This is a genomic window from Microcoleus sp. CAWBG58, from assembly GCF_020883045.1.
In the GTDB taxonomy this organism is placed as follows: domain Bacteria; phylum Cyanobacteriota; class Cyanobacteriia; order Cyanobacteriales; family Microcoleaceae; genus Microcoleus.
Genome location: NZ_JAHRFA010000002.1, coordinates 105,179 through 162,849, shown reverse-complemented (window position 1 = coordinate 162,849; position 57,671 = coordinate 105,179). Strand labels below are relative to the sequence as shown.

The 57,671-nt window shown below is 45.9% G+C and carries 43 protein-coding genes and 2 pseudogenes (1 of these 45 cut by a window edge); 24 read left to right on the top strand and 21 right to left on the bottom strand.

Annotated elements, in window-relative coordinates; translation table 11 throughout:
* The 3 genes in view from purD to QZ918_RS01490 are tightly spaced (at most 40 nt apart) and all read left to right on the top strand, a layout consistent with a single transcriptional unit that may run on beyond the window.
* Positions 1-290 carry the 3' portion of a phosphoribosylamine--glycine ligase gene (gene purD, locus QZ918_RS01500; RefSeq protein ID WP_293330195.1) on the top strand. It extends 1,126 nt beyond the left edge of the window, so the window shows 290 of its 1,416 coding nt (coding positions 1,127-1,416); the start codon falls outside the window, past its left edge; it ends in the stop codon at positions 288-290.
* The gene (locus QZ918_RS01495; RefSeq protein ID WP_293330192.1) at positions 274-510 is read left to right on the top strand and encodes a hypothetical protein; all 237 of its coding nucleotides are present in this window, start codon (positions 274-276) and stop codon (positions 508-510) included. The genes purD and QZ918_RS01495 overlap by 17 nt, the downstream gene beginning before the upstream one ends.
* 40 nt (positions 511-550) lie before the next feature.
* Positions 551-2,722: a HAMP domain-containing sensor histidine kinase gene (locus QZ918_RS01490; protein ID WP_293330189.1), complete on the top strand. Its 2,172-nt coding sequence runs from the start codon at positions 551-553 to the stop codon at positions 2,720-2,722.
* A gap of 216 nt (positions 2,723-2,938) precedes the next feature.
* Here the strand turns inward: QZ918_RS01490 and QZ918_RS01485 are convergent, their stop codons facing one another.
* From QZ918_RS01485 to QZ918_RS01475, 3 genes are all read right to left on the bottom strand, one after another.
* Positions 2,939-3,838 carry a S1 RNA-binding domain-containing protein gene (locus QZ918_RS01485; protein WP_293330186.1) on the bottom strand — a complete coding sequence of 300 codons (900 nt, stop codon included), beginning with the start codon at positions 3,836-3,838 and terminating at the stop codon, positions 2,939-2,941.
* A gap of 189 nt (positions 3,839-4,027) precedes the next feature.
* A complete protein-coding gene (locus tag QZ918_RS01480) occupies positions 4,028-4,774 on the bottom strand; it encodes a dienelactone hydrolase family protein (protein ID WP_293330183.1) in 747 nt (248 codons plus the stop codon).
* Positions 4,775-5,011: 237 nt separating this feature from the next.
* Positions 5,012-7,471, bottom strand: a complete 2,460-nt coding sequence (locus QZ918_RS01475) for an ATP-dependent helicase (protein ID WP_293330180.1) — start codon at positions 7,469-7,471, stop codon at positions 5,012-5,014.
* A 420-nt stretch (positions 7,472-7,891) separates the two neighbouring features.
* Here QZ918_RS01475 and QZ918_RS01470 point away from each other — a divergent pair, with 420 nt between their 5' ends.
* Positions 7,892-8,905, top strand: coding sequence for a DUF4349 domain-containing protein (locus QZ918_RS01470; protein WP_293330177.1), 1,014 nt, complete (start codon positions 7,892-7,894; stop codon positions 8,903-8,905).
* Between the two features lie 826 nt (positions 8,906-9,731).
* Here QZ918_RS01470 and QZ918_RS01465 read toward each other — a convergent pair.
* Positions 9,732-10,826, bottom strand: a complete 1,095-nt coding sequence (locus QZ918_RS01465) for a RuBisCO accumulation factor 1 (RefSeq protein ID WP_293148619.1) — start codon at positions 10,824-10,826, stop codon at positions 9,732-9,734.
* A 156-nt stretch (positions 10,827-10,982) separates the two neighbouring features.
* On the opposite strand from QZ918_RS01465, the gene QZ918_RS01460 reads away from it, so the two are divergent.
* From QZ918_RS01460 to QZ918_RS01440, 5 genes are all read left to right on the top strand, one after another.
* A complete protein-coding gene (locus QZ918_RS01460) occupies positions 10,983-11,927 on the top strand; it encodes a response regulator (RefSeq protein WP_293330174.1) in 945 nt (314 codons plus the stop codon).
* 206 nt (positions 11,928-12,133) lie between these two features.
* Positions 12,134-12,835, top strand: a complete 702-nt coding sequence (gene ubiE / locus QZ918_RS01455) for a bifunctional demethylmenaquinone methyltransferase/2-methoxy-6-polyprenyl-1,4-benzoquinol methylase UbiE (protein ID WP_293148622.1) — start codon at positions 12,134-12,136, stop codon at positions 12,833-12,835.
* A gap of 185 nt (positions 12,836-13,020) precedes the next feature.
* Positions 13,021-14,253: a DUF445 domain-containing protein gene (locus tag QZ918_RS01450; RefSeq protein WP_293148624.1), complete on the top strand. Its 1,233-nt coding sequence runs from the start codon at positions 13,021-13,023 to the stop codon at positions 14,251-14,253.
* A 200-nt stretch (positions 14,254-14,453) separates the two neighbouring features.
* The gene (locus tag QZ918_RS01445; protein WP_293330171.1) at positions 14,454-14,762 is read left to right on the top strand and encodes a DUF3493 domain-containing protein; all 309 of its coding nucleotides are present in this window, start codon (positions 14,454-14,456) and stop codon (positions 14,760-14,762) included.
* A 335-nt stretch (positions 14,763-15,097) separates the two neighbouring features.
* Positions 15,098-15,673: an alpha/beta hydrolase gene (locus tag QZ918_RS01440; protein WP_293330168.1), complete on the top strand. Its 576-nt coding sequence runs from the start codon at positions 15,098-15,100 to the stop codon at positions 15,671-15,673.
* 427 nt (positions 15,674-16,100) lie between these two features.
* On the opposite strand, the gene QZ918_RS01435 is transcribed toward QZ918_RS01440, so the two are convergent.
* The 8 genes and pseudogenes from QZ918_RS01435 to rimP all read right to left on the bottom strand — a co-directional run bounded on the left by QZ918_RS01435 (position 16,101) and on the right by rimP (position 25,419).
* A complete protein-coding gene (locus QZ918_RS01435) occupies positions 16,101-17,222 on the bottom strand; it encodes a transposase (protein ID WP_527250375.1) in 1,122 nt (373 codons plus the stop codon).
* Positions 17,179-17,418: pseudogene (locus QZ918_RS01430) on the bottom strand (recombinase family protein); the annotation flags it as partial. The gene QZ918_RS01435 and the pseudogene QZ918_RS01430, both read right to left, overlap by 44 nt.
* A 281-nt stretch (positions 17,419-17,699) precedes the next feature.
* On the bottom strand, positions 17,700-17,924 hold the full coding sequence (locus QZ918_RS01425; protein WP_293148632.1) for a hypothetical protein: 225 nt from the start codon (positions 17,922-17,924) through the stop codon (positions 17,700-17,702).
* A gap of 241 nt (positions 17,925-18,165) precedes the next feature.
* Entirely contained in the window at positions 18,166-18,903 is a 738-nt protein-coding gene (locus QZ918_RS01420) for a low-complexity tail membrane protein (RefSeq protein ID WP_293330165.1), read from the bottom strand.
* A 496-nt stretch (positions 18,904-19,399) separates the two neighbouring features.
* On the bottom strand, positions 19,400-22,552 hold the full coding sequence (gene infB, locus QZ918_RS01415) for a translation initiation factor IF-2 (protein ID WP_293330162.1): 3,153 nt from the start codon (positions 22,550-22,552) through the stop codon (positions 19,400-19,402).
* 383 nt (positions 22,553-22,935) lie between these two features.
* Positions 22,936-23,250: a YlxR family protein gene (locus QZ918_RS01410; protein ID WP_293148638.1), complete on the bottom strand. Its 315-nt coding sequence runs from the start codon at positions 23,248-23,250 to the stop codon at positions 22,936-22,938.
* Positions 23,251-23,353: 103 nt separating this feature from the next.
* Positions 23,354-24,643 carry a transcription termination factor NusA gene (gene nusA / locus QZ918_RS01405; RefSeq protein WP_293148640.1) on the bottom strand — a complete coding sequence of 430 codons (1,290 nt, stop codon included), beginning with the start codon at positions 24,641-24,643 and terminating at the stop codon, positions 23,354-23,356.
* Between the two features lie 311 nt (positions 24,644-24,954).
* A complete protein-coding gene (gene rimP, locus QZ918_RS01400) occupies positions 24,955-25,419 on the bottom strand; it encodes a ribosome maturation factor RimP (protein WP_293330159.1) in 465 nt (154 codons plus the stop codon).
* A 591-nt stretch (positions 25,420-26,010) separates the two neighbouring features.
* Between rimP and QZ918_RS01395 the strand changes: the two genes are divergently transcribed.
* Entirely contained in the window at positions 26,011-26,220 is a 210-nt protein-coding gene (locus QZ918_RS01395) for a hypothetical protein (protein WP_293330156.1), read from the top strand.
* A gap of 40 nt (positions 26,221-26,260) precedes the next feature.
* Here QZ918_RS01395 and QZ918_RS01390 read toward each other — a convergent pair whose 3' ends face one another.
* Positions 26,261-27,712: a hypothetical protein gene (locus tag QZ918_RS01390; RefSeq protein WP_367275166.1), complete on the bottom strand. Its 1,452-nt coding sequence runs from the start codon at positions 27,710-27,712 to the stop codon at positions 26,261-26,263.
* A gap of 1,045 nt (positions 27,713-28,757) precedes the next feature.
* Between QZ918_RS01390 and QZ918_RS33215 the strand changes: the two are divergent.
* Positions 28,758-28,835, top strand: a pseudogene (locus QZ918_RS33215) (hypothetical protein); the annotation flags it as partial.
* Positions 28,836-28,847: 12 nt separating this feature from the next.
* Positions 28,848-30,257: a serine/threonine-protein kinase gene (locus QZ918_RS01385; RefSeq protein ID WP_293330153.1), complete on the top strand. Its 1,410-nt coding sequence runs from the start codon at positions 28,848-28,850 to the stop codon at positions 30,255-30,257.
* 392 nt (positions 30,258-30,649) lie between these two features.
* Here QZ918_RS01385 and QZ918_RS01380 read toward each other — a convergent pair whose 3' ends face one another.
* Together QZ918_RS01380 and QZ918_RS01375 are read right to left on the bottom strand one after the other, a co-directional pair.
* The gene (locus QZ918_RS01380) at positions 30,650-30,943 is read right to left on the bottom strand and encodes a hypothetical protein (protein WP_293330150.1); all 294 of its coding nucleotides are present in this window, start codon (positions 30,941-30,943) and stop codon (positions 30,650-30,652) included.
* 5 nt (positions 30,944-30,948) lie between these two features.
* Positions 30,949-31,476 (bottom strand): P-loop NTPase family protein, encoded by a 528-nt coding sequence (locus tag QZ918_RS01375; protein WP_293330147.1) that lies wholly within the window; start codon positions 31,474-31,476, stop codon positions 30,949-30,951.
* Positions 31,477-31,830: 354 nt separating this feature from the next.
* On the opposite strand from QZ918_RS01375, the gene QZ918_RS01370 reads away from it, so the two are divergent.
* Both QZ918_RS01370 and rph read left to right on the top strand, forming a co-directional pair.
* Positions 31,831-32,382, top strand: a complete 552-nt coding sequence (locus QZ918_RS01370; protein WP_293330243.1) for an adenylate kinase — start codon at positions 31,831-31,833, stop codon at positions 32,380-32,382.
* A 615-nt stretch (positions 32,383-32,997) separates the two neighbouring features.
* Positions 32,998-33,714 (top strand): ribonuclease PH, encoded by a 717-nt coding sequence (gene rph, locus QZ918_RS01365; protein WP_293330144.1) that lies wholly within the window; start codon positions 32,998-33,000, stop codon positions 33,712-33,714.
* A gap of 159 nt (positions 33,715-33,873) precedes the next feature.
* Here the strand turns inward: rph and QZ918_RS01360 are convergent, their stop codons facing one another.
* The 3 genes from QZ918_RS01360 to QZ918_RS01350 all read right to left on the bottom strand — a co-directional run bounded on the left by QZ918_RS01360 (position 33,874) and on the right by QZ918_RS01350 (position 38,248).
* The gene (locus tag QZ918_RS01360) at positions 33,874-35,778 is read right to left on the bottom strand and encodes an AAA-like domain-containing protein (protein WP_293330141.1); all 1,905 of its coding nucleotides are present in this window, start codon (positions 35,776-35,778) and stop codon (positions 33,874-33,876) included.
* A complete protein-coding gene (locus tag QZ918_RS01355; RefSeq protein WP_293330138.1) occupies positions 35,771-37,153 on the bottom strand; it encodes an AAA-like domain-containing protein in 1,383 nt (460 codons plus the stop codon). The genes QZ918_RS01360 and QZ918_RS01355 overlap by 8 nt, the downstream gene beginning before the upstream one ends.
* 900 nt (positions 37,154-38,053) lie before the next feature.
* On the bottom strand, positions 38,054-38,248 hold the full coding sequence (locus QZ918_RS01350) for a hypothetical protein (RefSeq protein WP_293330136.1): 195 nt from the start codon (positions 38,246-38,248) through the stop codon (positions 38,054-38,056).
* Positions 38,249-38,551: 303 nt separating this feature from the next.
* Here QZ918_RS01350 and QZ918_RS01345 point away from each other — a divergent pair, with 303 nt between their 5' ends.
* From QZ918_RS01345 to QZ918_RS01315, 7 genes are all read left to right on the top strand, one after another.
* Positions 38,552-38,797 (top strand): hypothetical protein, encoded by a 246-nt coding sequence (locus QZ918_RS01345; protein ID WP_293330133.1) that lies wholly within the window; start codon positions 38,552-38,554, stop codon positions 38,795-38,797.
* A complete protein-coding gene (locus QZ918_RS01340) occupies positions 38,794-39,069 on the top strand; it encodes a type II toxin-antitoxin system PemK/MazF family toxin (RefSeq protein WP_293330130.1) in 276 nt (91 codons plus the stop codon). The genes QZ918_RS01345 and QZ918_RS01340 overlap by 4 nt, the downstream gene beginning before the upstream one ends.
* A gap of 162 nt (positions 39,070-39,231) precedes the next feature.
* The gene (locus QZ918_RS01335; RefSeq protein ID WP_293330127.1) at positions 39,232-39,795 is read left to right on the top strand and encodes a Uma2 family endonuclease; all 564 of its coding nucleotides are present in this window, start codon (positions 39,232-39,234) and stop codon (positions 39,793-39,795) included.
* Positions 39,796-39,998: 203 nt separating this feature from the next.
* On the top strand, positions 39,999-40,124 hold the full coding sequence (locus QZ918_RS01330) for a hypothetical protein (RefSeq protein ID WP_293330124.1): 126 nt from the start codon (positions 39,999-40,001) through the stop codon (positions 40,122-40,124).
* A 95-nt stretch (positions 40,125-40,219) separates the two neighbouring features.
* A complete protein-coding gene (locus tag QZ918_RS01325; protein WP_293330121.1) occupies positions 40,220-40,495 on the top strand; it encodes a hypothetical protein in 276 nt (91 codons plus the stop codon).
* A 458-nt stretch (positions 40,496-40,953) separates the two neighbouring features.
* Positions 40,954-41,178, top strand: coding sequence for a hypothetical protein (locus tag QZ918_RS01320; RefSeq protein WP_293330117.1), 225 nt, complete (start codon positions 40,954-40,956; stop codon positions 41,176-41,178).
* On the top strand, positions 41,178-41,624 hold the full coding sequence (locus QZ918_RS01315) for a hypothetical protein (RefSeq protein WP_293330114.1): 447 nt from the start codon (positions 41,178-41,180) through the stop codon (positions 41,622-41,624). The genes QZ918_RS01320 and QZ918_RS01315 overlap by 1 nt, the downstream gene beginning before the upstream one ends.
* 368 nt (positions 41,625-41,992) lie before the next feature.
* Here QZ918_RS01315 and QZ918_RS01310 read toward each other — a convergent pair whose 3' ends face one another.
* The gene (locus QZ918_RS01310) at positions 41,993-44,935 is read right to left on the bottom strand and encodes a tetratricopeptide repeat protein (RefSeq protein WP_293330111.1); all 2,943 of its coding nucleotides are present in this window, start codon (positions 44,933-44,935) and stop codon (positions 41,993-41,995) included.
* A 457-nt stretch (positions 44,936-45,392) separates the two neighbouring features.
* Between QZ918_RS01310 and QZ918_RS01305 the strand changes: the two genes are divergently transcribed.
* The 3 genes from QZ918_RS01305 to QZ918_RS01295 all read left to right on the top strand — a co-directional run bounded on the left by QZ918_RS01305 (position 45,393) and on the right by QZ918_RS01295 (position 49,510).
* On the top strand, positions 45,393-47,978 hold the full coding sequence (locus QZ918_RS01305) for a zinc metalloprotease HtpX (protein ID WP_293330108.1): 2,586 nt from the start codon (positions 45,393-45,395) through the stop codon (positions 47,976-47,978).
* A 34-nt stretch (positions 47,979-48,012) separates the two neighbouring features.
* Positions 48,013-48,186, top strand: a complete 174-nt coding sequence (locus QZ918_RS01300) for a hypothetical protein (RefSeq protein WP_293330105.1) — start codon at positions 48,013-48,015, stop codon at positions 48,184-48,186.
* A 757-nt stretch (positions 48,187-48,943) separates the two neighbouring features.
* A complete protein-coding gene (locus QZ918_RS01295) occupies positions 48,944-49,510 on the top strand; it encodes an RNA recognition motif domain-containing protein (RefSeq protein WP_293148679.1) in 567 nt (188 codons plus the stop codon).
* Positions 49,511-50,109: 599 nt separating this feature from the next.
* Here QZ918_RS01295 and QZ918_RS01290 read toward each other — a convergent pair.
* Together QZ918_RS01290 and QZ918_RS01285 are read right to left on the bottom strand one after the other, a co-directional pair.
* A complete protein-coding gene (locus QZ918_RS01290) occupies positions 50,110-51,120 on the bottom strand; it encodes a tellurite resistance TerB family protein (protein WP_293330102.1) in 1,011 nt (336 codons plus the stop codon).
* Positions 51,121-51,231: 111 nt separating this feature from the next.
* Complete coding sequence (locus QZ918_RS01285; RefSeq protein ID WP_293330099.1) at positions 51,232-57,414, bottom strand: CHAT domain-containing protein; 6,183 nt, start codon at positions 57,412-57,414, stop codon at positions 51,232-51,234.
* Positions 57,415-57,671 lie beyond the last annotated feature (257 nt).

Sequence of the window (57,671 nt, the reverse complement as noted above, 5' to 3'; positions counted from 1 at the left end):
TGGTGAGCGATGGCGGCCGCGTTTTGGGCGTCACGGCGGTTGCAGAAACTTTGGAACAAGCTATCTCTAAAGCTTATGCAGCAGTTGATTGCATCCAATTTGAAGGGGTTTACTGCCGCCGGGATATTGGCTTTCGGGCGCTGGCGGCTCAAACTGTCGAGCCCAGTGTCGAGCCCAGTGTCGAGCCCAGTATCGAGTCCAGTATCGATCCCAGTATCGATCCCAGTGTCGAGCCCAGTGTCGAGTCCAGTGTCGAGGCCAGTGTTGAGCCCAGTGTCGATCGAAATTAGGAATTGCGGCCTGCTGGCCGCTGCTATCCGAAAGCTGGACACGCTGGGGATACTAGAACTCCCCCAGACAGAAAATAGAATTAAAACCCCGGAGGATAAAGGTTTTGGCCGCAGAAAAGTAGAGCAATTTCAAGGTAGAAGTGCCACAATAAAGTTTGGCACATCTGCGGTGGCGGTAGCGGACAACTCGCGGCAAAAAAATCGATCGATCGCAATCTGAATTAATCTTCCTTTTTATATTCAACTGGTGAACTGCTCAAATGCTGGCCATACTAAACAAAATCGGAGAAATTATTGCCCGCTGGTGGTCGGATTTTACCCTCCAGACTCGCCTGATGGCCGGTGCTACCCTCGTAGTTTCGTTAATTATGAGCGGCCTGACTTTTTGGGCCGTGAATACTATTCAGCAAGACGCCAGACTTAACGATACTCGCTACGGCCGCGACCTCGGTCTGCTATTGGCGGCAAATGTGGCGCCGTTGATTGCAAAAAACGATCGCTCCGAAGTGGCCCGTTTTTCCCGCCAATTTTATAGCAGCACCTCCAGCGTCCGCTATATGCTGTACGGCGACGAAGCAGGAGATATTTTTCTGGGGATACCTTTCTCGGAATCTGAGGTGCGTACTTCCCTGACACTGCGGCGCCAAATTAAACTCCCAGATAATTTTATCGCCGACATTGAGGCGAGAAATTTAACTTCTTTGCCTTTGGTGCGGCAGCACTTGACGCCAGACGGAGAAGTTACTGACGTATTTGTGCCGCTAATTCACGAGGACAAATATTTAGGCGTTTTGGCGATCGGCATTAACCCCAATCCCGCAGCAGTTATATCTTCAAATCTGACCAGGGATGTCACTTTAGCAGTATTTGTCACGATTTGGGTAATGGTGATTTTGGGCGCTGTATTTAATGCGCTGACAATTACTCACCCGATCAAACAATTAGTATTTGGGGTCAAAAATATCGCGGGCGGGAATTTTAAGCAGCGAGTTGACCTGCCTTTGGGGGGAGAATTGGGCGAGTTGATCGGCAGTTTTAACGAGATGGCCGAGAAATTAGAAAGTTATGAAGAACAAAATATTGAAGAGTTGACAGCGGAAAAAGCGAAACTAGAAACTTTGGTTTCAACTATTGCTGATGGGGCGCTGTTGCTGGATGCGAATTTGCAGGTGATTTTAGTCAACCCGACGGGGACGCGGATTTTTGGATGGGAAGGTAAAAATGCGATCGGCATTAACGTCGTCAATATTTTACCTGCGGAAGTGCAGCGCGAGTTAGCAAGACCCCTGTACGAAATTGCTGCGGGCGATCGCGAAGGCGGCGAATTTCGGATTACTCTGAGCGAACCAGTCAACCGCACAATTCGGATTCTGCTAACCACCGTAATTCTCCACAAAGCCCCGGGCACCGAACCGCTGTGCAAAAGCTGCGTGCGCGACGAGGAAAATACCTGTACCGAGTCAAAACGCCCGAACGCGATCGAGTGTACATTCTACGAGCAAACCTCGAAGCATCAAGGTTCCGGACAGTACCGAGACAGTCTCAAAGGCATTGCCATGACAGTGCAGGACATCACTCGCGAAGTCGAACTAAATGAGGCTAAAAGCAATTTTATCAGCAATGTTTCTCACGAATTGAGAACCCCTTTATTTAATATCAAATCTTTTATCGAAACTCTCCACGAGTACGGAGAAGACCTTCTAGAAAGCGAACGCCGGGAATTTCTGGAAATTGCCAATCGAGAAACCGATCGCCTCACTCGTTTAGTCAACGACGTGTTAGACTTATCGCGCCTAGAATCCTGCCGAATTTATCAATTGGACGCTGTTGACCTCCCCCAAGCTGTCGAACAAACCCTGCGGACTTATCAGTTAAATGCCAAGGATAAAGGCATCGAATTAGAACAAGAAGTTGACCCCTGTTTGCCGCCAGCTTTAGGTCATTACGATTTGCTGCTCCAAGTATTTGCAAATTTAGTAGGAAATGCCTTAAAATTTACCGAGTCCGGTGGTAAGGTGGCAATTCGAGCCTATTTCCTAGAGTCGGATGCTCATCCACGCGAAGACGACGCCTCCGGAACCCACAAATTACCACCAAATACCAGCCATTTTCCGGTGGTGCGGATCGAAATTTCTGATACCGGGATTGGCATAGATCCCGAAGATCAGCAGGCAATTTTCGATCGCTTTTTCAGAGTAGAAAACCGAGTCCACACTCTAGAAGGCACGGGATTAGGTCTTTCTATTGTCAGAAATATTATTGACAAGCACCACACTAAAATTAATTTAGTTAGTGAAGTTAATGTGGGTACTACTTTCTGGTTTGACTTACCAGTTTATCAGGCAAAACAAGCGCTAGATATGGAAAATGCTTGGACGGTGCAAGCACAGGCTGAGACTGAAACAAGTTCGACTGCTGCTAAAACTGTTTAATGGAAGTTGCGATGAAAGCGCTCCCAATAGGCACGTTGTTGGGCTTTAGCCCTCCGGAAAGGTACGTTGTTGGGCTTTAGCCCTCCGGAAAGGTACGTTGTTGGGCTTTAGCCCTCCGAAAGATACGTAGTTGCACTCGATCGCTCTCGCTCAATTTAATATACCAAGAGCGCTGAAGCGCAACTACATACCTTAGACATTTACAATTGTTAAGACCTAAGAAACAGTTTTTCTAGCACGTTCCGATCGCTCTTCTGCGGTATCCATGACATCCGCCATTTTATCCACCATTTCCCCTGGATAATTTTCGAGTACCCGAGTAGAAAGCGAAATTCGGCCGCGACTTTGATCGAGATCAACTACCACGGCTTTCAGGGGTTGGCCAGGGGCAAAAACTTGTCCGAGGTTCTCAATATATTTTTGGCTGACTTGCTTGATGTGCAGCAAACCGCTAACTCCTTCCAAATCCACAAACACGCCAAAAGGCTTGATGCTGCTGACTGTTCCTTCCACTAATTGACCGATTTGCAACTGATTTAAGGCAGAAGATTGAGTGGCCATCCGCTGGGAAAGTACGAGTTTTTCTCGTTCGCGATCGACTTCCAAGAAATTCACGGTCAAAGATTGACCAATTAGCGATTCTATGTTATCGCGTTGGGCTAAGTGCGATCGGGGAATAAAACCGCGCATTCCCTCAACATCCACCGTCACGCCGCCCTTATTCGCCCCAGAAACCCGCACCTGAAGAACTTTACCAGTTTCCTGCAATGCAACTAAATCTTCCCAAGCTTGCTGAATTTGTAATTGTTTGAGAGACAGAGTAACTTGACCGTCTGCATCTTGTTCGCGGATAATTAAAAATTCCCGTTCCTCGTCTAGCGGAACGACTTCCGACAAATCCGTTACCGTTCTCAAAGCAGCCTCTTCGATCGGCAAAAAAGCCGAAGACTTGCCACCGATATCAACATACGCGCCATTTGAGTCATACTCGAACACTTTGCCGCGCACTGTTTGTCCCTTTTGGAACTCGTAATTGTGCTGTTCGAGGGCTTTAGCAAAATCATCCATTGAAAAGGATGGTTTTGCGCTTTGAGAACCTGTAGATTTGGAATTCATGTCAGTTGTTAGTTGTCAGTTGTCGGTTGGTAGGGGCGGTGCCCCCGTGCCCGCCCTCTTGGTCGTTAGTTGTCAGTTGTCGTATGTTGAAGGAAGAAGGAAGATGTTCTTCCACTCTCCCCCTCTTCCCCTCTTCCCATCGGGGGCGGGCACGGGGGCACCGCCCCTACAAACACTATCTCCAACTCTCTACGCTGGTTGAAGTTCCTGTCGAAATAGCTCCTTCACCTCCTCCCACGACTCGGCTGCTGCGGTAGCGTCGTAACTGCCACGGTGGTCGCAGAAGAAGCCATGATCGGCATTGTAGCGGAAAATCCGGTGAGAAATATGGTGTTTTTGCAATTCTGCTGCAATTTGGTCAACTTGTTCTTTGGGAATGCTGGCGTCTTGAGTGCCGTAAAAGGCGTAGAGAGTGCCTTTAATGTCGGCTGTACGATCGATCGTCGGGGCTCCACCACCGGGGGTGAGAGTGGCGATACCAGCGCCGTAGAACGACGCTGTAGCCTTGATTCCGGGCAGAGTAGCGGCGAGGTAGGCGACGTGTCCGCCAAAGCAAAAACCGATGCACCCAAAACCTTGCTGTTGGACTGATGGTAAAGTTTTGAGATAGTCGATCGCAGCTTGGATGTCGCTCAGCAGTTGGGATGCGGTAGTTTGTTCTTTGTATTGTCTGCCGATTTTGATATCTTCGGGCGTGTAGCCGGTTTCAAAGCCGGGGGCTTGACGCTGATAAATGGCTGGGGCGATCGCCACATATCCTTCCTTTGCTATTCTTTCTGTAACTTCGCGGATGTGTGCGTTGACGCCAAAGATTTCTTGAATCACTATAACAGCGGGAAATTGACCTGTTGTGGCGGGTTGGGCTAGGTAAGCCGCGATTTGCAAATCTCCGTTGGGAATTGTGACGTTAGCTGTGCGAATTTCTGGGTTTGTCATAGGGAGTTTTAGTGCAATTTTATTTGATTTGCAAATGAGATTTTTTTTTAACCGCAGAGGGCGCAGAGAACGCAGAGGAAGAAAAGAGAATTTTTTGAGAGAGATTGTTGGCATTATACCAAATCTCGGACTCAATAAACCCGGCCAAGGATATTTTTTTTAGCGAGCTTTTGTTCTCCAAGTTTGCGGAGTTCGCGGTTCGTTAAAGAAATCTTTATTTCTAACTAATCCTATATTTTACAACAACATCACATTTCCCGGAAATTGCTGTTTTAGAACAGGCATTATCGGACAAGGTTTTTGCTCTTGCAAATTCTCGGGTTTGTTCCAAGTAAAAGGCCCTTTCTTCGCCGCTGCCATCCACAGCAAACTTTTGGCCCGCGTCATGGCTACATATAGCAATCGAAACTCTTCTGCTGTTTTCAAATAACCTGCTTGTTCCCACGCTTCGCCGAGATTTGGTAAAGGATGTTTTTCGTGCAAACTGGCTCGAATTTGCGCTCTCGCTACCTCTGCTAAAGTGAAATCTCCTAAAAATCTGGTTTGTGGCAAAACTCGCAAGCTTCCGGGGATTGTTTGGTCGTGCAGAAATGGTAAAAATACACAATCCCAATCTAATCCTTTGGCTTTGTGCATGGTAATAATTGTGAGTTGACCTTTGCTGGTGTAGCGTTCTTCTATTTTGTCATCTGCATCTACAGGCTCAAATCTTTCTGAACTAACAATTTCGCTGAGTACGTCCAAAATGTTGCGCATTGAATTGTTGCCGGCTGTTTGGATTGCTACTCTTTCGGCTAATTTGTCGGCGGTGGCTAATTCTGTTTGGTCGTATTGCAGGGCTAAGGCTAAGAATGAGATGATTTGGTAGGGCGGGAGTTCTAGGCGTGCTTGCAGTAAACCGCAGCAAAAATAACGGCATTTGCGGACTGGATCTGACTGCTGGGGGTCTAGGGGGCCTGGGTAGAGGAATTGTTCGGGGCTGGTGGCAAACGCATTGTAGTCTTGTTTGGGGATGAGTTGTCGATCGCTCAAAATCTTTAAGGCTGCTTTCAGGTAGTCTGGTGAGTGCGGGCGATCGAGAAATTGCAGCAATGTTAATATTTCCCAAGGTACTTGAGAATGTCTGTCTCGTTCCCCGACATCCTCAATTTTAATCCCGTATTTGCGTAAATCGCAGCTCAATCCGTGTTTTTGCGGATTTTCTAGGACTTCTTTGATAAACTTGCCTTGTTTGTTTTCCCGCACCAAAACAGCCATTGATTTTAGATTTTCTAACGGCAATTTAGGGCGATTTTCTTCATCCCTCGATTCACTGCTAGATTGAATATTTTGCTCGTGACTTGTCCAGACAAAATCCGCAGGTAAAAATTCTTCGACTAACTCAATTACCCGCTTGCCAATTAACTCAACTGTATGGTAAATGTCGCGGGGAGTATGCAATTCTAAGCCTCGACCTATGGGGGCAGGATTGGCATTTTGCTGCGGGTCATCGCTGGGAACTGTCTTAATAGTTTGGTCGCGAAAAGGCTGTTCGGTTCCCGCTAATTCTGAGCGGTTTACCCATTGCAACATAAAGTTAGCTGCATCAATAACGATCTGGCTACTGCGGCCTGCACCGTCCATTGTTGCTAACTTATTTTCAACTTCGCATTCGTCACAAAATTGGTTAAAATAAATCGGATCGGCGGGAGTGAAAGTTGAATTTATCGCTTGATTTGGATCGCCAACTCTGATAAAATTAGGAGGTGAATTAGGACGGTCGGGATCGATCGCCAATGTTTTCAAAAGCCTAGTCTGTAAAGGTGTAGAATCCTGTGCTTCATCCTCAAACACCGCAAATACTTGCTTTTGCTCGATCGCCTTCGCTCCGGGATTTTCCAACACCCGCAAAGCTGCTAAAATCATCTCGTCGTAATCGATGAATTCCCGGCTTCTCAACAAAGCCTGATATTTTTGATATAAACCGCCGGCTACCGCTAAAATTTCATAACCGTCGCCAGAATCAATATCGCCCATTTTTAATAACTCTTCGGGGGATAAACCGGAAGATTTTGCCTCGTGAATCACAGTTTTAGCTAACTGCGGCAAAATCTCTGTGCGTAAAACCGATTGGCGCCGCAATCTCTCTGTTTCTTCTCCATCAAATTGCTGTCCTTCCAACAAAACTTGATATCGGCGGGGATTTTCGGCGATCCAAAGTTCTACACAAGTCCGAATTAAGCGGTGACTTTGAGTTGGAGTGACTAATGTCGAATTATCGAGATTTAAACCCGACAAATCCGGATGGCGCATCGCAATATTTAAAGCTAAACCGTGTAAAGTGTGCACCGCAAAACCGCCTTGGGATAAAGACAATTGTGCCAATCTTTCCCGAATTTTAGCTTTAATATTAGCAGCAGCCGATCGCGTAAACGTCACTACAATTAACTGACGGCGGTTGTTAAGTCGATTGCGGGCGATCGCAATTGCCGACGCAGCAGCCATTCCTGTAGACTTCCCGGCCCCTGGAACCGCCGAAACCGCAAGGGGGCCGCCCGCCCAATCCGCCATCTCGTGCTGGCCCGCACGCAAGCTGTCGCGAATTTTACCGCAAGCGGCAGCCAAAAGCGCGGCGGGCTCTAACTCGGAGAAAGTGCTGTTCGGGCGATCGATCTCGGCAGTCGATCGACTAAAATCAGTATCAAATTCATCAGTCATGCGATTTTAGATTTGAGATTTTAGATTAGCAAAATATTGTTCGCGATCGACAGTTTCAAACCGTAGGGAGCATCTCATTTTTGTAAAAAGCATTTTTTCTTTGAGTGCTGTCCCCGCTCGCGTATTGTACAATACGCGAGCTCTTGAGGTGCTCGCACTATAAATACAAAACTGAGATACCCCCCAAACCGTATCAGAAACCAAGTTGCTGAATTTCGGGTGAAAGTCCGAACCCCGAACCGTTATCAGACTCGTATTAAATCTGCGTCTATCTGCGTTCATCTGCGGTTAAAAACCAACAACTCTTCAACCTCTACCGTTTCCATTTTGGTATCGGCTAAACTAACCCTATCTATCCGAGCTTAAATTAAAACCAGCATAAAATTCAATACCCAAACCTTTTTACAGGAAAAATCCCCAATGAAAACTTACCTCAAAACCAATTTCCCGCCACAGCAGCCAAACCCAGCCAACAAAAGCACAACTCGCTTTGCAGTTGTAGCATTCTTAACTTTATCCTCAGCCATTGCTTTACCAAGCTGTGCAACTTCCCCCACAGGCTCTGCAAACGGCTTTACCTCATCCCGCAGCGCTGAAAAGCAAATTGCCGCATCTGCTCCCCAATCCGCACCCGCACCTGTAAGCACACCCGGAGGCGCAGCGTCAAAAGTTGCTGCTGACACCGCAAAAAAACCAGCCGCAGAAACTCCAGCAACTGCTCCCCAACTGATTAAAAAAGCCGAACTCAGTGTAGTTGTCAAATCTATTGACAGCAGCACTAAATCTGTTACCGAGATTGTGAAAAAACAGCGAGGCGATATTTTGGGTTTCCAAAACCAAAAGCCGCCGGATTCTAGCGTGCGCCAAACTGCAACCGTGCAGATTCGGGTACCTCAAGAAAAGTTAGAAACTACTTTAGATGCTTTAGCAAAACTCGGAAGTGTCGAAAACCGAGGGCTTACGGCTGAGGATGTTAGCGAGCAATTAGTTGACAGCGAGGCTAGGCTGCGTAACCTTCGCAAATCCGAGGAAGTTGTGTTAAAAATTATGGAGCGCTCCGGCTCTGTTGGCGACGTTCTCAAAGCTTCTCAGCAGTTGAGTACGATTCGGGAGTCGATCGAGCGCATCGACGCTCAGTTAAAAAGTTTGCGGAATCAAGTAGCCTATTCGACTATTAGTTTAACTCTAGAAGCAGCAGTCTCGGCCCAGCAAGAACCGGAACCTTCTCTCGGCTTGCGGGTGCAGGAAACTTGGGGACAAGCGACTCATTCTGTGAGCGAATTAACTTTAGGTTTGCTTGCATTGGGAATTTGGCTTTTGGCTTACACTCCTTATTTCCTAGTAATTGGAGCTGCCACTTATGGTATCATTAGATTTAAGAAACAGCATTCTGTTCCAAAAGTTCAAGAACCGAAACCGCCCGCTGCGAATTAGTCATTGGGCATGGGGCATGGGGCATTGGGCATGGGGCATTGGGCATTGGTAGGGGCGGTGCCCCCGTGCCCGCCCTCTTACTCTTACTTGTCATTAGCTAGCGACGCACCAAGCACCGAAATATTGCGATCGCACGTAATATCATTCCCAACACTTCTGAACGCAACAGTTACTCTTATGGGGGGTTAATTTTAAGGTACGTAGTTGCACTTCAGCGCTCTTTCCTGATATTTATAAAGAGCGCTGAAGCGCAACTACGTACCTTTTTTTTTATAAAAAACAGTCGGGAAGCGAAAAACTCAGAGTCTTTAGACCGCTCGATGAAAGCGACGCGGGCGGTTTTAACCGCCGTGAGTCTTTCTTAATTCTTAACATTTTTGGCAGTGTAAAAAGGGCAAAAGCTCTTATACTAAGCATAGTGGGATGGATACACAGGTGCAAACCTGAGAAGCAAATGCCTACCATACATTAAAGGTACGCGGGGACTCTCGCGTTACCAAGGGCTAAAAACCCTTAAACGCTCCTCTGAGCTTGCCCAAAGGCAAGGATAGCAGCCCACCATTTTTTGGCAAAAGGATTGCGCCCAGGAACCCTAGCAATAGGGATATTAAGAACGAAATTTCTTAAGAATCTCAGTGTCTTTAGACCTGGGAGTGTCAATTAATGTAACAGTTGTGCAACTCCTGCCCAAATTCAGAATCGCAAATAATATAAGGTGCGTCGCGATGAGATTGTCTATCTTTGTTTAGGATTTTCGATCGCGACACACCCTATGAATGACTGTCAACTGTCAACTGTCAACTGCCAACTGTCAACTGTCAACTGACTAATCGTCAATTTGCCATCCATCTTTGGTATAATCTTCATCCACAATCTTCTTCGGTCGCATCACCAAAACAACTCGCCCCAAAATCGACAACTGCGGGGATGTTTCAAACCATTGCAATTCTAAATTCCCCCCGTTATCGGCCAGGAAATAACTCTCAGCATCCCACTGTCTTTGGGCGCGATCGGCAATAATCAAAACTTCTTCAACTTTACCTTGCAGCGGTACCGGCAGTCGATCGCTCATTTCCAAAACCGCCACCGGATCTTCCGCGTTCAAAATTACCTGCCATCCAGGAATCGCCACCCAAGCTCCGGCTCCCGAAAACTTTACCATGCGGAAGGGCTCGATTTCCTCCGGCAAAGGCACTGCCAGCAAATCTGACGTAGAAAGCGGCAATTTGCCTACAACCGGGACAATCCGGGGCAGTTGTTCCTCGGTATCGAGCCTGTAAACTGGTAAGCGGGGCGCTTCCTGCCTCGGAACTACGGTAAAATCGACCAGCAACTGCTCGATTTGCGCCCTAGCAGTTTGGCTGCTAGCTAATTTTAAACCGCGAGCAATTAAGCGCGATCGCTCTTGCAAATCGCTTTTCTGTCTCGCCAACTGCCAACACTGGTAAGCTACAGCATCCCCAGGAGTGTCTGTGAACCCCTGTGGGAGACTCCCGAAGTGCGAAAACTCCTTCATCGCCTTAGCAACTTGGCGGGAATCATCAACATCCAAATTGTGGGCCAACATCAAAGCTGCCGCTCCGGCTCGCTCTGCTTGCGAAAGAATCCGAAACTCGTATAAAATATCACTACCCTTCCGCAGAAAGTGCGATCGAACTTCCTCCGAAGCACCAGCATTGACCATGCTGGTGTAAACTTGTGCTGCAACGCCGACCTGATTTTGTTGAATAGGCTCAAAACCAGTTTGTTCAAAAATCTGCTGAGAGTTGCAGCCCGCTTGCAACAGTGCCGTGCAGGCTTGTCCCCACTCTACCCAGGTGCCTTCCTTGCGGCGGAGCGATCGAATTAACTTTTCCACATCCACAGCATCAGTGGAGGGTGCAGGTTTAGAAGGGGAAGAATCTTGCGGTGTATCAGTCATAATTGAATCAAAAACCAGCGTTGAGTTATGTGTAATTGGATACTAGCAAGGCTCGTGTCGCGGGAGAGCGATAGATTTATGGTAAGGGAGTTATGAGACTATTGTTACAGAATAGTTGCTCGCCTAAATTTACAAAGGGGAGTTTATCGTATTGTTATGGATAATGCCATTCCAGAGCTCGATCAAATTAAACGCCAGCTCATGACACTACACCGACCAAAAAAACCCAAAATGCTGGTAGTAGACGATGAACCAGACAATCTGGATTTACTCTACCGCACTTTTCGACGAGATTTTAACGTGCTCAAAGCTGAGAGCGGGATTCGCGCCTTGGAAGTCCTCGCCATTGAGGGCGAGGTCGCCGTCATCATTTCCGATCAGCGGATGCCAGAAATGAAGGGAACGGAATTTCTCAGCAAAACCGTGCCGCAGTTTCCGAATACGGTCAGAATTATCTTGACTGGTTTTACGGATATTGAAGACTTGGTGGATGCGATTAACTCCGGACAGGTTTACAAGTATATCACCAAGCCTTGGGACCCGAACGAATTGAAAATGGTGGTGCAAAAGGCGGCCGAGACTTATGAAGTTCTCAAGCAGCGGACTGAGGAATTGCACCGCGCCCAAAATCAAATACAACTGTTAGCAACCATCATGCAAACGGCTGTAGATTATCCAAGTTTGGAAGCAACTTTAGATCCAATTGCTACTGCTGTGAGCGATAATTTTTTGGCTGATACTTGCATTTTGCAATTGGTCGAAGGAACTGCTTTAATGCCGGCTCAAGGTACTCACACCAGCGGTAAAACTGGGGAAAATTGGCTGGCAGATGACCCTCTGGTTTTAGAGGCGATCTCCTCTCAAGCTATTCAGGGTGCTGTGAATATTGCCAGCGACGCAGCCCTAGCAAGTCTGCCACACTATCAAAAATCGGGCATTCAAGCTCACCTGAGCGTTCCGGTGATTCACAAAGGTCGATCGATCGCCCTGATATCCCTTCAGTGGAAGCAACCTTGCTCCCTGCGTCCCGACGAACTCACAACAGTTCACCTCGCCGCTCAACAAGTTGCTTTGGTATTGACGAGTTTTCAGGGTGATTAATTAATTGACAGTTGTTAGTTGGCAGTTGACAGTTGACAGTTGACAGTTGTTAGTTGACAGTTGTTAGTTGACAGTTGTTAGTTGACAGTTGTTAGTAGTCAACAGTCAACAGTTATTCGTAACAGAGAAATAACTAATAACTAATAACCAATAACTAATCACAAATAACCAATCACCAATAACCAATAACTAATAACTAATCACCAATGACTAATAACGCAGAAAAAATTAAAACTATATTTAATCGAATTGCACCAGTTTACAACCAATTGAATGACTGGTTAAGCTTGGGGCAGCACCGGATTTGGAAGCAAATGGCAGTGAAATGGAGCTGTGCGGGCCCGGGAAATACTTGTTTAGACTTGTGCTGCGGCAGCGGCGATATAGCATTGCTGCTGGCAAAACAAGCAGGGCCTACCGGTTCGGTATTTGGAGTAGATTTTTCTGCTGAACAACTGGCCGTTGCAGGTAAGCGCGATCGACCTTTTCTCACTCCTGCAAGTCCCATTACCTGGGTAGAAGCTGACGCCCTAAACTTGCCTTTTCCCGACAATTACTTCGACTGCGCCACCATGGGTTACGGCTTGCGAAACGTGACGGACATCCCCCGCAGTCTTCAGGAATTGCACCGCGTCCTCAAACCGGGCGCAAAGGCTGCTATTCTCGACCTCCACCGCCCCAGCAATTCCCTGATGCGGAGCTTTCAGCAGTTTTATCTAGATACTCTCGTGGTGCCAGTGGCTCAGCAATTTGGCATGACTCAAGAATATGCCTACATTAATCCTAGTTTAGAAAAATTCCCGATCGGCGAGCAGCAAGTCGCGATCGCCCGCCAAGCCGGATTTGCCACCGCCACCCACTATCCCATTGCCGGAGCTATGATGGGAGTATTGGTGTTAGTCAGTTGACAGTTGACAGTTGACAGTTGACAGTTGCTATTAGTTATTTGTTACTTGTTACTTGTTACTTGTTGTTCTAATTTCCAATAACCAATAACCAATAACCAATAACCAATAACCAATAACCAATGCCCCATGCCCCATGCCCCATCCCTCCGCTTCGCTTCGCCCAATTCCCAATTTCCCAATAATTGATGAATCCCTCTGAACTTTGGCTGTTGTTAGCCCCGCCTGTAGTGGGAGGAATTATTGGCTATTTCACTAACGATATAGCTATCAAAATGCTGTTCCGCCCCTATCGAGCTATTTACATCAAAGGGCGGCAGTTGCCTTTCACTCCCGGTTTGATCCCCCGCAACCAAGAGCGCTTGGCTAAGCGAATTTCCGACACAATCATGGGTTCGCTGCTGACGCCGCAGGAACTGCAAAACTTGGCGCGCCGCCTCCTTCAAACTGAGCGGATGCAGTCAGTCATTCTCTGGCTGTTGCAGTTGGCCCTGGATCAAGTAAAGGCAGACACAGAGCAAAAAACTGCTAAAATTCTTGCTAACATTCTGCGAGACTTGCTCGGGGAATCTGTGCCGCGAATTCTCAAAGTTTTGGCGCGCCGAGAAGATTTTTTAGAAGCTCAGCTAAATCAAATTTTTGACCAAGTTTTGCTGGAAATTCAGCTAACAGAAGCTCAAGCTGGTCAGTTGTCTGATTGGCTGTTGCAGGTAGTAATACCGCCAGAAGTGCTGCGGCAGGCTTTGATTGACTTTTTGACCGATCGCAATATTTCGATCGTCGATGAAGGATTTCGAGAAAAAACCAGCGGCACTTATTGGGTAGTAGCCAATTTGTTTGGTTTACGCAACACTTTAACTCGGCTGCGGACTTTTTGTCTGGATGACAGACAAGTCACAAATCAGCGGTTAGCAGAATTAACTGTTTCTTTGGGAATTCGTGGGCGACTTCAGGAATGGCTGCAAAATTTGTCGATGCAAAACTTACCGGTTTCGACGGTGAGACAGTTGCGAAAAACTATGCGCGACAGCGTTCGCAGCTACGTTCAAGAGCGGGGTACAGAGGTACTTGATGGGTTGAGCAAATCTATTGACTGGGAAAATATTTCGCGGTTAATTCTCAATCGATTGCAAACTTCAGCGGTGATGAGCGCTTCCCTAGAAATTGTTAGCAAAGAACTGGCTTTGGTGTTAGATCGCTATCTGGAGCGGGATTTAGAAAATATTGTAGCTCAGGCTATCCCGATTTTGAATATCGACCAGGTAATTATCGATCGAGTAAAAGGCACTTCTCCCGAAGAGTTGGAGCTAGCTATTCAGGGAATTGTCAAAAGCGAGTTGCAGGGAATTGTAAATTTAGGAGGGATTTTGGGCGTTTTTGTAGGCTGTTTGCAGACAGTTGTGATGTTGATTCAACGATGATTTATTCCGGAACTTGTGAGATATTTGTTGTAGGTAAAGAAAACCGGGCGGTTGAAACCGCATCTACACAAACTTTCACGCGCCTCCGCGGGTTGAATACTGAGCGATTACAATTACGTTATTTTCTTCATTCCGCGGAGGCGTCCTGGGGTTTTTGTAGACGCGGTTTCAACCGCCGTCCCATCTTATTCTCTAAATTTATGCCAGCCCCAAATTCTGACGATCGCACTTTACTCCCAAAAAACCCGCGCAACCTCAGCCGCCAACAATACCAGCGTTTAACCGCAGAAATGGCTACTCCCTACCGGCCTCTACGACAGTTTGTGTACGTAGCTTGTGGCGCTTCGGGCTTTATGGGCGGCGTAGTTTTCCTCGCGAAAATTGCCTCGGGCCGAGAACTTGGCTCTGCTTTACCCAATTTTGCCCTCCAAGTCGGAGTCGTGGCTTTGATGGTGTTCTTGTTTCGTTGGGAGCAACGCGCCGAAGCCCGATCGGCGAAGTCGAAGTAACAAAGGTTTACAAATCTACACAAAAAGATACCTGAGGCAAGGAAAAGTTATAATTATAAAGAAAGTATTACGAAACCCTGGTTTGCGATCGATCCCTGTCATTATATGAAGGTGGGTTCAATTGGGGTCAGCCAATTTAAAGACCCTAATCATAAACCGCTTGTAACTCGTTCAATTGGGGTCAGCTTTCATAAAGACCCTAAACATATTAAATAAATTTCAGCCGATCGCCAGCCTTCACTTATAGAAGAGCTGGTGTTCGGCTTTGTGCTATGGGCGGGATATTGGGAAATATGTCAAAGTCAAAGTAGAACAAGATTTTGGGAGATTTTACTATGAGCAAGTCATTTTGCAAAGGGCGGTGGACATTATTTTTAGCCGCAGGTGTGGGAATCGTGTTTTACAGCAGTGCCGCGGCGGCGGCCGAAAAGGTAGTGCTCAAATACAGTGCGATCCGAATGACTTTACCAGTCAGCGAATTAGAAATTTTTGCAGAAACTGGGAAAATGTCACCCGGGTTAGAAATGCTGCTGGGAAAGGCAAAAAAAGACCCGGAAGTGGTTCGCCGCAGTCTGATGAGACCGGTGAAAGTTAGTCAAAGCTTGTTGGATAAGACGCTCAACAGTAAAGTTGGGGAAATAATTCTCGATGAAGTGGGTCAGGTAATTCGCACTCCTTCTGGGAAAGCAAATCGAGAAGCTTTGCGCGAGGCCTTGGTGCTGTCGGCAACTAATGATAACGAGATTACGCTGCTGGAAGCTATGAAGAATTATCCTGCTCCAGAGGTTAATGTTGAGGGCGATCGCTTAGTTGAAGCTTACGGCAAACTTGTAGCTTTGTCTGAACAATTTGGTGGTGCTTCAGAACGGCTGCAAGACATTTTGAACAAGATTCGCCTGCCTAGACTGTAGGGGATTTTGTCAGCAGCGGTTGATTTGTGCGATCGCACAATAGACCTCTGGCAAAAAAACCTATGTAACAATTAAAGGCTTTGAGTTTTAGACCCCCAGAGCTAACTCATAATTGTAAAGTGCCGATCTAACCTGCAATCTGCTCCACTTAAGCCAAACCCTAGCTCGTAGCATAAAATTATTTTGCAACAGGTCTAATGTAATTGATTTTCTATTTCGTCCTAGTCCGATAGTAGCAAAATCGTTTCAAGAAGCCGGAGTTCCTAAAGATAAACTACTTTTAACGACAGAAGGTTGGTCGCCTCACAATTTCCCCTACGATACTGAGGCTTGGGTGGAGGGAGTGCGAAAATTATCTAGTTCTGATACATTTACGCGACATTTACCCGGCAATTGCCGGACAAAGTAACGATAGCACGCTTGATCCTCATAGGAGATAGAGGCGGTATCCCGCAAAGCTTTCAGTAATATACCTTTCATCACCATTGTAATCCCGTGGGATTGAGTAGCCACACTCAGGGCAAGTAAACACTTTAGAACCACCTAACTTTTGATGTAAGTGACCGCAATGGGTACAAGTTTTAGACGTGTATTCTTCTGTGACATCAGTCACGCTGACGTTTCTGATATTTGCTTGATGTTTGATGGTTTGTTTGAATCTGTAATGGGCCCATGTCAACATGGCTCTAGCGGTTTTTGAACGAATCTTTCTTCGTGACCGGGCTACCATTTGGGAAGACTCAAAAGTTGGAAGAAATATGACTCGATAGTTGCTAGTTAAATAGCAAGCGGTTTGTTTTTGGCATTCGTCTACTAAATTCCGAATCCGTATTCTCATGCGATGAGCCGCTTGCCTCATCCGTTTTCGGCGCCGTTTCGTGGCTTGAGATATTCGGCTCATTAAGTTATCTAAGTGTTGGCACAGACGAGCTATTCGTCCCATGTCACCACCTCCAAACTCAAGGAATTTATTGCCATCAAATCCGGTCATAAATGTTCTCACCCCCGGATCTAATGCAATAATTCCTGTTGCTACCGTAGGCGGCAAAGTAACTGGCACAGGAAACACCCCAAACCAACGACCCTTGCAGTAGACTAACTGAGTACCTCGATCGCAATCAGGAATTACCTCAGAAGTATGATAGGTTAATCCTTTGGTTAAGGAAGGATACCAAGTGCCTGACCTGAAGTTTGAATCGTTAAACTTGATGGTTTGAGAGTAATCTCTGACGCTACGGAACTTGGCGTCTGAACTTGCCTTAAATGCTCGGTAAGCATCAAAAATAGCATTCTGCCTGATATGACAAGGTGTTTCTTTTACCCATTCTGGTAAATCACTTCGCATAACTGAATTACGCAATTCCAGCTTGCTTAATCGCTTTTTTCGCTGCATTGCTATTGCTTGGTTGAAACAATAACGACAGGCTGCTAGCCATTTACGCCAGACTTTATTTAATTCCTGACTTGGGTAAATCCTGAGCTTGTGAGATTTGAGTTTTATACTTTCATCTAGAGTACAATCTACTACTCGCTCGGTGGAGGACTGCAAGCACGTCTTCAAGCATTTCTGGTTCTGGACTAAGGTTTGTTTGCTCCGGTACCAGGAGTTTACACCGGTTTTGCTCGGTATTCCATTGGCATTTGTCAAAGCCTCTTCTTGCCAATCGGTTTTTGTGGGCAACGACAACCATTCGGACATTTCATGAGAAGATTCGTTCCAATAGGGCAAGAAGCTTTTTGATTTTTCCTGTTTCTTCCCAACGTCGGAGATTTCTTTTTTTGACTCCAAGGATGGAGGAGGATGATGATTAGGGTGGGAGATACTTGACAATAGTTTTTTGTTCAACTTTTGTTTGATTGTATCAGATTGTCCGGCGATGTCTAGGTTATCTTTGATTTAGTTAGATCTCTCCCCTGCAATTTGAACTCCGAAGTTGAAAGTTAACTCCCATAGCATATTGGAGGGGATAGGGCGGAATTTGAGGTTAAATTTCACAAACTATGGCAATCTCTGGTTTTGCTACGCTCAGTAAGCCAAAGTTTCTAAAGTTTCCCGCAGATAGGATCGAACCTGCTGATCGATGGTGCAATTTTGCTGTTGACTCTCAAAATTGAGTTCTAGCTGCCAGCGTTGAAATCCTGAACTTGCTCCGATCGCGGATTTGAGACTGCCCCAGATTTCAGAATCTTCGCACAGCTCGATCGGCTCTGCGGCTTGAGGTTCTTGTGCGATCGGTAGATAATTCGCCATATTGTTATACCTCTGTTTTAATTCCCTGTAAGGATTGAAAGCTTACCTTGACTCTCTCTATTATAGATTCTTTTCTCCAAATAGCCAATATAAAATAGCCACAACCTGCGATTAAATATTAAATATTAAGAGTATTAATAATCTCTATCTGAGCGGGAGCATTACTTGTTTTTCTTACAGCATACATCTGTCGAAAATAAAGTAGCTTAAACTACAATTATGTCGATCTTAATGTTTTATTTCACTTTTCGATCGACTGTTGGGTTAGGGATGTAGGGCCGTTGGTGTCCGCAGGTTCTGAGTTGACTGTACTGCTGGATGACGCATTCTTGATGCCTTCGGCTGGTGGGATTGAGTCTGCGGCTGCAGTCGGATCGACAGTTGTCTCGCCCGCAAAAGTTGGCAAAAGTCGATCGACTTGCCAAGGTGCGATCGTAAAATCCTGCCTAATGTTTTCTAATACATGAGGCTTTGTCGCTACAAATTCTGATTCCGGCGTCAGCAAAACAGCCATCACGCTAGCAGACACCTGCAAAAACAAATTGCTAGCTAAAAAAGCAGCAACTGCCAACAACAATCCAGCCCACCGCCAGGAAGGAGGAAACGGAGCCACCCCAGCAGCGAGGGGAGCAAATCGATATAGCTGCCACAAAATTACTGCCAGCAAAACAGCGATAAAAAGAGCAATTCCTTGATTTAATTTAGTTTTAAACCGAGTCAGCATCTGCTGCTGCACAGAAGTTAAATTCTGCGGTTTCACGGCCACGACTAAAATACTAAAAATGTAAAAAGGGCGGAACCATTGCATCCACAGCACAGGAACAATACCTGCTACAGCCACTAAAAACACTTCTAACCAGACAGAGAGCGTGGGAGAACCCACTGCAAGTCCCAGCAAGCACAGTCCCAGGAAAAGCGGCAATGCAGCCACCCCAGAAAGGTGAATCCACAAGAAAGGATCTGACCAAAAAGAACGCACTTTAATTAATTATTAGTTATGAATTAGGAGTTTTGAATCTTGGATTTTGAGATTTTGAGATACACTCTTGACTCTGAAATCCGATGCGAGGAGTAAATATTTAGCTATCAAACCGAGGACTTACAAGCAGAAATCTGGTTTATTTGGGTAATTCTTATTTGAGCGAGCAAATTTTCAATTTTAAGCAAGGGTAAAGACGATTAGGAAGTTCTTAATTCTTTCTTCTTTCTTCCGAATTCACGCTTGACTTATTCCTTCTTCTTTCGGTCAACACTCAAGCCGTCAACTATCAACTAAGAGGACTCTCACGGGGGCAATGCCCCTACCACATATCGACTGTCAACTGTTAAATGCCCGCTGTCAACTGTCAACTGTCAACTGTCAACTGTTATATGAGTTTGGGAGTATTGAGTGAAGAGAATAGTTGGGAGCGATCGGCAATGCAAGTTGCCTTCACTCAAAAATTCTCTTCCAACTCAACACTCACAACTCAAAACTATTGAGATAGCGTGCGGCGCTTAGTAACCATCCGGTAGGCTTCAATAATATCGCCTTCCGCCCAGTCGCTAAACCCGCTCAAGGAAATACCGCATTCATAGCCAGTATTGACTTCCTTGGCATCTTCCTTCATCCGTTTGAGGGAGTCAAGGACACCTTCGTAAACGACATTGTTGCCCCGGCGCACCCGCACCTTACAGTTGCGGATGACCTTGCCTTCGAGTACGTAACATCCAGCCACAGCCCCGCGACCGATCGCGAAGACAGCGCGCACTTCCACCTTACCCAGAGGTTCTTCCACCAGTTCGGGTTCCAGCAGTCCTTCCATCGCCCCTTGAATATCATCCAAGAGTTTGTAGATGATGCTGTATTCCCGCACGTCTACGCCCGCTTGGTCGGCTGCTTGGCGAGCGCCGGTGGCGAGAGTAGTATTGAACCCGATAATCACAGCATTACTAGCTGCGGCCAGGTCAATATCCGTTTCTGTGATTTCCCCAGGAGCAGATAGCAGCAATCGGAGTTGAACTTCTTTTTGAGGAAGTTGGGTCAGAGAACCGACAATGGCTTCCAGGGAGCCTTGGACATCTGCCTTCAAGATCAAGTTGAGTTCCTTAAGAACGCCTTCCTTAGCTTGTTGAGAGAAGCCACTGAGGCTGATCCGACCACCTTGAAGTAGACGCGAATCTCTTTGGGATGTAGCTCTTCCGCTTGCGATCGCCGCTGCTTCTTTTTCGTTAGCGAAGACATCAAACTCATCTCCAGCTTGCGGTACTTCCCGCAACCCCAGCACTTCCACAGCGAAGGATGGACTTGCTTGGTCTACGCGATCGCCGCGATCGTCGATCATCGCCCGCACCTTGCCCAGAGCAGAGCCTGCGACCACAATATCGCCCACTCGCAGCGTGCCATTTTGCACCAGCAGAGTTGCCACAGGCCCCCTTGCCTTGTCGAGGTGAGCTTCAATTACAGTACCCTTAGCCGCTCGGTTCGGGTTAGCGTTGAGGTCTTCCATTTCCGCGACTGTCAGAATCATTTCCAACAGCGTATCGAGGTTTTCCCCTCGGATAGCGCTGACTGGAACCATCGTCACATCGCCGCCCCAGTCATCTGCGACCAAGCCGTACTCAGTAAGCTCTTGCTTCACCCGTTCCGGCTGAGCGCCCTCCTTGTCAACTTTATTGATAGCCACGACAATTGGCACTTTCGCCGCTTTCGCGTGGCTGATAGCTTCAATTGTCTGGGGTCGCACGCCGTCGTCCGCCGCCACCACCAAGATGGCAATGTCTGTCACCCGCGTACCGCGAGCCCGCATAGCTGTAAAGGCTTCGTGACCGGGAGTATCCAAAAATACCACCTGCTGGCTCTTGCCTTCGTGTACCACATCCACGTGGTAAGCACCGATGTGCTGGGTAATACCCCCAGCTTCTCCCTGAGCGACCTTGGTTTTGCGGATCGAGTCTAGCAAAGTAGTTTTGCCGTGATCCACGTGGCCCATAATCGTTACCACTGGCGGACGGCGCTGGAGGTATTCCAAATCTGCCTCATCGATCATCTCGATGATTTTGGTAGCTGGCTCTTCTATTTCTGGGGTTTCTACCTCTACGCCCATTTCTTCGGCTACCATTCTCACCGCTGGAATGTCCAGGGTTTCGGTAATGTTGACCGCAATACCTTTAGAGAACAGCCTCTTAATAATTTCGGTTTCGGGAACAGCCAAAGTAACTGCTAGTTCTTGAACGGTCATCGGTCTGCTCAGCAGCAGCTTTTCTGGACGTTCTACCTTAGCTTCGGCTGTTTTGCCGCGGTTGCCGCGTCCCCCGGAAGAACCAGAAGAGCTTTTATCGTGAGAAGGGCCCGGTCTCTTATTTTTGCCGCTGCTACCGGGTGCGCCCGGAGTTGGTGTTGACTTTGGTGCTGCTTGTGTCTTCGCCTTAGCTGGGCGGGCTAGAGACAGGCTGACGGTGACTGGTGCTGGCAGATCCAAGCCATTTTCTAAGTCATCGTCATCCTCGTCTATGGGTTTGAGGCGACGATTTTTGGCCTTGGCTGCTTTGGCAGCTTTGGCAGCATCTGAGTTTTCGTCATCATCTTCTTCCCAAATGACCTGTGTCTTTTTGGCTGGCTTTGGCAGAGTCGGCTTGGGAAGGAGAAGAGTATCCAGCAACAACGACGTATCGTCTCCGTCATCGTCTGCGTCTTCTCCGGTGGCAGAAATGTCACCGCCCCGGCTACGCAACCCAGCGGCTGACGTTGCGGGGGCAAGGCTCCGGCGCGGGCCGCCCTGCTGGGGTCGATCGGCAAGTGCTGTTTTCACTGGCCCACCAGCACCTGGGCGAGGTCTTTGAGCGTCGCTACCGGATGGTGCAGGTCTGCTGGGGCGGCTCGGTTTCGCCGGCGCTTCCAGAGTTTCTCCCTGTTCTGATTGGTCTTGATCGGTTCTGGCCAGTTTCAGTACCGGCTTGTTTCCCAGAGTTTGTGGGTTGCGACTAGCCGACTCCGATGCCCCTCTGACTGGTGGCGACGTGAGTTTTGCTCCGGGCGGCGCTGGAGGGGCGACCGGCGGGCGGGGTGTACGTTCTGGAGCCTTTTCCGACGGCGGTTGAGGTGCCACAGGCGATTGAGTCTGGGAAATTGTTTCCGGGGCGATCGCACCTACAGTTTCCGAGCTTGTTTCTGAAGCTGCCGCCGATCCACCGACATTTGGCTTCGAGAGTACAGGTCGATTGATATTTGGTTTAGCTGGAGGCTGGAGTTGTTGAGAGGCGGGCGATTTTGGAGGAGTGGCCACGGTGGCCCCAGGCTGGTTTTTTTGCTCCTCGTTGCCTGCGGGCTGGGACGAAGCACCAGCCGGCCGTACTTTTGGACTGCGTATTTCTAAAATTTGCTGCTTTTTTTGTTGGTCGTTAGGATGAGGGCCAGATTCTCTAGATGGCGCTGCTGCTCTTTCGGGGGGAGCTGGCTTGCCGGGGGTAGAGTGGCTGGCTACGTATTTTTCCGCCGTTTTGCGAATGCGCTCTGCTTCAGATTCTGTAATTGTGCTGCTGTGGCTCTTTACTGAAATATTGAGCCGTTCGCAAACTGCCAAGATGTCTTTATTATCCAAATTTAGTTCCCGTGATAATTCGTAAATTCTTACTTTGCCGTTGTTCATCCACTCTGCCCTCTTTTGTGCCAACCAGTTTTTACATTTTGATTTTTTGTTCTAATGACGACATCATTCGCTGTGATTGATTCAGTGTCAAGAATCGGGGTTTTGGTACTCGCTCAGCAATTTTATCTAAAAGATGCAATTCGCTGAAGTCTGCGGTTGGAGAATTCTCAAGTTTTTTTTGGGAAAGCGAGAACTGTCTAGTCTGAATTTTGGCAACTGCCACAAATCAATCTTTAAAGTTTGTCTTTCCACCTTGAGGATACCTCTGCTAGTACCCTACCCTTATCTAATCTGACACAAATCTTTCCAGACTGGTGGGCAGATCGGATCGGGGTTTTAGAGCTGGCGCTACCGGTAATTACTGGTAGGGCTGCCAAGAGGGTTTATACAGTCGAGGCCGAACTATTGTCGGTTTGGTGCCCGATCGATTCCGAGTCAGATGTACAGTCAGATGTGGCTAAACGCTGCCAAAGTGTTTGGTACAGTTCGTCAGACACAGGCGCTTTGAGCGATCGCCCAAGTCGATTTTTTTTCTGAGCTGCTTTGAGGCATTGGCTCGCCGGACAAAGGTAAGCGGAACGACCGAGGCCGCGATCTAATTGTACCTGATGAGAAGGATAGAGCCTGACTACTCGCCAAAAAGCTTCCTTAGGAGCTATTTTTCGACAACTTGTGCAACACCGGTAGTTCGGTTTCATTTCTAGTGATTCGGGGAGAGTTGAGAGAGTGGGAGAGGGGGGAATAGGGGAATTGTCCTCCTTGTCTCCCGTGCCAGAAACATAAAAGTGAATGTCACAGTGTTTAGACTGTGGCTGCGGTTTCGTCCGTGGCTGGCTCCTCTTGCTCAAATTCTGCCGTTTCCTCGTCGCCGTCGTAGCCGGATCCTTCCTCTTCGTCGTAGTCGTCGCCTGCTAGTTCTTCGAGCCTGCTTGCTTCTGCTGCCAGTTTGATGTCTTCGGCGTCGCGATCGTACTTAGCAATATCTTTGATATCGATTTTCCAACCTGTCAGGCGGGCTGCGAGGCGGACGTTCTGACCTTCTTTACCAATGGCAAGACTCAGTTGGTCTTCCGCGACCAAAATGTGAGCGCGCCTGCCTTCTGGGGCAACCAAACGCACTTCATCTACTCTAGCCGGACTCAGAGCGTTAGCAATATAGGTTGCAGGATCTGGAGACCAGCGGATCACGTCTATTTTTTCGCCGCGCAATTCGTTGACTACTACCTGAATTCGCGATCCCCGCGCTCCGATGCAGGCTCCTACCGGGTCTACATCGCGATCGAGAGTATCTACTGCTATTTTAGTCCGAGGGCCGACGTGCCGGGAGGGCGGATTTGCCTCCCTAGCTACGGCGACAATCCTCACCACCCCATCTTCTATTTCTGGTACTTCGTTAGCAAACAGGTAAACCACCAAACCGGCGTCTGCTCTAGAAACAAGTAACTGCGGCCCTCTAGTAGAACCTTCGCCTACTTTTTTGAGATAAACCTTGAATGTAGCGTTCGCACGGTAATTGTCGTTGGGCAACTGTTCGCGTTTGGGGAGTTCGGCATCTACTTCCGGCTGACCGAAGCTGCTGGTAACTGCCAAAATTACCGACTGCCTCTCAAACCTCAGCACTCTTGCTTGAAGAACAGTTTCTTCTAAATCTTTAAACTCTTCTTGAATCATTTTGCGCTGTTGGTCGCGCAGTTTTTGAGCCAGCACTTGTTTGGTTTGGATCGCTGCCATGCGACCAAATTCTTTTTGATCGGGTGTTACATCTACGAGTACGATGCTCCCAGGCTGAGCTTCCGTGGCTACTTCTTGTACTTCAGAAAGTGCTATTTCGTGATCGGGATTGACGACTTCTTCGACAATAGTTTTGTTAGCTAAAACGCGAAAACCTTCTTGTTCTGCGTCTAATTCTACATCAAAATTGTCGAAGTATTCTTCGCTGAAGTGGTCGAGTTTTTGGGTGCGACGGTAGCGTTCGTATCCTTTAAGCAGGGCTTCTCGCAATGCTGCTTGGACGGCGTGTTTGGGTAAATTTCGCTCTTTGCTAATACCTTCGATCATTTCTTTGAGTCCGCGCAAGGGAACCATTGACATATAAAACACTCCTTTGTTTGATGGGACAATACGTAACTTGTAATTGGAAATAGATCGATTGGTGATTGACAGCAGGTAATAGTTTAAAAAAGTGATAACTGATGATTGATGAGTTACAAAGATAGCATTAGGGTATCTCGGTGCTGCAACAATTTATTGTTGTTCTACTTCAACCCTGTGGCTAAAGATGTGATTCTTAAAAATTAACTCGCAGCGAAGCATTTTTAGCTTCCTGCGAGGCAATCTCAAAACTCAAATCGGGCAGACAAGGGGTACTGCCCCTACAACTCAAAATTCAAAATTTCCCTTTTTTACTCTTTACCTTCGTCTAGTTCAACTTTGACAATCTGGGGGCGGGGAATTTTAACCTGTCGCCCTTTTAGATTGAGATAAACCGTTGTTTCATCCCTGCCCACAAGCAGTCCTTTCCACTCTTTGATTCGCGAGTCAGGTTCGGTGGCTGTGACTGTGACGGGGAAACCTTTAAAAGTAATGAATTCTCGATCGCTGCTGAGCAATCGGGATATTCCGGGACTGGAAATCTCTAGCACGTAGGCGTCGGGGATGATGTCGGATGCCTCTAACTCGACTTCCAGGGCTGTGCTCATCCGCTCGCAGTCGGCTAAACCGGTGTCTTGCTGGAGGTTACGGATGTCTACCCGCAAGACGGGAGGATTTTGGTTGGTGTGAAACACTGCTCCCACTACTTCCAATCCCAGTGTTTCTGCAACGGGGGTAGCTAAGTCAATGATTTGTGGGATTAGGGGATGAGTCATATCGAATACTTAAACTAAAACTCCTGAACTCGGACACGGCAAGGAAAAATCAGGTGTTGAGATTGCTTTGCTTTGAGCCGCCAAAAAAACGGAGACCAGCCCCGGCAGGGCCCTCGGGATCGGCCCAAAATTTTAGACTCTAGTTCAAGCTCCCAGATTCACGGAGGTGCAAGTAAATCTCAAATCTAAAATCCTTCGACAGTTCAACCTCAGGCCGAAGTCTCAAATCTCAAATCGACTGGTTTTTGACCGCTAGATATGAGTGTTTTACCCTCAAATTGATTCGTGGAATGAAGAAAAAGATGTCAGATTTTCAAGCCCGAGGATGAGCTTGTGGGGTTTAAATTCTGCCTTCTACTTTCTGCTTTCTACCTCGGGATGACTTGATTTCGTCGCCCGCGGCCCTTGGTCTTCAACTTGCAGGTGTGATGCCTTAAGCTGTTTGGCTGCGACTCATGCAACAAAAAAAGTGGGTTCGACCCACTCCTAGGTGAAACAGTTTCTTCCAAGAAGTTTGAGGGCTACTTTCGATCGAAGATAGGCCTCGCTACTCAGTTTAGCTCGATCGCCCGCCCAGTGACAAATCGCCTTATGAACAATGGGGAGTGGGGCATGAGGCATAGGGCATGGGGCATGGGGCATGGGGCATTGAGCATCCGGCATGGGGCATCGGGCATGGGGCATCGGGCATCGGGCATGGGGCATGGGGCATGGGGCATCGGGCATCGGGCGAAGCGAAGCGGAGGGATGGGGAATTGGTCATCGGGCATCGGGCATCGGGCATCCGGCATTAAGCATTAGTTCGCCAACTGACAACTGACAACTGTCAACTGTCAACTGCTTAACGCGGTGCTATGCGTTGCAGTTGCTTAGCTTGTTCTAAAATTTTCTCGAAGTCTTCTTCGCTCAAGCGCTGAATGTAGTTGATTTTGAACTCTTCTAAGAAGTCGCACAATAGCAGTTGTATTTCTTGCCAGGTTTGCTGCTGTTGCAGTTCTGCCCCTAAAGCTTGCCCGAAATGTTGGACTAGCTGGGCTGAAAGTTTGGTTCCTACAGGGTCTTCGCTGGCGATTTTAAAGGCTTCGTAGGCATCTTGAGGGCCTAGTGTCGCTAATTTCGACAGTTCTGCAACTAATTGCGAGGCTAACTGTGCAGGTAGATTTCCGAGTCCGGGTACTTGTTGGAATCCTTGATATAGAGGGGATTGTTTGAGAAATAATTCTATGTTGTAGCGGAGGAGGGCTTCTAAGTCGGGTTGGAGTTGGGGCAGGACTTTGTAGACGGTGATTTGGACGAGATGGGTGGCGATCGCTTCTATTTCATTGATATTGTTGATATCTAGATAGCGTTGTTTTTGGGATTTAAATAGTTGACGGGCTAGTTCGCCTGTGGTGATTGATTGTTGCATCTGGTTGATCAGCTGAATTACTACTACTTCGGTCAATTCTTGGGCGAAGTTGGCGACAAAACCCCGGCTGATTTGGGTACGTATGGGTTGGAGGTCGGGCATTTTGGCTTGGTGGATGCGAATTGTGACGGGTAATACTCGCAACAGGCGCCAGAATGGGAGGAACATAAAGATGTCGTACCACCGCCAGAGCATGGCTGCTCGCCAACTGACACTGCGGTGGCGGCGGCTGATGAAGTAGGTGCGGGCTAGAAATTCGATCGCGAATATGGCAATAAATGGCAGGTCGATTTGCCAGAAGTTGTCTGTAAATTCCCCATTTTCACCGATCGTGCGGTAATAGTTGGTGGCGATTAACGGCTTGATTTTGGCGTCAAACCAAGTGATTTCTTGTTGCCAGCCTTTTTTGTTTAAATACTCTTGGCTCCAGAATGTTTTGAATGATTGTTTGGCTGATTGCTGCGGATTCGGCGTGCGATCGCGGATCCGGTCTTTAATTTTTTCTAAGGAACCACTTTTTGATGCTACTCGAAACGGATCTTCGTCGATCATGTTCGCGCTCAGAGTGTTTATTTCTTGCAATTTGGCTGCTACTTGAGGAGATGGCAAGCCTGTTTGCACTACTTGTTTTTTTAATTCTGCTAAGCTTTCTAGATATTTCTGGGTATCTCGGTGGGGTTTAATTCCTTTAAATGGATCGTATATTTGAGTGAGGACTGGTATTTGCCGGAAGTAGAAATCTCGGGCGGAAACATAAGTTAGATCGAATAATACTAGGCTTAAATTTCCTAGTGCAATCAGTGCAATGAACCGCTCGAACCAGGCTACTTTCGGTGATTCTTTGCGGGAGTTTTGAGGTTGAGATGGCTGTATTTTTAATGTCACTGGCAGTTCCTAATTAAGTAGACGGAGCGCAATAAATGCAACTGGTAATAGCTGGAGCAAAGGAAACAGCTTAAACTGGCTAATTGTCGGATCGCGATCGGATTGCGGTCGAGTAAGTTACTATTTATTTGAAGCTCGGGAAAGTTGGGTAGTTTGGGATTGTTGATTTTGCCTGGTTGAGTACAATTTTATACTTGTAAAATGTTAAGGTCGATCGAACTTAACGCTAGCAGCAGCTACCGTTAGTTCGGTTCTCTCTGGCAATAAAATTATATCTCAGGCAGAATCCTAAGTTTTTTTTGGGCGTTGCAGAGCTAACTGGCCTGGTAATAAATTACTATTTTTGTTTAATCTGCTGGCTGTTTGGCCGCTAAATCAAATATCTTGCACCGATCGCAGTTTAAGGTTAGATTTGGACTTCGAGTTTGAGGTCAAACCCTCAAGAGAGGTATACTTGCTCAGGGGCAGTCTGGCGAGATCGCTTCCGAGCAAGTGCGAGGGTGGCTGCAACCTCCTTAAGGTTCGGGCTCTCGCTTCCACAAAAACCAGCTAGCGATCGGACTCTTGAATAAAGTCAGGAACTCAGCGCTCTTTGCGACTGAGCTTGTAAGAAATTACAAGCTGTTCTGACCAGACCCCTCGCAAGAGGAGACGTTATTTAGGTTACGATACCGGAGAATGCGACGCTAGTTTTCCGCTCTATCATCTGCAATTAAACAGTTTGAAAGTCACGCTCAACAGTTTTGCAGGTCTAACAAGCCTTTATAACCAGGTCGAAGCGAACATTACCCCGTAAGGGAGGCCCCACAAGAGCAAACATTATGCGATCGCGAGTTGCAAGGTTTGAAACGGTAACTGTCCCGTCGAAAGTGCATTACAAAAGTACACCGGACTCTTGCAACTCGCCCGGCGGTAATGGAAAGATTCAAGGCGATTGAAATCGCCGCGTCGCTTCCCTAGGAAGGCTAAAGCCACGCTCGTTTCCCGCATCCCGTATTAATTTTATGACATCCTGAGTATAATTTTGTTCGGATTTTTTTGATATATGACATACTGCCTTAATCTCGATTGCCCAAAAGACAAGCGTCAGAACCCACCAGGCACAAAGTATTGTCTTAATTGTGGTTCCAAGCTGTTGCTAAAAGACCTTTATGCAGCAACCGAACCGCTGCGCGACGGAGGATTTGGCAGGACTTTTCGAGCTGTCAATCATGGGAAATTTGAGGAACTTTGCGTTATCAAACAGTTGTCGCCACCGCAGGAATTTCAGCGGAAGCCGGCTCATTTTAAAAAATATGTCCGACTGTTTGAACAAGAGGCAAGGCGGCTTTACGAACTGAAGCACCCACAAATTCCTCAGCTAATTTCTTATTTTGAGGAAGATGGGCGATTGTATTTGGTGCAGGAGTTTATTGATGGGAATAATTTAAAGGATGAGTTAGAAAAGTACGGTGCTTATAGCGAACTTAAAATTAGGGAACTGTTATTAGATTTGTTGCCTTTGCTGAATTTTGTTCACGAGCGCAATGTAATTCACCGGGATATTAAGCCTGAGAATGTGATCCGCCGCAATCGCGATCGCAAGTTAGTGCTGATAGATTTTGGGGTTTCCAAACAGGTAGTAACTGATGCTCCAACCAAAACGGGCACTAAGTTGGGAACTCCGGGTTATGCGGCCCTAGAACAGAGGCACGGTAGGGCTGTTCCTGCTAGCGACCTTTATAGTTTGGGGGTGACTTGCATTCGCTTGCTGACTTCTGTGATGCCTTATTTGGATATCTACGGGGACATTCACGATGACCTTTATGACCCGCTCGAAGGTCGCTGGCTTTGGAGGGAGGCTTTGCCGAAAGGAACTAAGATTAGCCAGGATCTAGGTCGGATTTTAGATAAGTTGATTCAGGAATATGTCAAAGACCGCTACAAGTCTGCTCTGGAAGTTTTTGATATTATAAAACCTGCTGTTGTTGTTGTTCCACCAGATTTAAAATTGCAGCAGGCAACTGTTCTTAGTCCTTCTTTGCCGACTCAACCTGTGACTAAAAATCCGATAGTTTCGGTGAATTTAGAGTCGGACAAAGGGATTGATTATTCTCAGTTGGAAAGGCTGCTGGTTGCTAAAAATTGGCGTGGTGCTGATGAGGAAACTTCTATGAAAATGCTGGAAGTGATGCAGCAAGTTTCGAGGGGCTATTTGAGTGAGGAAGATATTAGGAAGTTCCCTGCTAAGGATTTGCAGACGATTGACCAACTTTGGGTGCGGCACAGTCACCGGAGGTTCGGTTTTTCTATACAAAAGGGTTTTTGGGTTAAGTCGGGGGGAAAGGCTGGTGTTTATGATGCTGATGTTTGGGAGAAGTTTGGCGATCGAGTGGGCTGGCGAGTTAACGGTCAGTGGGTATACTATTCTGAACTAAATTTTAGTTCTAAGGCAATGCCTGGACATTTGCCGGGAGGGACTGTTTTTGGGTGGGAAGGTGGGGTTTTGTGCGGTGTTTTGGGTTTGGGTGGGATCTGGTTTCTGCTGTCGCGGCGAGATTTGTAGGAAGAAGGAAGAGGGAAGAAGGAAGAGGGAAGAAGGAAGAGGGAAGAATTGGGGAATAATGGCAAAGGTAGCGATTATTTAAATAGTTAAGCTGTTGCGGATTTAAATTCTTGGTCAAGCAATAATCAAACCATAAGTGGGGTGGGGACGCGAGCCTGCCCCGAATATGCAATTTAAGTGCGCCACAGCTTAGGGATATGTTATGTAGAAATTAGGTAGAAAAATAACATAAAATCAGATATAATCCCAAACGATTTTTTTTGTGATATGTTTTGAGTGAAGGGCAAGTTTACTAACCTACAGACCAGTCCTTACCCGTAGAAAAGTATTAGGGCGGGCTTTGGCTCTAATTTATGCAGGAGATTTCTCTATTATGTTGCAAGAAAAATGTCTCAAGCCGTGGACTGTAGTTCGATCGCTTCCGAATGTGGAAAAGGTGGTTGTGGGTCAGTTTCGTAGTTGGTCTGATGCAGACGGTCACTTGCAAATTCTGAAGCGGATGGTTCCGGCAGATCGGTTAACTGTTGTGTTCGATCCGGTAGTTCCAGCGTAATGTCGCTGCTAAATTGATCGGCGTGCTGCGATCGCCCGATCAGTGCGATCGCCTCTTTTTTTACATGAGAATTTACAGAAAATATTACATAAAAATTGCGATCGCACGCGCGGGCGATCGCAACTAAAATCATGGTCGTTAACTGCGACGAATTTCAGTAACTTGGTCGGCAACATCCAAAATTGCTGGCGGCATCGAGGGCCCAGTCAAAATAATATCCAAATCGTGGGGCTTGCTGTCAATCAATGCGAGCACTTCTGTCTCCCGAATCAAACCTAAATTCACCGCCAAACTCAACTCGTCGAGAATAACTAAGGCGTAACTGCCGGAGAGTACCGCATTTTGAACGTACTCCCACAATTGTGCGATCGATCGCGTTTCGAGCTCATCTAAATCGGCATTCTCAATGCAGCGGGGCAAATCGCACCGCACCCAATCTAAATTTTGCCCGAGTCGCACCGGATGCTGATGCCCTTGATTGATTCCCCCTTTGAGGAACTGCACCGCCAACACCGGAGATCCCTGTCCTGCAATTCTCAGGGCTTGAGCCATAACATTGGTAAAAAAGCAGCGGTGCGGGCCTGTAAAAACTTGCACCAGCCCTTTAACTGTGTAGGGCAAGCTGTGGGTCAAATTGAGTTTAGGGGTTTGTAACTGAGCAACCATAGGGCAATATTTAATTAGTAACTAAGTCTTGACTGCTGCTCCGAGCTGGACATGGCTGGAGCCTGCTTAACAATATATAGTGTACTTGGCCGATCGCAGATCCGATCGAACGCTAGATATACAAATTGTCAAAAGCTAGCGGCAGTAGCATTCGGAGCCGTCAATGAGATTTTGAACTCAAGCAAGCACTTGTGCAGAAGCCTACTTTTTTACCAAAATCTGGCAGGGAAGCCGACAGTTATGAAGTTATAGAGCCAAAAACCCAGGGGATGAAAGTATTGGTGGCTCCAGGACTGTCAATAAAAGGTACAGATCGCATAGAATTTGAATGTCGTGGCACTAGGAGCAGGCACTGTGAGATTGGTGATTCTGGGAGGGCCAGGAGCGGGAAAGGGAACTCAAGCACAACAATTGTGCGACAATTTGGGCATTCCTTTGCTTGCAGTTGGGGACATTCTGCGTGCGGAAATCGCAGGTGAGACAGACTTGGGCAAGTTGGCCGTGTCTTATGTGGAAAAAGGCGAATTGGTTCCCGATGAAATTTTGATTCGATTTATCGGCCGCCGGCTGCTGCTGTGGGATGTTTTTAATGGCTGGGTGTTGGAGGGATATCCGCGAACGTCTTTTCAAGCTGAGGAATTGGATTTTTTGTTAGAGGATTTGGCGCAGGAGCTAGATTGGGCGGTTTGGTTGAAAGTGCCTACTGAGGTGTTGCTGAGTCGATCGATCGAACGCGATCGATCGGACGATGAACCCGAAATTTTGCAGCGCCGGCTCGATTTGTACGAGGAACGCACTATGCCGATTTTAGAGTATTACGAACATCGGAACAAGCTGTTAACTATCAATGGCGATCGATCTCCCGAAGAAGTGCAGCAGGATATTCTTAAAATTGTTAATAGTTAGTTGTTAGCTGTTATTTGTTATTTGTCGATCGATACCCAATGCCCAATGCCCAAGGAGTGTCAAGTTAAGACTGAAAGCCTTGATAAATCTCGTTTTTAGCTGAGTCTCGGATCCCCCTAAATCCCCCTTAAGAAGGGGGACTTTGAGAAGATTCCTGTCCTCTCTTAAGAAGGGTGGCTAGGGGGGGTATCTAAGATAAATCTCGTTTTTAGCTGAGTCTCGGATCCCCCTAAATCCCCCTTAAAAAGGGGGACTTTGAAAAGATTCCTCTCCCCCTTTAAGAAGGGGGGTTCGGGGGTATCTAAGTAAGATAAATCTCGTTTTTAGCTGAGTCTCGGATCCCCCTAAATCCCCCTTAAGAAGGGGGACTTTGACTGCACTCTTGTCCCCCCCGACTATCAGAGGGGCTAGGGGATATCTAAGATAAATCTCGTTTTTATCTGAGTCTCGGATCCCCCTAAATCCCCCTTAAGAAGGGGGACTTTGACTGCACTCTTGTCCCCCCCTTCTTAAGGGGGGCTAGGGGGGATCGGGGCCTAATCGTCAAACGGCAGTCTGTGACTGGGTTAGAAGTTAAGTTGACACCAATTCCCAATTCCCCATTCCCCATTACTTATGTCTATAAAACGTGCCGATGGCAGACAGCCAAATCAACTTCGTCCCATTAGTTTCGATCGCGAATTCACCAAATTTGCTAGCGGTTCGGTGCTAGCAAAAAGCGGCGATACTCAGGTACTGTGCAGCGTTACCATCAAGCCGGGAGTGCCGAGGTTTCTGGAGAATACCGGCAAAGGCTGGCTGACGGCGGAGTACCGGATGTTACCGGGGGCTACGCCGCAGCGACAAGAGCGGGAATTTATGAAGTTATCGGGGCGCACTCAAGAGATTCAGCGGTTGATTGGCCGGAGTTTGCGATCGTGCTTGGATATGGAACTATTAGGAGAGCGAACGATTCTGGTCGATGCTGATGTTTTGCAGGCGGATGCGGGGACTCGCACGACTTCTATTAATGGCGCGTTTGTGGCTGTGGCTGATGCTTTGAATAAGTTGGTGCAAAAAGGTGATTTGGTGCAGTCTCCTTTGATTCGCCAAGTGGCGGCGGTGTCTGTGGGATTGTTGGAAGGCGAGCTGCTTTTAGATTTGAATTATCTTGAGGATGTGGCGGCGGAAATTGATTGTAATGTGGTAATGAATGGGGATTTGAATATCATTGAAATTCAGGGAACTGCGGAAGAGGGAAGTTTTAGTCGCAGTCAGTTAAATCAAATTTTGGATTTGGCAGAAACTGGGATTCAGGAATTGTTGGAGGCTCAGCGGCAGGCTTTGGTTTAGTAGGAATTACGCATGGGAGTCCAGAAACCGGGTTTTTTTGAGAATACTTCGTCGCAGTTGAAAGATTTGGTAAAAACCCGGTTTCTTTGGTCGGAGTGCATGATTGAGTCAAAAACTAGCTTTTAGCTAAATTTTTAGTACACTTCGTTAGGTGTTAATTTAAGACTGCTCTAAAGTCTGTCTATGCCTCGACCCCTTTCGTAACAAATTGGGATTTTCCATGTCTTCAGGTTTGAGTCGTCGCATCATATCAATTAGATTAAGTGCGTTATCAGCTAAATCAAATATAACAACATTGCATTTTTGTCCTTTGCTATCTTTATTTTCCTGAATATTATAATGAACATCGTCAAAATATTTGACATTAACATCTTTACCAATGCCAAGTATAATTATCCTAAAAATGCGACTATCATCCACCATAAGACAGGTGTTTTTGAGGAATTCCTCAAAAGCTTCACGATCGTCAAACTGACCATCTGTATATATAATAAAAAAAGCTCCTTTAACAGCCCCATTATTTACTTCTTCAACAGTTAATTTTTCTCGACCTTTCAGCCATTTTTGACGACACTTAATGAGAGCAGGAACAACGAATGTATTACCTGTAGGACGGTTTTCTATAAAAATATCCTCCACCTGAGATGGCTCAGTTACTAAGTATAGGCTACTTTTAAATTCATCAATATTAAAAGTTGTGATGACAATCTCCTCACAAATTGGTTCACCTCTTTCTTTACCAGCTTCAAAGATAGCGTCCACATGAGCCATTACTTGCTCGTCTAAAAGTTCCCATCGTTTTTTTTCACGCCCATCCTTTCTTGTCATTGAGCCACTTTGATCTAGTAGCATGAATACATCTCGGCTGTAAATTTTTTCGATGTTAGGTCTTTTGTCTGCCATAATTCCCTCTTGTAAAAAATCTTTTTTTTCTTGAACCCATTTCGTATCAAATACTTGCGCGTAAATTGGATTAGCAACTTTTAAGCGCTCATCCTCTTTAGCAACAATACCTGAGATTAGCAAGTCCCACTGTTCAACTTGACGAGCATCAAATTCAACTGAACCCTCATTCAAGATTTGCCTGTAAAGCCTAATTGCAGCAAGTTTTTGCAGTTTTTGGCTAGTATCTACCTTGATGAACCAGTTTTCAATGGTTTGTAAATGTAATTGTTTATCCTGACTCCTCCAATTTCTAATAATTTTCTCTAATACTAACTCTTTAATGTAGCGCTTTACACCAGGTACATCATCATCTATTATACTCTCAGTAGCTACCAAGTGGCAAAGCACCTGCGTCAAGAAAGGTTGTCCCCCAGTCCAATACAGAATTGAGTCTAGGACTTTGGCTGGGTCGCTAGTAACTGGCTCAAGCCCCTTCAATAGTGGCTCAAAGTCTCTGGTCAAATTTCCTAGTTCGATTTGCACTCCCAGATTCAAGGTTTGAGTATAGTCTGTCACAAGATCGGACGGCTTGGCAACTCCGAGCAGTACAAACCCTAGATTCTGAAGAGACGGTTCACTCCTATTCTCTGACCAAGCTTTTATAGTTCCAATAAAAAAACTACTATCTTGGAACTTCCATTTCCGTAAAACCTGAATTTCATCAACAAAAATAATTAGTTTTTTACTATTTATTTTGCTCAGGATCTCTTGAATCAAAAAATTTCTAAATCGCACAGTTGGAGACAAGTCTGGAGTTTTACCCCAAACAGTATTTAGTTGTTCAACTAAGTTAACATCAGGTAACTGCACTTGTTGGCAGGTGAGCGCTAAGAGACTGTACCATAATTCTCTGGCTGATTCAACCTCACCAAGGTCTTGTAAATTAATTTGAACACAAACAAAATTATTAGTAGTGAGACGACTAACGGTACGCACCATCAAACTAGATTTTCCTACTTGACGTGGAGCCAAAATAAAGCATACACGACTTCTACTCTGTTCAATTTGGGCAAATTGATGCAATTTTTCATCGGCATCTCGCACTACATAGGGTGCATCTACATCTAAAGTTAGAGTACCGCCTTCAATGTTATAAAAGCTACGCCGCTGATTATCCATGAATTCCCTCTAAATTATTAACATCAAAAAATCTCTGATAAAGTTCACACCTAACCCTTGCTCCTCTAGCGTCATTTTTTACCAGCCATGCTTTCTCAAGTTGAAACTTAAGAAAATTGTCATATTTCTCTCCTTTCATAATTTTAATTAAACACTGGCGCAAACTAGGATGATCTTGGAGAATTTCCCAAATGTGAAGTAAATGATTCCCAAAAGGCCCATTTAGCTCAGTGGCTTCGTTATCTAAGTCAGACAATTTCTTACCATCTTGAGCTAAAAAGTAGAGTGCAGAATTAGTTAAAGCAGGATGACCATCTATCAGGTTGTACAATTTATTAATTTCATTTGGGTTTAATTCCAGTTGATACCTTTCAGATAAATTTTCGAGTTGTTCCGGGCTAAATTCCTGTAATATCACCTCAATTCCTATATTGAGGGGTGAACCTTTAACATCATCCTCTGAATATGGCTCTGTTGAGTATGCAATCACAATACTAGGCCAGATAATTGGTGCTTCGATAGGATTTTTCATTCTTGTTTCGTTCCAAGTCCGAAGCATACCACAAAAATAATCCTGAGTATTTTTTTGTCCTAATACCTTATCAATACCATCAATTAATAGGGTTTTCGGCTGTTTAATTTTGGAAAATATGTGTTGATGAAGATAATCGGCGCACTTCAATCCTGATGTTAAATCACTTGAATGCCAATACTCTTTCAATGGTGGCGGATTAAGACTACTAACTGATTTACTGAATGTTTGTGCGATCGCATAGGTAAACTGCTCTAAAAGTTGATTAAGGTTTGTGAATGCTTCTGGCTCAAAGCTATCACCTGCTAAATCGACAAAACCAACGATTTGATCTTGTTCAGTTTTCAGGAAATGTCGCAGACGCACAAGTAATGATGACTTTCCCATCCCCTTTGCTCCCTTAACCCTGATAAAAGGCATGCTTTTGACGGTTTGCACAGGTTCCCTGCTTTTTTTGTCCGCTTCCCGTTCCACATAAAGGTTTGAATCTAGTGGCACAACTCCTGTCAGCAGGTCAATTTTACTAACCTTGTTAGTTCCCTTGCTCTTCTTGATAGCCTGAGATTCACTGGCTTGACGAAGAATCTCATCTCCTTTTGCTAACCAAGTAAACGTACATGGAACTGGGCCTTTCTTGGGGGGTGTAGTTATATTGATAGCTCCAAGCTCCTGAAACTGGAGGAGTAATCTTCTAGTAGGGTTTTGAGTCTTATGAAGTATCTTAGCCCAATTTCTGTATGAAAGTTTTTTCTCTCCCCCAGTTCCCAATTCTGCCTTTATTATTTTCAAAATTTTTATCTTTTCATCATTCAACTTACCGAGCGATGATTTAGGATTAGCCATAATACTCATAACTTGACTAGCTGCTACAGGAATCTATATTAGCATATCTGGCAGCGTCGGAGATGGGTTTCCAAGTTATATGCTCCAATTAATACTCCAATTAATGCTCCAAAATTTTTGATTAATGCTCCATTGTTTTGATTTTTATGAGTGTCAACCTTACAAACATCTACTTGAAGCACATCTCTTCTACAAACTATGTTCCTTTTAATGCTCCACTTAATACTCCAAAATCTTGATTATCAACGATCCAAAAATTTTTAATTTTCTAATGTTGGTAATAGTGACATCTATTTCAGCGCAAGTCTATGCTAAGGGTAGTGAGTAATATATTTTAGATATGAACTACATTCACTTGGCATTTCTTCTACGTATTGGCGTATCTGTTTTTTACATCTGTATTGCTATTCAAGGAGATGGACTACTGGCTGATATCTCCAATTGCATACTAACGGCGATTGATAGTCTAATTCTTGTTCTGACCTTTCCGAGCCATCGCTAAGGACTTTTCAAAAAAAGATCAACCGCTCCAGTAGAGGCGGTGTCCCCACACTCACCTCTACTGTAAAAATTGTGATTGCCATAGACGTAGTGAAGTAAATGTAGGGTTGGCATTGACAGCCCTATCAAAGTGCGATCGACATATTTGACTGATTCTAGCCCATGCGATCGCCCAACCATCCAAGAAACCGGGTTTCTACGAGAATTGACGCCTCCTCATGAGATTTTCCGAAGAAACCCGGTTTCTGAACCCCGCCCCCAATCCAAGAAACCGGGTTTCTACGAAATTTTACGCCTCCTCACGAGATTTTCCGAAGAAACCCGGTTTCTGAGGCTCCACGCGACTATAAAAAACTGGTTTCTGCGATCGCCGATAAACTGTTTATGGGTTTTGCTAATTTACAATTCTGCTGTTGAGCTATTGAGCGATCGCCTGACTCGACTCAATCTTTGCTGGCGAAGCTGTTCTGCCAACATCGCGTTAATTTCTCCTAATTCTAAATTGACTTCTTGAACTTCCATTCGAGTTCGGCGGAGGTTAGCTAGCAAACGTTTAGATGTTTCTGGATCGGGGATGCGCGGTTGTTTATTCATGGCAAATAGTTAATTCCAAGGCTAAAGCTTCATTGACAATATCTAAAGCCTGCTGTTTTAATTGATTTATAGTTTCACTTGTTCTTGATGGTAAATCAGCCATATTTACACCCCCTATCATCAGTTATTGCAATGAGAATTTAACATAACATAGTGTAATTGAGCAACATCCGAAGCATTTCACCCAAGCGCGATCGCCCTTTCCTTCATCCGCCTCCATCGTGGCACGGGCGTCCCGCCTGTGCGATCGCCAGCTTTTAAGCTATAATAGCTGCGTAACGTCGAGGTAAATAAAAAAGTAACATGGATCAAACTTCTACAGTTACAATTAGCAATATATCTTATCAAGCCCTCACCAAACTCTCTGCAAGCTTAGGACAACCAATCCAAACAATCCTCGAACAAGCGATCGAACAATACCGAAGACAACAGTTTTTAGCAGCAGCCAACCAAGCTTATCTTGCCTTACGCGATCGCCCCGAAGCTTGGCAACAAGAACTTGAAGAGCGGGAAGCTTGGGATATCACTTTAGAGGATGGTTTAGAATGACATCCGCAAAACCATCACGGGGTGATATATGGCTGATTGACTTGAATCCAACACGAGGAAGAGAACAAGCTGGCAAGCGTCCCTGTCTGGTGACATCTGTAGATTTATTCAATCAGGGTGCTTCGGGATTAGTTGTGGTACTACCAGTCACCTCCAAAGATAAAGGAATTCCTTGGCACGTCGAAGTTAACCCCCCAGAAGGAGGACTTAGACAGCGAAGTTTCATTAAATGTGAAGATGTGCGATCGATCGGTATAGAAAGATTTTTTTAACGGTGGGGGACAGTTTCTGCAACAACATTAATGATGGTAGAAGAAAGACTGCGTATTCTTTTGAGTTTATAGCTAAAAAATAAGTTTTTCAGCTTTTTTCATGAAATGCGATCGCCCTTTTTGAGCTATCCTAGAAACAGACTTCATTCCCCGATCGCACTTATGGTTGCTTTACCCGATCGCCTATCGATGAGCGCAGAAGAATACCTAGCTTGGGAACCCACCCAAGAAGAACGTTACGAGTATTGGGATGGCGAAGTCGTCGCTATGAGTGGCGGCACCCGCAATCACAATCGAATTACCTTCAACTTCTCGAAACTCCTGGATGATGCCCTTGTCGATCGCCCTTGCGAGATGTACATGGCGGACGTAAAAGTCCAAGTGGAACCAGGGCGAAAGTATTTTTATCCTGATGTTGTGGTAACTTGCGACGATCGCGATCGCGATCCGCAATTGGTGCAATTTCCTTCCTTGATTGTCGAAGTTTTATCACCTTCCACGGAAGCAATCGATCGCGGCACAAAATTTGCTAAATACCGCCAATTTTCAACGCTACAAGAGTATGTGTTGGTGCAAGTTGAACAGCCGGGAGTAGAGATGTTTCGGCGCAATCAACAGGGGCAATGGGTACTCTCGGAGTATAATTTGGGAGATTCGTTGCTGCTTGAATCGGTGAATGTGGAAATTGCGATCGCCGATTTATACCGCCAAGTACAATTTGATTAGTCTCCAGAGGCGGACATCGTTACTGTAAACCTGGTTTCAACCGCCGTCTCGTCTTTTTATTTAGCATTTCGACGCAACTAACTGGTTTCCAGCCGCTGACCCTGGTAACGAGTAAATCCAAAATCTTAAATCCAAAATATAAAATTTAAAATCGGTTGACGGCTGGCCCCCTATGCGGCTACGCTGTGAATTGAGAGGTTGCTTTGCTTGCACAGGAGGCAACCCGCGTCGCCCGAAAATCTAGTTGCACTGCCCAAAGCTGCGCTAACAGCCAAGGACAGCATAACCGCCAAACTGATATCAGCAGTGTGGAGGCTAAGAGAGCATAATAACACTCTCTGTGGCCGCCCTGCTATGCGTTGAAATGCGGGGCGGCTGGATTTTTGGGTTTCCTTAGAAAACCCAAAGTCAGGAGAAAAATAATATGTCACAGGAATTTGTGCCCGACGAAAACGAATCGGTTAACGAATCCCTCGAAGAGGATTGTCAAAATTCGGATTCGGAGCCGATATCGGAGCAGGATATTGTGCTGGTAACGGTTGTGGGTTCGCCCCAGGGTGTCCGAGAAACGATTCTCACTTTGTACCGATTGGGATTTGCCGAAGTTGGTGATTGGAGCCCCGTACAGCGGGCGGCAAATGCTGGCCAGGTGATGAGCGTGCTGATTCGTCGGAAAGTGCGATCGAACAAGCAGTCGTGAAGGTAAGCTGGGAGGATTTGCGATCGTCACAGCCATAGGAATGATATCTTAGTTGGTTCCCAGGCTCAGCCTGGGAACTCATGTGCGATCGATCGTGCTTTCAAACCGATGTTGAAATGAGAAATATCGATCGACTCTTTTGATGGCGATGATGTGGCTTACAAGCAATACCTGGAATCGGAAAAGAGCAAGAATTTAAGCTTATTCGCGGGGTCAGAAACCGGGTTTTTTCGATAATACTTGGTTGTGATGCGTAGATGTGGCCAAAAACCCGTTCTTTGTCGGAGTGCGTCATTCCTACAACAGTGAAAGCCTTGGAATAAAGAGGGTATTAAAGCACAATCGGTATTATGATAAAATATATCAACTCTAAAGATGCGCCTTGACGCAGTGCGGCAAACACCGGGTCAAGACGACTTCTCCAATGTTGTAGAGCCAACACAGGAGCTATACCAATAATGACAAATAACGATCCAAATAGGTGGCTGCGCTACGATGCAGATCGGGATATCTCGCGACACAGCGCCACCAATCCGCAGAAATGCCGGGATATGCAAAAGAAGTATGGATGGAAACTGATCGACATTGAGGAAATCGAAAATAAGTACATTTTTGAAGTCGATTGCGTGTTCAAAGGGAAAACAGAATTTCCCAACTATCTCGAAGAAAAGGAGGAAGAGTAATGCAAAAATATATTGTTTTTCAAGCTGAGTCAGGTGAAGATGAAGGCTGGAGACAGAGAAAACTCCAACACAGCCAAGCTCTAACTTTTATCATTGCCGAAAACTGGGATTCTTCTGAGGAACCGATTCCTGAACCCGGATATCGCCCTGTAGAATTTGTGCGGGTGGAGTCAGAACACGATCCAAATGAACACGCACACAATACTCATTATCGGGTGAGTGATTGGGAGGTTGTGCGGGTACAAACATACACGCCCGATATTCCAACTCCGATGAGTGATTATGATGTAATTGTGATGTGTTACTGTCGGTACAATCCGATCGCTGCTCCTTTGAAATCGATGCCACAACGACAGGTATCGATCGATTCTTTTGGTGGCGATGAGGTGGCTTACAAGCAATACCTGGAATCGGAAAAAAGCAAGAATTATGCCGCGTCAACTTAAGCGTCAAGTCCTTGACAAATCGCGCTTGTATCTAAGTTTAGATCCCCCTAAATCCCCCTTAAGAAGGGGGACTTTGAATGCTCTTTCTTACCCTCCGTTGTGAAGCGAGACTCTGAATACTCTTGTCCCCCCCTTCTTAAGGGGGGCTAGGGGGGATCTCTTCGTCTATGTATCATGCTAAATCTTGTTTGTGACTGCGCGCAGGTGGCCAGAAACCGGGTTTTTTCGATAATTCTTGGTTGTGATGCGTAGATTCGGCCAAAAACCCGGTTTCTTTGTCGGAGTGCGTAAATCCTGTGAACTTTTGGTGTAAGTTAACTGGACACTTCCTCCTCCTTAATGTCGCGTCTTTACTCCTTCTCATCGAGCTAACTGCTGACAGTATCCTCACCCAAATAATCCAGAGATTCTTGCAGCGCATCGCGTCTATTCCGAACCCAATCGTCATTAGGAGCAATGGCTAAAGATCGATTAAACATTTCCAGTGCTTCTTGCCAATTTTTGAGTGCTTCCTGTTGATCGGATAATTTTGCTTGCAAATCACCCATACTTTTCAGTGCAAGCCCTTTGCTGTTGAGAGCCAAGATATAATCAGGTGCAATAACTAAAGCAGAATCAAAGGCAGCGATCGCCTCAGAGTAAGATAGTTTGGCAGCCTCAAACTCACTCTCACTTAGCTGTGCCTGCAAATCACCCAGACTTCGCAGTGCATTCCCTTTGTTATTGAGAGCATAATTATAATCAGGTGCAATAACTAAAGCAGAATTAAAGGCAGCGATCGCCTCACAGTAAGATAGTTTTGCAGCCTCATATTCACTTAGCTCTGCTTGTAACTGACCGAGTTTTACCAACACACTCCCTTTGTTGCTGAGCCATCTAGAATCATCCGGTGCAATAATTAAAGCAGAATTGTAGGCAGCGATCGCCTCTAAGTAAGATAGTTTTGCTTCGGGAAATTCACTTAATAATGCCTGTAACTCACCCAGCCTTTGCAGCGCATTCCCTTTGTTCAGAACCCCGATATAATCCGGTGCAATAATTAAAGCAGAATTGTAGGCAGCGATTGCCTCTAAGTAAGATATTTTGGCCACGTCAAATTTTCTTAGCAGTACCTGTAACTCACCAAGACTTTGCAGTGCATTCCCTTTGTTGCTGAGCCATCTAGAATCATGCGATGCAATAACTAAAACAGAATTGTAGGCAGCGATTGCCTCTAAGTAAGATAGTTTTGCCACCTCAAATTCACTTAGCAGTGCCTGTAACTCACCTAGCCTTTGTAGCCCAATCCCTTTGTTGCCGAGAGCAGAGATATAATCCGGTGCAATAATTAAAGCTGAATTGTAGGCAGCGATCGCCTCACGGTAAGAAAGTTTGGCAGCCTCAAATTCACTTAGCTGTGCCTGCAAATCACCCAGACATCGTAGCGCATTCCCTTTATTGTTGAGCGTACCCTCATCGTCGGGAGTGAGGATAAGTTCGCGATCGCAAGCTGCAACTGCCTCGAAATATTCCTGTTTTGCCTCTGCGTATCGAGCCAACTGAGTATAGTAATCTCCCTCAAATTGGGAAATTCTACCAAGCCCAAAATCACTTTTAATCCACAACTCACCTCTAACTCCCAGCAGCGACTCGCATTCCCCGTAACGACTCAGCCCCAATGCTTCCTCAAACACCTCTTCCCATTCATGTACACCTCGCTCCCAATCCAAGCGATTAGCATGAAAAATTGCCTCAGCTACATCCCCCAATTCCCGGTAATACCCCTCTAAAAATTCATGAGCTCTGCGAGTTTTCGGATTATCCCGATCGGCATCGAAGCGCCGCAATAAATCATGAATCCGATACCAATTATCACCCCGCTTTTCCGATTTCCACACAAAGGAAAAACTTGTCAAAATCTCAAAATTTGCACCACTTACCAGGAAGTGACAACCCGCTCCCAATTTCATGTACAAATCCTCATCAAAAGCGCGACAAGCACTCAGCGAATGCACTGCAAAGCGCACTTCCCTATCGACATATTTGAGCAAGAGATCTATTAATGCCGCCGTCTTATTTTCCAATTTCGGAATCCGCGCAAAATCCGACGACAGCAACTCAACTCCCCGCCTTCTTTCTGCCAGCACCACATCCGCGCACAAACCCAAATAAAACGGATGTACCTGCAAATCCTCCCAATTTTTATCGGGATTGACGCTGGCATATCTAATAACAGCATCTACCAAATCGGCCTTATCAATCTCCACTTTGTGCAAGTAATCCCTAGCATGGGCGGGAGGCAAATGCCCCACCAAATGTTTATCTATATAATCTTCAGGAATCGGAAACCTCGGCGCATTCTGCCACTGCAATTGTGTCACCGGACAATCTCGCCCCGCCACCGCAACTACAATCCCCAATTTGTAATCCAGCGCCCTCAACAACCGCCGAAACCACTCATCTTGATACCAAAAAGTTATCCCCTGAGAATCGCGTTTGGCATCCCACATTTTCTCGTGAGTATCGAACAGCATCACCAGGCGTTCTGGTTTATTTCTGCCAGTCATTGCCGCATTCAAATCCCCGGCAAATAATTTCGGCAAACTGTCGATTAATTCAGTATCAATATCTTTGCGGCGAATTTCATCAGCCTTTTCGTCGCTGACACCCAAGCGAGTTTGAATTAATTTCATCGCTCCCTTAATGCCACTCAATTTAAGTATGCCTTTAAGCACGGCTACACCTTGCGCCACCACCGGAAATTCCGCAAAAGTTTCAATGGCAGGTGTCACCAATTGAATTACATCATCGGGAAAAAGCTGGCTGAGAGTTGCGTCAGATTCGCCTTTGTTCAGCAAATACCAAAAGCAAGCAAAATCGTAATTGGGAAATTTAAATTTATATTTTTTGGTTTCTGCTGCAATATTTCGCCGCAGCATCAGCAAGCCGTAAAATCTATCTTGCGGTTTATCTTCTTTTATCGATATCAATCCGAAATCGTGGGTGACTGCGGGTATGGAAGTATAGGTTTTCGGTGCTGCATTGCGGACGAATTCGGCAACTTCGGCGGCCCTTTCTTTGGGAATTTCGCGCCATCTTTGCCAGACTTCCGGGGGAAATCTTTTGCAGCAGTGAAACTGCAAGTGTTTTAGCAGCAATGACTTGCCGTTGCCTCCATCCCCGAAAAAATACAAAATTTTTGCGGGAGAGGGGTCATCGTTTAAATAAGAGGCAAATCGTTGGGTAAATTCGTGTCTGTCTGTGAAGAGTTGCAGTTTGCGATCGCCCGGAATGTACTCGCTCTCAAAATCTTCGTCGTCGTCGATCGGCATAAATGTCGGGGTGGGGAGTTAATTTAATTGTAGATTAAAACCCATTGATTGAAAGAGCACCGGAATAATAGAGGAGACCGCAATGCCCATTGCTATCAACTTAAGCCTGAAATGCCTGAGAGATTTGGGTTTTACTCCAAGTCTAGATCCCCCTAAATCCCCCTTAAGAAGGGGGACTTTGAAAAGATTCCTGTTCCCCCCTTCTGTAGGGGCGGTGCCCCCGTGCCCGCCCTCGGCTAGGGGGGATCTGGGCCTAGTCGTCAAACAACAGTCTCTGACAGGATTTGAGATTAAGCTGACACTCCGAAAGGCTCTGGGAGTGTCCCTACACCAAAATAATCTTGTGGGGACTAAGCTGTGCTAAAACCGTGATCTATCATCGTCCAAGCTATCCTAGACAAGACGCAAGCGCAATCACAGAATAGCGGAGTTTGAAGCCCCAGCATGAAGGCAGATTGTGATAAGAACGGAGTTTAAATCTCGGTTCTTATCACTTCGCTGTCAACTGTCAACTGTCAACTGTCAACTGTTTAAAGTTATGGCATCTCCAAACAATCAAAATTCGGCGGATTCATCTCTGAAACAGTCTCTAGAGGCTGGGTTAGCTGCTTTGAAACAAAAAGATTACCAACGCGCGATCGCCCTTTTGGAATCTGTCAGCCAAATCGCAGCAAATCAACCGCCCGGAATCCGCGCCCAAATGGGATTGGTGGCGGCGTACAAAGCAACGGGTAATGTCAACAGCGCGATCGCCCTATGCACGTCCCTTACCAACATCCCCAACACCCAAATCAAAACCTGGGCCGATCGCACTTTAACCGAATTAACTCCCTCAAAACCGCCACAAACTACACCAGAAACCGGCTTTGTTGCCTTTGATTCACCAACGAAATCGGCTAATAAAACGCTTGAGGGGGATTTACAAACCGCAGACCAAAAAACCGGATTTTCTCCCTTAGATCCGACTGTCGCGCCAGCAAATACCAAACCGACACATATTTCACCGCCACCTCCACCCCCCAAATCGTTGATAGAGGGCGGGCACGGGGGCACCGCCCCTACAGAAATCGAACTACAGGGCGCGCACGCACCATCCACCGCCCCTATAGAAACAGAAATTGATACAGAAATTAGCGACGAAAACAGTTCCGGTTCCCCAACAGATATCCCCGGATTCGTTAGCCCTGATACCTACGAACTTACTTGGCGCGAAACCGGGCGCACCAAAAATCCGCGCCCCCTCAAACCGCTAAAGTTGCTGAATTTTCGAGTGGAAGCTGTTGCAAGTGCGATCGCCCTATTTTTTCTAGCCCGATTTGTTCTACAATTCCTGCTGACAAATACCAATGCTTTCTTAGTTCAGCTTTACATATTTACTAGATTGCCAATTTTTCAGCCAATTCAGCTTTTTTACCGAGATCCAACTTTCTTCGTGCAGTTTGTTTTCGCATTGCTTTTGGCATCTTCTCCCTGGCTGATAGATGCGCTGCTAAAACTTTTTTGCGGTATCGAAAACCTGCGCGGCTCAGTTTTATCCAAGCACAGCAAAGAAGCTTCTCGGGTACTCCGCAGTTTTTGCACTAAGCAAAATATGCGAACCCCTGTGCTGAAACTTTTGCCGCTAAATGTTCCTGTAGCTTTCAGTTACGGCTGTTTTCCCCGTTTTGCTCGGATTGCTGTCAGTCAAGGGCTGTTAGATCAATTGACGGATGAGGAAATTGCCACTATTTTTGCGCGGGAGTTGGCGCATATTTCTCACTGGGATTTTGCGCCGATGTCGCTGGCGATGTTGGTGCTTCAGATTCCTTATCTTATATATTGGCAGACTGCATACTGGGGCGAGCGGTTGTGCGATTTAATGACGATCGACTTTTTGCGTCGTACTGTGAGAGTTGTCACCGCTGCAATTTCTGCCACCAGTTACGGGATTTATAAATTATTACGTTGGCCGATGTTGTGGTTGTCGCGTCGCAGAGTATATTTTAGCGATCGCACTTCAGCAGAAATTACTGGCAATCCCAACGGTTTGACGCGATCGCTGACTAAAATTGCGATCGGCATTGCTGCAAATATCGAACAGCAAAAACAAACTAGCTTTTTTCTCGAAAGTTTCGATTTGTTGTTACCCGTCGGCGTCGCCCAAGCTGTAACCTTCGGTGGTGCTGCATTGCGCGCGCCCCTACAACAGATTTTGCTGTGGGATGTCGCCAATCCCGATCGCGCTTTTTTCACGGTTAATAACACGCATCCTTTGATGGGAGAGCGTTTCAAGCTGTTGGAACTCTACGCTCAATTCTGGAAACTGGAGACTGAGTTAGATTTGGCGAGTCTGTCGCCGGAAAAACCCAAAACCGGAAAATTATCTCTGTTTAAATCCATACTCGAATTTAAAGACTCAAAACTATTTTTACAGGGTGCGCCGTTTTTGGGAATTCCGATGAGTTTGGCGATTGTGGCACTGCTGTGGATGGTTAGCTGGCTGTTGTCGAAGACGAGTATTTGGCAATTCGATTGGCTTTTGGGCGATAGATCCATTCTTTGGGGCTGTTTGCCGATCGGATTTTGTCTCGGTACTTTGCTGCGGATCAATCATTTTTTCCCCGACATTATTCCACGAAAAACCGCTTCGCCAAGTTTACCCGAAATTTTGTCAAATCCCGAAACTCTGCCCGTAGATGCTCAACCAGTGCAGCTTTCCGGGCAACTTTTGGGTAGGACTGGTATTGACAATTGGCTGGGACAGGATTTGATTTTGCAAACGGCGACGGGTTTGGTGAGGTTGCACTATGTTTCGACGATTGGCCCGATCGGCTCTTTGTACCCATTTTTGCTCAAACAGACGACTCGCCCCAGCGATCTGATCGGAAAACCGGTTGTGGCGACTGGTTGGCTGCGTCGGGGTGCTACTGTGGCGATCGACCTGGAAACTCTCCGCAGTCAACAAGGACTCGTTAATGATAGCGGACATCCGATTTGGTCTGCGATTTTAGCCTTTGCTGCTGCTATTTGGGGCGCGTACATCATTACCCAAGGCGGAAGATGAGACGACGAGGTACGTAGTTGCGCTTTAGCGCTCTTTGTATATAGACAAGAGCGCTGAAGCGCAACAACGTACCTTTATTGAATATGACGGACAACTGTCAACTGTCAACTGTCAACTGTCAACTGTCAACTGTCAACTGTCAACTGATCTACCCTTCATAAAGAAATGTTGCTTTTTTGCCAACATCCTGTTACATTTGTTTACATGAATCGGATTGAACCAAATAGCGCAATAACTTCAGTTGGCTACAATCGCTAAGGCATTGCGTAAAAATTGTCAACCTCCCAACACAGCAAGTTCAGCCAGCCGCCTGTCGGCTGTTTTTTTTCGACAGCCTATTTAGCTCTGGGGGATAAATTCAGAAAAGTGATTCAGATACGGTTTTCGTTCAATACAGCATGAAATCTTCCTAAATAACTAGCTCTGTTACCAAGGCTGTGATACCTTTAAAGAATGGTCGGACACTGCCGGGCCCGATTTGAGGGATACCGGGTAAGTGAGTAGTCCTCAACATTAGGAGCGAGATTAGAAGTGAGGTAAGATTACTGGCTGAAAAAATGTTAGCGATTTTCTCCCTCACTGTATTAGACTGAATACTGGCATTCCGATCGCTCGCAATTGACATCCTTGGACATAAATTTCTACACGGCGCTGGCTATAAACATTCTGAATCAAAACCGAAAGCAAGTAATACAGAACAGCCAATAGCCTAAACATTTGAGTGATGACTAAAAGTTTACACAACAACCTGAGATTTAAAAGCTCTCTGCATTGGCGGTTCAGTTCCGGCACGATCAGAGTAAATCATCTTTTTGTTCTAAAAGATGGGGGGAGCTGTCAAGGTTGGTGGGAGGAATGTGCAAATTCTGTGGTTATGCGGTGCTTCCCTGCGGTCAATATTGATTTGACTTCAGGTAATTTCGTTCGAGCAAACTAATTAAAATCCCAATCTGGAGGAATTTTTCATGTCTATTCGTCTTTATGTTGGTAATCTACCGAAGGAACTCGATCGCCTAGAGTTGCAAGAAGTTTTTGCACCCGAAGGCGAATCTGTTACCACAAAGGTAATTACAGATCGCAAAACTGGTAAATGCCGGGGATTTGGTTTTGTGACGGTGCTAACCGACGAACAAGCCGATCAAGTTATTGAGAAATACAACGGCTTGATGTTCAAAGAAAACCCCCTGAAAATAGAGAAGGCATTGCCTCGCTCTAAGGGTAAATCTGAGAAGGGCGAAGACGATCAGCAACAGTCATCATCGCCTGCTGCCCCGCAGTTGGCATCATCGTCGCCGTCGCAACCAATCCCTGCACCGCAGCAACAGCAGCGCTCGGCTCCTCCTACCCAAGGTGGAGGTGGCGGTTCTAGCAAAAGCAATCGCCGTCGGGGTGACAACAACAAGTCTCGCCGCAATCAGTCAACAACAACGGTTTCGAGTGCTGATTCCGGTTCGGTACAGCCAGATCCGCGTTGGGCGAGCGCTTTGGAAGAACTCAAGCAAAGATTGGTGGAAGCTCAAACTACTAATTAGTCGCAAAGGGCGGCTAATTGCTGCTATCTCTAGACTGCGGTTGAGTGATTTGAGTTGGAAGTGCGATCGAGAATTGGTCAAAAAGCCTAATTCTCGATCGCACTATTTTATTGCAAAAACCCCTTGAGATTGAGTATTTGTAGGGTGTGTCGCCTGGGTTAATCTCAAGCATTCAATGAAAAATCTGATAGCGACGCACCTTTTGCGATCGATAATCGCGAGTATTTGTAGGGTGTGTCGCCTGGGTAAATCTCAAGCATTCAATGAAAAATCTCCTGGCGACGCACCTTTTGCAATTTGAGATTGAGGGATTGATATCGTTTCCGGTTGTATCGGAATGATTTAACCGCAGAGGGCGCAGAGGGCACAGAGAGAGAAGATAGAGATGAATAGCAATGGAATCGGATTTGATATGATATCATGTCCGAGCGACTGACCCCAATAAGTAAGGTTTGTAGTGCGGACTTCAGTCCGCTTTATGCTGCGGACTGAAGTCCGCACTACAAACGGTTTTTGTGATGGTAATCAATCGGATTTGATATGAGGGATTAATTGTTCAATACTTTAACTTTCCCTCAATCCACGATAAGTCAAGTTTATTAAACTTCAGAGAATTCGATCGTCTCAATGAAATCAAAAATATTGTTCATAATGCCCTCAACCTCCGACTCAAGAGAACCCAATTCATCCTTGTCCTGATAAACTCGCTGACAACTTACCGTGTAGCAAAAATCGTCAACGATAAAAGCCATAAATCCCCGGTAAGCATCCAGCGCAGTAACTTGGTCATCATTATTTTGCACGCTAAGAGTTGCGCCTCCAGGCAAATCGACTACTGCAAAATAAGCTTGCTCATCTTCTAAATATTCGGTATAGAGTAAATCAGAGTTGGCAAATTTATCAAGAATTGTCTGCTCAATAAAATTGTTGAGAAACGGTCTGAGATATGCTAGTTCGCCCGCTGACTCGATGAATTCTTCGATATCGCCAGAAATCTGGAGATAATCAATTTTCAGCAAAACGCCAAAGTCATCAGAAAATGCAACATAACCATCTCCATCCTCAATTCTACCGCCTCGTTCCTTGTCAACTGGAATCGAAACCGTAAAATTGCCTTTAGCAGATAGGTACAACGGCTCCTCGACCTCGAAATCAGACTCTGCAATTTCTATTTGCGAGTACGCGTCAATTACATTCTCAATAATTTCGTTGGCTTCCTCATCCTCTACACCTAATACTTCTTGAAATTCCTTGAGAAAATCCCGGTGTTTTTTTGATACTTCATTGTCTGCGACAAACATTGCTACGGTGATGGCAAAAGTATCTAACACCAACTCCTCGGGCAGTGATTCACAAGCCGTATTAAATAATCCTCCCAAACCATCTTCCGCGATGATATTTGCCAAATATTGCAACATTTCTGACATATCCTCTTCCGAGAATTCAGCAAATATTTCTGAATCCCAAAGTATGCTTTCTAAGATATCTGCATCGGCGTCAGGGGAATTAGCCTCCGCTGCGACAAGTGCGATCGCTGCGACGGATTCCTCTAAACCCAAGGTGATTGAAGATTTATCTTTTGACTTGAATATTTGAGTAAAGTTGCTCATAGTTTTTGCTTGGCTAAAGAGTTTAGTTTTACGTTTGGCTAGGGAGTATCTCATTTTTGCAAACAAGATTTTTTGACAATTTGGTATTAAAATGAGATGCTCGGTAATTGATTACCAAGGACTGCCAATTAGTGTAAATCCCGCCCAAAAATAGGGATGAGATAAATCTGAATTTGGTACTTTTCCCGCCCGAGTAAGGTCGATCGCCCTTTTTTGACTCCCCACCAACTTACCATCTTTAATCGCGACCTGTTGGCGAATCATCGTTAGTTGAGCTTGTCTGAGGGCTTCAGCCTTAATGGGAGCCGATCGCAAATTAGCATAAAACTCAGTCATCAGCCCCAAAGTCGCGAAATCATTAACTTTCCACAAACTCGCCAAAGCTGATTTTACACCGCTGCGGACTGCCAGTCCAGCAAAACCCATTTCTGCCTCACTATTGCCGATCGCAGTTTCGCACGCACTCAGCACCAATAACTGTACTTGCCTGCGATCGTACCACTTCGCCAACCGAAATTCATCCAGCGGCAAAGAGCGCTTCCACAAGTCAATCTCAGCCTCCTTGCGTCCGTTTTGATTGAGCGGAAAGCTAGCGTGAGTAGCTAGGTGAACAATGTCAAAAGGCTGTTGCTGTTGCTGTCGCTGTTTCGTGAGATTTTCCACAGTAAAATCTTGATTGAGAAAAGAGCGGCCGCGCCACAGCGGTAATTCACCAGCATTTTGGGTGTTGCTTGCGGTACCGGCGATCGCAGATAATTCGATCGGCACTGCACGCAACTGCTCTTTATTAGTATGGGGAAATAAGGAAGCGCCCATTGCTAAAACTCGAGCATTTTTCAAACTTTGATAATTGGTATTAGTCAAGCTAACACTAGGAATTGAACCGAGGCTGTACTTTTCTACTAGAAATTGCTTTCCGTCGTGCAAAGCTGCAAGCGGTAATTGTCGCAAACCAGCATCGAAGGAAAAAACTAGCGTATCGATATTTAGTCCTTCTAAATCGGAACGAATCGGCGCAATCAACCACTGGTAAAGTTGCTGAGCATTTGCTAAATATTCTGTATCTTCCGAGTCATTGGGTTTAGCTAACGAGCGGTGAAACTCAGTCACTGTTGTTAGCAAGTTTTGGCTCTCAACGGGGATATTTCTGAGAATAGGAGGGCCGTCAGGAACTACTAACACTAGCCACAATTGTTCGAGACGGACGATCGCGTAAACAATCGCAGCTTGCTTCCCGGTTTCCTCTTTGATAGTTTTGAGAGTTTCTCTCAAATATTCAACCGTTACTTTTTTGTCGGTGAAATCTTCCTCATAATAATTTTCATAGTCTTGTTCAAACAGTTTGTCAATTAGGGGGACAGCTTCATTCGCATTGTTTCGATCTAAAGCTTGTTCAACGCTAAATCTGCTAATTTCTAAGGGAATCAGATTTGGGATATCTGCGGGTGGAGTAGGTGCGGGTGCAGGAGTAGGTGCGGGTGCGGGTGTGGGTGCTGGAGTTGGAATTGGTGCTGGAGTTGGTGCTGGAGTTGGAGTTGGAATTGGTGCTGGAGTTGGAGTTGGAATTGGTGCTGGAGTTGGCGCTGGAGTTGGAATAGTTTCGGGAGTGTTTGCCAAGGAATTAGGCTCAATTTCAGTAATTGCTGGCTCAATAGTAGGCGCAGGAGTAGGTGTTAAAATTATCCATCCTTCAGGTTCTTGGGAAAGAGAAGAGCTTGGCGGTGGCGGGTTTTCTGGCGGGTTTTCGGGAGGAGTTATTAAAGTTAGTTCTGCGGTTTTTTGAATGGGCGGTGGTGTGATAGAGAAATTGTTTTGGGGATTGGAAAATTGCCAATCAAAAGTTTGGCTTCCGGTTTGAGGATTTAGAGTGATACTGGTTTTTGCTCCTAATAAATCGCCAATTAAAAAGGCTAAATCTTGTTGCGAATTTTCGCTTTGGACGGGTGCTGCGGTGGCTGGAGAAATGGGTGCGGGAATGGGAGAGAAAGAGGGTGGAATTACAAGTGGAATTGCTGCTACAGGCGGATTGTCAGGCAATTGTATGGGTGCGATCGAACTTGGAGGTGCGATCGAACTTGGAGGTGCGATCGGGCTTGAAGGTGCGATCGGGCTTGGGAGTGCGATCGGGCTTGGGAGTGCGATCGGGCTTGAAGGTGCGATCGGGCTTGGGAGTGCGATCGGGGCGGTGAGTTGAGCGATGGGGGGAATTGCGGGCGCGACAGGTATGCGATCGGTGGCGCTGGGTATTGTTGGAAGTGACGGCTGCGTGCGGGTTGTACGGGGCGGCAGCGTGAAGAAATTGGTGTTTAAGAGCTCTTGGATGGTGGAAAAATCGATCGGCGGGAGTTCGGGTGTTGGGGATGGAGTTGGGGTTTCGGTTGCGATCGAGATTGCGGGTGTTGGGGATGCGATTGCGGGTGTTGGGGTGGGAGTTGGGGTTGCGATTTCGGGTGTTGGGGATGGGGTTGCGGCGGGGGATAAAGCCTGTGGTGGCTGGCGTCTGGTTACAAGTAAAGGTGCGGGAGTTGGTGCGGTTGTTGGTGACGGAGTAGCAATCGCGATCGGGCCAAGCGCAGTAGTTGCAGGTGTAGGCGACGCAGTGGTTTCAGGTGCTGGAGTGGTTGCTGGTACTGGAGTGGTTGCTGGTACTGGAGTGGTTGCTGGTACTGGAGTGGTTGCTGGCGCTGGAGTGGTTGCAGGTGCAGGCGACGCAGTGCTTACAGGTGCTGGAGTGGTTGCAGGTGCAGTTGCTGGAGTGGTTGCAGGTGCTGGCGCTGGAGTGGTTGTAGGCGTTGGAGTGGTTGCAGGTGCTGGCGCTGGAGTGGTTGTAGGCGTTGGAGTGGTTGCAGGTGCTGGCGCTGGAGTAGTTGCCGAAGGAGTCGGTGTTGCCGAAGGAGTCGGTGTTGCCGAAGGAGTCGGTGTTGGTGATGGCTGAGGATTTGGTATCGATCGAATTTCAATCTTTTCTGTATCCTGTTTGTGTGTATAAAGATAGCTATTACCCGACGAAATATTTGACTCAGCCGTGCTATTTCCCCGAGTAATAGCACCAAAAGTTCCGTTAGTTGTTGAATTACCAACAATAAAAGGCGTCAGTCCATTACCGCCGTGACGCAGCAAAATTGTACCGCCTTTATCCCCAGCACCTCCAGCAGAGGAAATGCTAGCAACAACGCCATTTCTATCTGTAAAAGAGTTGATTGCTCGAAAAAACTTTTCAGTCCAAACATAGATAATCCCACCCGTACCACTACCAAGGCTCTGACTGTCAATTTGATTGACAGTAATATTCCCACCAGCATTTAGACTAATATTTCCACCATTAGTAGAGGAACTAGAATTAAGATTACCCGTTTGAATTTCTCCCTTCTCACTGTACAAAGAAATTCCCAATGGAGAAGTAATATTTTGGGTAGTAATATTATTAGTTGTAGAAATATTGATTGCGGCACTTGTTCTTATAATATCATTTTCAATTTTGACGCTATTGAGAGGAGTCGCGTTACCGATAGGAGCGAAAAATTGAGCCATTCCCGTATCAGGTTTAACCGTCAGATTGTACGGCCCGTCAACTGTAGACTTACAAGTTATGTCACCTGTACCCGAGATTTTGACAGACAGGTCATTCGCCAATCTTAACGGAGCATTAAATGTAATATTATTGCGGTTAGTCTCGATATTCCCTGACGCAGTAATGGATTCCTTTGCCGTGAGATCTATATTGCCACCAATCGCATTAGTATTGGCAGAAAAAGTGCGAGAATTAATAGTAGAAGTCGCCAGAGTTCCTTTAGCATCTATGGTTACATTTCCACCTCTACCATTGGCTGCCGCAGTAATAATGGGGCCAGCAGTTGTGTTAACATTGCCACCACTTTGAATGCGAAGATTGCCACTATTGGCGTTGAAACCGCTTAATAATAGAGCGCTACCAATTTCGCCTGTATTGATATTGCCCGTGGCTTCGAGAGAAATATTACCCCCATTATTACCACCCATTGCATTTATAAATCCAGCAGTAGTATTGATCGCAGCACCGCTTTTGAGAGTAATATTTCCACCATTATTATTGCCAACAGCAAATAAATTTTGAGTAGTAATAGAGCCATTGCTATTAAGATTTATTGACCCACTTTGTTGCTGAGCTTGTGACGCGACAACAGTAGTCGTAATATTGCCGCCAGCATTTACATTAATATTACCGCCAGTTTGAGTTGTGAATGGCGGAGTGCCTTGTACATAAGCACCTGCCACCAACTGATTTGTATTGATGTTACCATTATTATTAGTAATGTCAATATTGCCACCTTTTGATTTAGACTCAGTATTTATACCCCCAATATTAATATTTCCATTAGTATTAGACAGAATAATATTGCCACCATTGCCAACCGAAGAACGAGAAAATATTGGATTAGTCGGTGATATTTGAATACCATTTTGAGCTTGAACCGTAATATTTCCACCTTTGCTGTTTTCACCATCGGCATTGAGCGAATCCAAATTGATCGAACCATTACTCTTGAGATTTATTGCACCACCTTCTTGCCTACCAGTCGTAGAAATTTGATTGGCATTAATATTGCCATTAGCCTCCAATCTGATTGCACCACCATTATTATTATCAGAATTGGTTGACACTTGTGCACCGCTGACATTGATATTTCCTGCTCTACTTAAAATAGAAATATTACCACTTACTCCAACTCCATTATTGGCAACTCTAGTATAGATTATACCAGTTGTAATATCATTTTTTGCTTCCAGATAAATAGAACCTCCTTGTCCGAATGTAATTCCTGTATCTAATTTGTAAGCAAAATTATCTAGTTGAGAATTTCTATTATGTAATCTACCGCCATTAAGATTTATGCTTCCTTCTGTACTTACGATCGAAATATTGCCACTATTACCACTTGTTCCGCCCAAAAGAAGAGTTATTATCTCAGCAGTAGTAATATTATTCTTAGCTTGTAGCGTAACGGAACCGGCATTACCATTATTTGCTCTACTGTCTAAACCTCCAGCACTGGTATCGATGGAACCTCCCGTGCTAGTAATCGAAATATTACCAGAGTTTCCTGTTTTGACATAACCAGTGACATATTGATCGAGTGCTGATTCTAAACTGGCAGTGACAATATTTTGTTGAGCATTGAGTGTTATATTACCAGCATTGCCATTATAGGAATAACTAGATAAAGTGCCAGCAGTAGTGTTTATGCCTCCTGCCATGCTAGTAATAGTAATATTGCCTGAATTTCCCCTGCCTAATGCGCCGAACCATTTAGTATTAATATCTGTTGTAATAATATTACCGAGAGCCTGTACAAGTACGGAACCACTGTTGATTTTATCAGTTGTAGATAAGGTACTAATAGTTCCATTGAAAAAAGCATCCCCATTTTTTAATTGAGTACCAGAACCAGTTAATACTACTTGCCCTTGAGCATTAACAGTTATCCCCGTTGCGCTTACCCCTGGACGAGTTAACAATTCTGGCAAAGATGCAACTGGCAATACCCAATCTTGAGGTAAACTTCCCGTAGCAGATTGTGGCTGAACCTCCAAACTCAATAAATTTCCCGGCTGACTAATTCTGACTAAATTCTTACCCGGAACCGCCGCAATAGTAATATTGCCTCCCGGTGCAGAAAGTTGTCCCGTGCTCAAAATCGTGCCACCCAACAAGGTTAAATTCTGCCCCTGTTTCACAGCCAAACTGCCTAAATTGATAATTGCTCCCGGCTGTACATTTGTAAAAGCAAAACTGTTCGGATTTCCGACTAATTGTGCATAAGTATTCGTACCAACAGCATTAAACCACTTATTGTCCAAACCAATTCCTGTAGCAGTAGTCGCGGTGAAAGAACCGGGAATGTCTAACCTCGCATTTGCACCGAAAACAATCCCCGCCGGATTCATTAAAAATAAATTGGCATTGCCGCCCGTAATTTGAATTAAGCCGTTAATCAGCGAAGCATCGCCGCCGACAACTCGCCCTAAAATATTGCGGATATTGGGATTTGAGATAAAATTGGCGGTTTGTCCTTGAGTTAAACCAAATTGTTGGAAACTGTGAAATAGATTTGTGCCGTCGCTGGATTGTTGACCACCTTGAATGTTGAATTGATTGCCATTTGGGGTGATTTGAGTATTGGTTCCGTCGGTGGCGGGGGTGATTTGCGCTGTGGCAGTTTGCGATGGGGTGAAAAGTCCTGTTTCCCAAGTTGCTAAGGTGCTGAAGGAGAGGAATGTTAGGAAAAATAGATTGTTTTTGTGTGTTAATTTCATGTTTAAAAAAATGTTACTGTGATAATCTATTCATCTAACAATACATAATATCACCATCCTGTAGGGGCGGGTTCACCGAAATATATGACACCAAACGACAATTGTAAAAACCCGCCCCCACCCCACCCAGAAATTAAGAATACATTGAATTTAACCCTGTGGCGGGGATGTTTTTGGGGGTTATTGGTTGTGTTGGGCGGGTTTTTGAGATTGTTTGTGGGTGACAAATTCGTTGGCGAACCCGCCCCTACGAATTT

Coding starts and splice junctions, on each gene's coding strand:
- QZ918_RS01490 (WP_293330189.1), top strand. CDS start 551: ATGCTGGCCATACTAAACAAAATCGGAGAAATTATTGCCCGCTGGTGG.
- QZ918_RS01485 (WP_293330186.1), bottom strand. CDS start 3,838: ATGAATTCCAAATCTACAGGTTCTCAAAGCGCAAAACCATCCTTTTCA.
- QZ918_RS01480 (WP_293330183.1), bottom strand. CDS start 4,774: ATGACAAACCCAGAAATTCGCACAGCTAACGTCACAATTCCCAACGGA.
- QZ918_RS01475 (WP_293330180.1), bottom strand. CDS start 7,471: ATGACTGATGAATTTGATACTGATTTTAGTCGATCGACTGCCGAGATC.
- QZ918_RS01470 (WP_293330177.1), top strand. CDS start 7,892: ATGAAAACTTACCTCAAAACCAATTTCCCGCCACAGCAGCCAAACCCA.
- QZ918_RS01465 (WP_293148619.1), bottom strand. CDS start 10,826: ATGACTGATACACCGCAAGATTCTTCCCCTTCTAAACCTGCACCCTCC.
- QZ918_RS01460 (WP_293330174.1), top strand. CDS start 10,983: ATGGATAATGCCATTCCAGAGCTCGATCAAATTAAACGCCAGCTCATG.
- ubiE (WP_293148622.1), top strand. CDS start 12,134: ATGACTAATAACGCAGAAAAAATTAAAACTATATTTAATCGAATTGCA.
- QZ918_RS01450 (WP_293148624.1), top strand. CDS start 13,021: ATGAATCCCTCTGAACTTTGGCTGTTGTTAGCCCCGCCTGTAGTGGGA.
- QZ918_RS01445 (WP_293330171.1), top strand. CDS start 14,454: ATGCCAGCCCCAAATTCTGACGATCGCACTTTACTCCCAAAAAACCCG.
- QZ918_RS01440 (WP_293330168.1), top strand. CDS start 15,098: ATGAGCAAGTCATTTTGCAAAGGGCGGTGGACATTATTTTTAGCCGCA.
- QZ918_RS01425 (WP_293148632.1), bottom strand. CDS start 17,924: ATGGCGAATTATCTACCGATCGCACAAGAACCTCAAGCCGCAGAGCCG.
- infB (WP_293330162.1), bottom strand. CDS start 22,552: ATGAACAACGGCAAAGTAAGAATTTACGAATTATCACGGGAACTAAAT.
- QZ918_RS01410 (WP_293148638.1), bottom strand. CDS start 23,250: ATGAAACCGAACTACCGGTGTTGCACAAGTTGTCGAAAAATAGCTCCT.
- nusA (WP_293148640.1), bottom strand. CDS start 24,643: ATGTCAATGGTTCCCTTGCGCGGACTCAAAGAAATGATCGAAGGTATT.
- rimP (WP_293330159.1), bottom strand. CDS start 25,419: ATGACTCATCCCCTAATCCCACAAATCATTGACTTAGCTACCCCCGTT.
- QZ918_RS01395 (WP_293330156.1), top strand. CDS start 26,011: ATGAACAATGGGGAGTGGGGCATGAGGCATAGGGCATGGGGCATGGGG.
- QZ918_RS01380 (WP_293330150.1), bottom strand. CDS start 30,943: ATGATTTTAGTTGCGATCGCCCGCGCGTGCGATCGCAATTTTTATGTA.
- QZ918_RS01375 (WP_293330147.1), bottom strand. CDS start 31,476: ATGGTTGCTCAGTTACAAACCCCTAAACTCAATTTGACCCACAGCTTG.
- rph (WP_293330144.1), top strand. CDS start 32,998: ATGTCTATAAAACGTGCCGATGGCAGACAGCCAAATCAACTTCGTCCC.
- QZ918_RS01360 (WP_293330141.1), bottom strand. CDS start 35,778: ATGGATAATCAGCGGCGTAGCTTTTATAACATTGAAGGCGGTACTCTA.
- QZ918_RS01355 (WP_293330138.1), bottom strand. CDS start 37,153: ATGGCTAATCCTAAATCATCGCTCGGTAAGTTGAATGATGAAAAGATA.
- QZ918_RS01350 (WP_293330136.1), bottom strand. CDS start 38,248: ATGAATAAACAACCGCGCATCCCCGATCCAGAAACATCTAAACGTTTG.
- QZ918_RS01345 (WP_293330133.1), top strand. CDS start 38,552: ATGGATCAAACTTCTACAGTTACAATTAGCAATATATCTTATCAAGCC.
- QZ918_RS01340 (WP_293330130.1), top strand. CDS start 38,794: ATGACATCCGCAAAACCATCACGGGGTGATATATGGCTGATTGACTTG.
- QZ918_RS01335 (WP_293330127.1), top strand. CDS start 39,232: ATGGTTGCTTTACCCGATCGCCTATCGATGAGCGCAGAAGAATACCTA.
- QZ918_RS01325 (WP_293330121.1), top strand. CDS start 40,220: ATGTCACAGGAATTTGTGCCCGACGAAAACGAATCGGTTAACGAATCC.
- QZ918_RS01320 (WP_293330117.1), top strand. CDS start 40,954: ATGACAAATAACGATCCAAATAGGTGGCTGCGCTACGATGCAGATCGG.
- QZ918_RS01315 (WP_293330114.1), top strand. CDS start 41,178: ATGCAAAAATATATTGTTTTTCAAGCTGAGTCAGGTGAAGATGAAGGC.
- QZ918_RS01310 (WP_293330111.1), bottom strand. CDS start 44,935: ATGCCGATCGACGACGACGAAGATTTTGAGAGCGAGTACATTCCGGGC.
- QZ918_RS01295 (WP_293148679.1), top strand. CDS start 48,944: ATGTCTATTCGTCTTTATGTTGGTAATCTACCGAAGGAACTCGATCGC.
- QZ918_RS01290 (WP_293330102.1), bottom strand. CDS start 51,120: ATGAGCAACTTTACTCAAATATTCAAGTCAAAAGATAAATCTTCAATC.
- QZ918_RS01285 (WP_293330099.1), bottom strand. CDS start 57,414: ATGAAATTAACACACAAAAACAATCTATTTTTCCTAACATTCCTCTCC.